Source organism: Cryobacterium sp. W22_MBD10_FK3 (assembly GCF_052113745.1).
Taxonomy (GTDB): domain Bacteria; phylum Actinomycetota; class Actinomycetes; order Actinomycetales; family Microbacteriaceae; genus Cryobacterium.
This window is the reverse complement of record NZ_JBGQOH010000008.1, coordinates 1-56,078: the sequence shown is the minus strand read 5'-3', so window position 1 is coordinate 56,078 and position 56,078 is coordinate 1. Positions and strand designations below refer to the sequence as shown.

52 protein-coding genes, 1 tRNA gene and 1 pseudogene (1 of these 54 running past the window's edge) are annotated in these 56,078 nt (G+C 69.1%); 20 read left to right on the top strand and 34 right to left on the bottom strand.

Going from position 1 to position 56,078, the window contains the following annotated elements:
• Both ftsE and prfB read right to left on the bottom strand, forming a co-directional pair.
• Positions 1 to 956, bottom strand: partial view of a cell division ATP-binding protein FtsE gene (gene ftsE / locus ACEN2M_RS10105; RefSeq protein ID WP_441647992.1) — the 5' portion only. Its footprint begins 262 nt before the window's first position; the window shows 956 of its 1,218 coding nt (coding positions 1-956); it begins with the start codon at positions 954 to 956; its stop codon lies off the left edge, out of view.
• Between the two features lie 82 nt (positions 957 to 1,038).
• A complete protein-coding gene (prfB, locus tag ACEN2M_RS10100; protein WP_441647991.1) occupies positions 1,039 to 2,145 on the bottom strand; it encodes a peptide chain release factor 2 in 1,107 nt (368 codons plus the stop codon).
• Positions 2,146 to 2,214: 69 nt separating this feature from the next.
• Between prfB and ACEN2M_RS10095 the strand changes: the two genes are divergently transcribed.
• The 3 genes from ACEN2M_RS10095 to ACEN2M_RS10085 are packed head-to-tail and all read left to right on the top strand — an operon-like array spanning position 2,215 to position 4,606.
• A complete protein-coding gene (locus tag ACEN2M_RS10095; RefSeq protein ID WP_441647990.1) occupies positions 2,215 to 3,507 on the top strand; it encodes an MFS transporter in 1,293 nt (430 codons plus the stop codon).
• Between the two features lie 5 nt (positions 3,508 to 3,512).
• Positions 3,513 to 3,950 carry a nitroreductase family deazaflavin-dependent oxidoreductase gene (locus ACEN2M_RS10090; RefSeq protein ID WP_441647989.1) on the top strand — a complete coding sequence of 146 codons (438 nt, stop codon included), beginning with the start codon at positions 3,513 to 3,515 and terminating at the stop codon, positions 3,948 to 3,950.
• Entirely contained in the window at positions 3,950 to 4,606 is a 657-nt protein-coding gene (locus tag ACEN2M_RS10085) for a pentapeptide repeat-containing protein (RefSeq protein WP_441647988.1), read from the top strand. The genes ACEN2M_RS10090 and ACEN2M_RS10085 overlap by 1 nt, the downstream gene beginning before the upstream one ends.
• A gap of 25 nt (positions 4,607 to 4,631) precedes the next feature.
• On the opposite strand, the gene glpX is transcribed toward ACEN2M_RS10085, so the two are convergent.
• Entirely contained in the window at positions 4,632 to 5,618 is a 987-nt protein-coding gene (glpX, locus tag ACEN2M_RS10080) for a class II fructose-bisphosphatase (RefSeq protein WP_441647987.1), read from the bottom strand.
• 185 nt (positions 5,619 to 5,803) lie between these two features.
• Between glpX and fbaA the strand changes: the two genes are divergently transcribed.
• Positions 5,804 to 6,829, top strand: coding sequence for a class II fructose-bisphosphate aldolase (gene fbaA / locus ACEN2M_RS10075; RefSeq protein WP_441647986.1), 1,026 nt, complete (start codon positions 5,804 to 5,806; stop codon positions 6,827 to 6,829).
• A gap of 9 nt (positions 6,830 to 6,838) precedes the next feature.
• Positions 6,839 to 7,462, top strand: a complete 624-nt coding sequence (locus tag ACEN2M_RS10070) for a DUF6264 family protein (protein ID WP_441647985.1) — start codon at positions 6,839 to 6,841, stop codon at positions 7,460 to 7,462.
• Between the two features lie 36 nt (positions 7,463 to 7,498).
• Here ACEN2M_RS10070 and ACEN2M_RS10065 read toward each other — a convergent pair whose 3' ends face one another.
• Complete coding sequence (locus ACEN2M_RS10065; protein ID WP_441648084.1) at positions 7,499 to 8,539, bottom strand: 4-hydroxy-3-methylbut-2-enyl diphosphate reductase; 1,041 nt, start codon at positions 8,537 to 8,539, stop codon at positions 7,499 to 7,501.
• 102 nt (positions 8,540 to 8,641) lie between these two features.
• Here ACEN2M_RS10065 and xseA point away from each other — a divergent pair, with 102 nt between their 5' ends.
• The 5 genes from xseA to ACEN2M_RS10040 are packed head-to-tail and all read left to right on the top strand — an operon-like array spanning position 8,642 to position 12,882.
• Positions 8,642 to 9,868 (top strand): exodeoxyribonuclease VII large subunit, encoded by a 1,227-nt coding sequence (gene xseA / locus ACEN2M_RS10060; protein ID WP_441647984.1) that lies wholly within the window; start codon positions 8,642 to 8,644, stop codon positions 9,866 to 9,868.
• A 10-nt stretch (positions 9,869 to 9,878) separates the two neighbouring features.
• Entirely contained in the window at positions 9,879 to 10,106 is a 228-nt protein-coding gene (locus ACEN2M_RS10055; RefSeq protein ID WP_441647983.1) for an exodeoxyribonuclease VII small subunit, read from the top strand.
• Positions 10,103 to 10,765 (top strand): DUF4245 domain-containing protein, encoded by a 663-nt coding sequence (locus ACEN2M_RS10050; RefSeq protein WP_441647982.1) that lies wholly within the window; start codon positions 10,103 to 10,105, stop codon positions 10,763 to 10,765. Before ACEN2M_RS10055 ends, ACEN2M_RS10050 begins: the two co-directional genes overlap by 4 nt.
• Complete coding sequence (locus tag ACEN2M_RS10045) at positions 10,762 to 11,400, top strand: carbonic anhydrase (protein WP_441647981.1); 639 nt, start codon at positions 10,762 to 10,764, stop codon at positions 11,398 to 11,400. Before ACEN2M_RS10050 ends, ACEN2M_RS10045 begins: the two co-directional genes overlap by 4 nt.
• 51 nt (positions 11,401 to 11,451) lie before the next feature.
• Positions 11,452 to 12,882, top strand: a complete 1,431-nt coding sequence (locus ACEN2M_RS10040) for a class II fumarate hydratase (protein ID WP_441647980.1) — start codon at positions 11,452 to 11,454, stop codon at positions 12,880 to 12,882.
• 78 nt (positions 12,883 to 12,960) lie between these two features.
• Here the strand turns inward: ACEN2M_RS10040 and ACEN2M_RS10035 are convergent, their stop codons facing one another.
• The 3 genes from ACEN2M_RS10035 to ACEN2M_RS10025 form a co-directional block, all read right to left on the bottom strand.
• Entirely contained in the window at positions 12,961 to 14,310 is a 1,350-nt protein-coding gene (locus ACEN2M_RS10035) for a PhoH family protein (protein WP_441647979.1), read from the bottom strand.
• Between the two features lie 181 nt (positions 14,311 to 14,491).
• Complete coding sequence (locus ACEN2M_RS10030; RefSeq protein WP_441647978.1) at positions 14,492 to 15,649, bottom strand: aminotransferase class V-fold PLP-dependent enzyme; 1,158 nt, start codon at positions 15,647 to 15,649, stop codon at positions 14,492 to 14,494.
• On the bottom strand, positions 15,646 to 16,425 hold the full coding sequence (locus ACEN2M_RS10025) for an isoprenyl transferase (protein ID WP_441647977.1): 780 nt from the start codon (positions 16,423 to 16,425) through the stop codon (positions 15,646 to 15,648). Before ACEN2M_RS10025 ends, ACEN2M_RS10030 begins: the two co-directional genes overlap by 4 nt.
• 77 nt (positions 16,426 to 16,502) lie before the next feature.
• Between ACEN2M_RS10025 and trhA the strand changes: the two genes are divergently transcribed.
• Positions 16,503 to 17,204, top strand: coding sequence for a PAQR family membrane homeostasis protein TrhA (gene trhA / locus ACEN2M_RS10020; protein ID WP_441647976.1), 702 nt, complete (start codon positions 16,503 to 16,505; stop codon positions 17,202 to 17,204).
• Here the strand turns inward: trhA and ACEN2M_RS10015 are convergent.
• Together ACEN2M_RS10015 and mca are read right to left on the bottom strand one after the other, a co-directional pair.
• A complete protein-coding gene (locus tag ACEN2M_RS10015; protein WP_441647975.1) occupies positions 17,201 to 17,464 on the bottom strand; it encodes a hypothetical protein in 264 nt (87 codons plus the stop codon). The genes trhA and ACEN2M_RS10015 overlap by 4 nt on opposite strands.
• The gene (gene mca / locus ACEN2M_RS10010) at positions 17,461 to 18,324 is read right to left on the bottom strand and encodes a mycothiol conjugate amidase Mca (protein ID WP_441647974.1); all 864 of its coding nucleotides are present in this window, start codon (positions 18,322 to 18,324) and stop codon (positions 17,461 to 17,463) included. Before mca ends, ACEN2M_RS10015 begins: the two co-directional genes overlap by 4 nt.
• 76 nt (positions 18,325 to 18,400) lie before the next feature.
• Here mca and ACEN2M_RS10005 point away from each other — a divergent pair, with 76 nt between their 5' ends.
• Together ACEN2M_RS10005 and greA are read left to right on the top strand one after the other, a co-directional pair.
• Positions 18,401 to 18,796, top strand: a complete 396-nt coding sequence (locus ACEN2M_RS10005; protein WP_441647973.1) for a DUF4307 domain-containing protein — start codon at positions 18,401 to 18,403, stop codon at positions 18,794 to 18,796.
• Positions 18,797 to 18,943: 147 nt separating this feature from the next.
• Positions 18,944 to 19,432, top strand: coding sequence for a transcription elongation factor GreA (greA, locus tag ACEN2M_RS10000; RefSeq protein ID WP_441647972.1), 489 nt, complete (start codon positions 18,944 to 18,946; stop codon positions 19,430 to 19,432).
• Between the two features lie 61 nt (positions 19,433 to 19,493).
• Here the strand turns inward: greA and ilvA are convergent, their stop codons facing one another.
• From ilvA to ACEN2M_RS09970, 6 genes are read right to left on the bottom strand one after another with little or no spacing between them, the layout of a single operon-like run.
• On the bottom strand, positions 19,494 to 20,774 hold the full coding sequence (ilvA, locus tag ACEN2M_RS09995) for a threonine ammonia-lyase (protein WP_441647971.1): 1,281 nt from the start codon (positions 20,772 to 20,774) through the stop codon (positions 19,494 to 19,496).
• Positions 20,771 to 22,066 (bottom strand): AI-2E family transporter, encoded by a 1,296-nt coding sequence (locus ACEN2M_RS09990; RefSeq protein WP_441647970.1) that lies wholly within the window; start codon positions 22,064 to 22,066, stop codon positions 20,771 to 20,773. The genes ilvA and ACEN2M_RS09990 overlap by 4 nt, the downstream gene beginning before the upstream one ends.
• A gap of 9 nt (positions 22,067 to 22,075) precedes the next feature.
• A complete protein-coding gene (locus ACEN2M_RS09985; RefSeq protein ID WP_441647969.1) occupies positions 22,076 to 23,161 on the bottom strand; it encodes an ABC transporter ATP-binding protein in 1,086 nt (361 codons plus the stop codon).
• Positions 23,158 to 24,030 (bottom strand): ABC transporter permease, encoded by an 873-nt coding sequence (locus tag ACEN2M_RS09980; protein ID WP_441647968.1) that lies wholly within the window; start codon positions 24,028 to 24,030, stop codon positions 23,158 to 23,160. The genes ACEN2M_RS09985 and ACEN2M_RS09980 overlap by 4 nt, the downstream gene beginning before the upstream one ends.
• Positions 24,027 to 24,887, bottom strand: a complete 861-nt coding sequence (locus ACEN2M_RS09975; protein WP_441648083.1) for an ABC transporter permease — start codon at positions 24,885 to 24,887, stop codon at positions 24,027 to 24,029. Before ACEN2M_RS09975 ends, ACEN2M_RS09980 begins: the two co-directional genes overlap by 4 nt.
• Entirely contained in the window at positions 24,877 to 26,016 is a 1,140-nt protein-coding gene (locus ACEN2M_RS09970; RefSeq protein ID WP_441647967.1) for an ABC transporter substrate-binding protein, read from the bottom strand. Before ACEN2M_RS09970 ends, ACEN2M_RS09975 begins: the two co-directional genes overlap by 11 nt.
• Before the next feature lie 150 nt (positions 26,017 to 26,166).
• Between ACEN2M_RS09970 and ACEN2M_RS09965 the strand changes: the two genes are divergently transcribed.
• Positions 26,167 to 27,384, top strand: a complete 1,218-nt coding sequence (locus ACEN2M_RS09965; RefSeq protein WP_441647966.1) for a winged helix-turn-helix domain-containing protein — start codon at positions 26,167 to 26,169, stop codon at positions 27,382 to 27,384.
• Positions 27,385 to 27,466: 82 nt separating this feature from the next.
• On the opposite strand, the gene ACEN2M_RS09960 is transcribed toward ACEN2M_RS09965, so the two are convergent.
• Positions 27,467 to 28,351, bottom strand: a complete 885-nt coding sequence (locus ACEN2M_RS09960) for a M48 family metalloprotease (RefSeq protein WP_441647965.1) — start codon at positions 28,349 to 28,351, stop codon at positions 27,467 to 27,469.
• Positions 28,352 to 28,398: 47 nt separating this feature from the next.
• The gene (locus ACEN2M_RS09955) at positions 28,399 to 28,965 is read right to left on the bottom strand and encodes a LemA family protein (protein ID WP_441647964.1); all 567 of its coding nucleotides are present in this window, start codon (positions 28,963 to 28,965) and stop codon (positions 28,399 to 28,401) included.
• A gap of 174 nt (positions 28,966 to 29,139) precedes the next feature.
• On the opposite strand from ACEN2M_RS09955, the pseudogene ACEN2M_RS09950 reads away from it, so the two are divergent.
• A pseudogene (locus ACEN2M_RS09950) lies at positions 29,140 to 29,647 on the top strand (ABC transporter ATP-binding protein); the annotation flags it as partial.
• A gap of 223 nt (positions 29,648 to 29,870) precedes the next feature.
• Entirely contained in the window at positions 29,871 to 30,605 is a 735-nt protein-coding gene (locus tag ACEN2M_RS09945; protein WP_441647963.1) for an ABC transporter permease, read from the top strand.
• 21 nt (positions 30,606 to 30,626) lie between these two features.
• Here ACEN2M_RS09945 and ACEN2M_RS09940 read toward each other — a convergent pair whose 3' ends face one another.
• Genes ACEN2M_RS09940 through ACEN2M_RS09925 form a run of 4 tightly spaced genes read right to left on the bottom strand, consistent with a single transcriptional unit; the run spans position 30,627 to position 35,288 of the window.
• Positions 30,627 to 32,090, bottom strand: coding sequence for a glycoside hydrolase family 1 protein (locus ACEN2M_RS09940; RefSeq protein WP_441647962.1), 1,464 nt, complete (start codon positions 32,088 to 32,090; stop codon positions 30,627 to 30,629).
• On the bottom strand, positions 32,087 to 33,397 hold the full coding sequence (locus ACEN2M_RS09935; RefSeq protein WP_441647961.1) for a D-arabinono-1,4-lactone oxidase: 1,311 nt from the start codon (positions 33,395 to 33,397) through the stop codon (positions 32,087 to 32,089). The genes ACEN2M_RS09940 and ACEN2M_RS09935 overlap by 4 nt, the downstream gene beginning before the upstream one ends.
• Positions 33,394 to 34,641 (bottom strand): alanine racemase, encoded by a 1,248-nt coding sequence (locus ACEN2M_RS09930; protein WP_441647960.1) that lies wholly within the window; start codon positions 34,639 to 34,641, stop codon positions 33,394 to 33,396. The genes ACEN2M_RS09935 and ACEN2M_RS09930 overlap by 4 nt, the downstream gene beginning before the upstream one ends.
• Positions 34,638 to 35,288, bottom strand: a complete 651-nt coding sequence (locus ACEN2M_RS09925; protein WP_441647959.1) for a TetR/AcrR family transcriptional regulator — start codon at positions 35,286 to 35,288, stop codon at positions 34,638 to 34,640. The genes ACEN2M_RS09930 and ACEN2M_RS09925 overlap by 4 nt, the downstream gene beginning before the upstream one ends.
• Positions 35,289 to 35,591: 303 nt before the next feature.
• Here ACEN2M_RS09925 and ACEN2M_RS09920 point away from each other — a divergent pair, with 303 nt between their 5' ends.
• Positions 35,592 to 37,724: a hypothetical protein gene (locus ACEN2M_RS09920; RefSeq protein ID WP_441647958.1), complete on the top strand. Its 2,133-nt coding sequence runs from the start codon at positions 35,592 to 35,594 to the stop codon at positions 37,722 to 37,724.
• Positions 37,725 to 37,729: 5 nt separating this feature from the next.
• On the opposite strand, the gene ACEN2M_RS09915 is transcribed toward ACEN2M_RS09920, so the two are convergent.
• The 9 genes from ACEN2M_RS09915 to ACEN2M_RS09875 all read right to left on the bottom strand — a co-directional run bounded on the left by ACEN2M_RS09915 (position 37,730) and on the right by ACEN2M_RS09875 (position 46,075).
• Positions 37,730 to 37,806: transfer RNA gene (locus ACEN2M_RS09915), tRNA-Leu, on the bottom strand.
• 64 nt (positions 37,807 to 37,870) lie between these two features.
• Positions 37,871 to 39,325 (bottom strand): NAD(P)/FAD-dependent oxidoreductase, encoded by a 1,455-nt coding sequence (locus ACEN2M_RS09910; RefSeq protein WP_441647957.1) that lies wholly within the window; start codon positions 39,323 to 39,325, stop codon positions 37,871 to 37,873.
• Between the two features lie 39 nt (positions 39,326 to 39,364).
• On the bottom strand, positions 39,365 to 40,684 hold the full coding sequence (locus ACEN2M_RS09905) for a S8 family peptidase (protein WP_441647956.1): 1,320 nt from the start codon (positions 40,682 to 40,684) through the stop codon (positions 39,365 to 39,367).
• Positions 40,639 to 41,175, bottom strand: a complete 537-nt coding sequence (locus ACEN2M_RS09900) for a DUF501 domain-containing protein (protein ID WP_441647955.1) — start codon at positions 41,173 to 41,175, stop codon at positions 40,639 to 40,641. The genes ACEN2M_RS09905 and ACEN2M_RS09900 overlap by 46 nt, the downstream gene beginning before the upstream one ends.
• Positions 41,172 to 41,714: an FtsB family cell division protein gene (locus tag ACEN2M_RS09895; protein ID WP_441647954.1), complete on the bottom strand. Its 543-nt coding sequence runs from the start codon at positions 41,712 to 41,714 to the stop codon at positions 41,172 to 41,174. Before ACEN2M_RS09895 ends, ACEN2M_RS09900 begins: the two co-directional genes overlap by 4 nt.
• A gap of 224 nt (positions 41,715 to 41,938) precedes the next feature.
• A complete protein-coding gene (eno, locus tag ACEN2M_RS09890; protein WP_441647953.1) occupies positions 41,939 to 43,219 on the bottom strand; it encodes a phosphopyruvate hydratase in 1,281 nt (426 codons plus the stop codon).
• Positions 43,220 to 43,377: 158 nt separating this feature from the next.
• Positions 43,378 to 44,631 carry a histidine--tRNA ligase gene (gene hisS / locus ACEN2M_RS09885; RefSeq protein WP_441647952.1) on the bottom strand — a complete coding sequence of 418 codons (1,254 nt, stop codon included), beginning with the start codon at positions 44,629 to 44,631 and terminating at the stop codon, positions 43,378 to 43,380.
• A 140-nt stretch (positions 44,632 to 44,771) separates the two neighbouring features.
• On the bottom strand, positions 44,772 to 45,305 hold the full coding sequence (locus ACEN2M_RS09880) for a ferritin (RefSeq protein ID WP_441647951.1): 534 nt from the start codon (positions 45,303 to 45,305) through the stop codon (positions 44,772 to 44,774).
• A 32-nt stretch (positions 45,306 to 45,337) separates the two neighbouring features.
• Positions 45,338 to 46,075: a MazG family protein gene (locus tag ACEN2M_RS09875; protein ID WP_441647950.1), complete on the bottom strand. Its 738-nt coding sequence runs from the start codon at positions 46,073 to 46,075 to the stop codon at positions 45,338 to 45,340.
• A gap of 121 nt (positions 46,076 to 46,196) precedes the next feature.
• Here ACEN2M_RS09875 and ACEN2M_RS09870 point away from each other — a divergent pair, with 121 nt between their 5' ends.
• Complete coding sequence (locus tag ACEN2M_RS09870; RefSeq protein ID WP_441647949.1) at positions 46,197 to 47,405, top strand: Na+/H+ antiporter NhaA; 1,209 nt, start codon at positions 46,197 to 46,199, stop codon at positions 47,403 to 47,405.
• Here the strand turns inward: ACEN2M_RS09870 and mfd are convergent.
• The 3 genes from mfd to ACEN2M_RS09855 are packed head-to-tail and all read right to left on the bottom strand — an operon-like array spanning position 47,332 to position 52,255.
• Entirely contained in the window at positions 47,332 to 50,967 is a 3,636-nt protein-coding gene (gene mfd / locus ACEN2M_RS09865) for a transcription-repair coupling factor (protein ID WP_441647948.1), read from the bottom strand. The two genes, ACEN2M_RS09870 and mfd, sit on opposite strands and share 74 nt — an antisense overlap.
• A gap of 30 nt (positions 50,968 to 50,997) precedes the next feature.
• Positions 50,998 to 51,585 (bottom strand): aminoacyl-tRNA hydrolase, encoded by a 588-nt coding sequence (pth, locus tag ACEN2M_RS09860; protein WP_441648082.1) that lies wholly within the window; start codon positions 51,583 to 51,585, stop codon positions 50,998 to 51,000.
• Between the two features lie 52 nt (positions 51,586 to 51,637).
• A complete protein-coding gene (locus tag ACEN2M_RS09855) occupies positions 51,638 to 52,255 on the bottom strand; it encodes a 50S ribosomal protein L25/general stress protein Ctc (RefSeq protein WP_441647947.1) in 618 nt (205 codons plus the stop codon).
• 259 nt (positions 52,256 to 52,514) lie between these two features.
• On the opposite strand from ACEN2M_RS09855, the gene ACEN2M_RS09850 reads away from it, so the two are divergent.
• Together ACEN2M_RS09850 and gndA are read left to right on the top strand one after the other, a co-directional pair.
• On the top strand, positions 52,515 to 53,225 hold the full coding sequence (locus ACEN2M_RS09850; RefSeq protein WP_441647946.1) for a FadR/GntR family transcriptional regulator: 711 nt from the start codon (positions 52,515 to 52,517) through the stop codon (positions 53,223 to 53,225).
• A gap of 72 nt (positions 53,226 to 53,297) precedes the next feature.
• Complete coding sequence (gndA, locus tag ACEN2M_RS09845; RefSeq protein ID WP_441647945.1) at positions 53,298 to 54,752, top strand: NADP-dependent phosphogluconate dehydrogenase; 1,455 nt, start codon at positions 53,298 to 53,300, stop codon at positions 54,750 to 54,752.
• A 137-nt stretch (positions 54,753 to 54,889) separates the two neighbouring features.
• Here the strand turns inward: gndA and ACEN2M_RS09840 are convergent, their stop codons facing one another.
• On the bottom strand, positions 54,890 to 55,846 hold the full coding sequence (locus ACEN2M_RS09840; protein ID WP_441647944.1) for a type IV toxin-antitoxin system AbiEi family antitoxin domain-containing protein: 957 nt from the start codon (positions 55,844 to 55,846) through the stop codon (positions 54,890 to 54,892).
• Positions 55,847 to 56,078 lie beyond the last annotated feature (232 nt).

The following is a 56,078-nucleotide window of genomic DNA, read 5'->3' as shown; positions in this document are numbered from 1 at the left end:
GGTGCAGCCAGCGGGGCAGGTGGTGCCGGCGCGAACGCGAGCGCCGGTACCGGCTCATCGCGCTCGATCGGCGCGGGGTCGGCCGTCGGCGCCGCGGGCGGAGCCGTGTTCACCGCTACTGCAGCGGCCTCGACCTCGGCGGTTGCCACCTCCTGGGGCAGCACCTCCGTCGAGGGGTAGGTGAGCGGCTCGGCGGGGGCGGCGGTCGTGGTCGGCATGCGGGACGACCTGGACGCGGCCCGTTCGCCCGGAGCCAGCACCATGGGGATGGCCGCCGTGGCGTAACCGCCCTGGCGCTCGTCGCGCACGATCTGGCCGGCGGAGAGTTCGATCACGCGGCGCTTCATCTTGTCGACGATGCCCGCCTCGTGTGTGGCCATGATCACCGTGGTGCCACCGGCATTGATCCGGGCCAGCAGCGACATGATCTCGGCGCTGGTGGTCGGGTCGAGGTTTCCGGTCGGCTCGTCGGCGAGAACGATCTGCGGTTTGTTCACGATCGCGCGGGCGATCGCCACGCGCTGCTGCTCACCACCGGAGAGTTCGTGCGGCAGACGCTGCGCCTTTTCGGCCAGGCCCACCATCTGCAGGGTGTCCGGCACGGCCTCCTGGATGTACCCACGGGACTTGCCGATGACCTGCAGGCTGAACGCGACGTTGTCGTAGACGGTCTTGTTCGGCAGTAGGCGGAAGTCCTGGAAGACCACCCCGAGGTTGCGGCGGAAGTACGGCACCTTGCGGTTGGAGATGGAGCGCAGGTCCTGGCCGAGCACGTGAATGCTTCCGCTGGACGGCTTCTCCTCCTTCAACATCAGGCGAAGGCAGCTGGACTTACCCGAGCCCGAAGCCCCGACCAGGAAGACAAATTCGCCGCGAAGAATCTCGACGTCGATTGAGTTCAGGGCCGGTCGGTTCGTACCGGGATATTTCTTGGTGATGTGATCAAATCGGATCATGGCGTTTCGAGCCTAGGCAGCCATCCGTGATTTACCTACTTGCGACATGCCTCAACCAGCAACTCGACAGGTTTGTGCCGCCCTAGTCGGTGGGCGTCTTGCGCCAGCGGATGCCCGCGGCGATGAAGCCGTCGAGGTCACCGTCGAACACGTTGGACGGGTTGTTCACCTCATACTCGGTGCGCAGGTCCTTGACCATTTGGTAGGGCGCGAGCACGTAGCTGCGCATCTGGTCGCCCCAGCTGGCGGTGATGATGCCGGCGAATTCCTTCTTGGTGGCCGCCTCCTGCTCGCGCTGCAGCAGCAGCAGCCGGGACGCCAGCACCCGCATGGCCGCGGCGCGGTTCTGGATCTGGCTCTTCTCGTTCTGGCAGCTCACCACCAGTCCGGTGGGCAGGTGGGTGATCCGCACGGCGGAGTCGGTGGTGTTCACCGACTGGCCGCCCGGGCCGCTGGAACGGAACACGTCGACGCGGATGTCATTGTCGGGGATCTCCACGGCCTCGGCCTGCTCGATGAGCGGCACCACCTCGACCGCGGCGAACGACGTCTGACGCTTACCCGCCGAGTTGAACGGGCTCATCCGCACCAGACGGTGCGTGCCGGCCTCGACGCTCAGCGTGCCGAAGGCGTAGGGAGCGTTCACCTCGAAGGTGGCCGACTTGATGCCGGCCTCTTCGGCGTAGCTCACGTCGAGCACGTTGGTGGTGTAATCGTGCTGCTCGGCCCAGCGCAGGTACATGCGCAGCAGCATCTCGGCGAAGTCCGCGGCATCGACGCCACCGGCGCCGGCGCGGATGGTGATCACGGCGGGGTTCGGGTCGAACTCACCGTTCAGCAGGGTGTGCACCTCGAGGTCGCCGAGCACCTTCTGCACGCTCTTCAGCTCGGCGGTCGCCTCGTCGGCCGACTCCTGGTCGCCCTCCGCGTTGGCCAGCTCAACGAGCACCTCGAGGTCATCGAGACGCGACTCGATGCTCTCGATGCGCTTGAGCTCGCTCTGGCGGTGGCTGAGTTCGCTGGTCACCTTCTGGGCGTGCTCGGAGTCGTTCCACAGGTCGGGGGCACCCGCCTGGTCGTTCAGCTCGGCAATGTCCAGCTTCAGCCTGTCGATGTCGATCACCGACCGGATGTCGTCAAACGTGGCCCGCAGCGCGGCGATCTGCTCAGAGAAATCCAGCTCAATCATTGTGGAATCCAGCCTACCGGGCCCACCCGCGTGAACACCGGTGTTGGGCCTGGCGGTAGCATCGATCCGATGAGTACCGAGCGCCCCTTCAGTCTCCGGGGAGTCGCTCTGGCCGCGTTCCTGCCCACTCTGCTGTTCTCGATCGGCGAAGGCGCGATGATTCCGCTCATCCCGCTGGTGGCCGACAGTCTCGGCGCGTCCCTGGCAATGGCCGGGTTCATCGCCGCCATGGTGATGGTCGGTGAACTCGTCGGCGACATCCCCAGCGGCGCCGTGGTCTCGCGCATCGGCGAACGCAACTCGATGATCGGGGCCTCACTCCTGGCGATCGTCGCCGTGCTGGTCTGCATCATCGCCCCCAACCCGATGATCCTCACCGTCGGCATCTTCCTGATCGGCCTGGCCACCGCCGTCTTCGCCCTGGCCCGCCACGCGTTCATGACCAGCTACGTGCCCGTGGCCTACCGGGCCAGGGCGCTCTCCACCCTCGGCGGGGTCTTCCGCGCCGGTTGGTTCGTGGGCCCGTTCATCGCGGCAGGGGTCATCCACCTCACCGGCAGCACCACGGCCGTGTTCTGGGTCTTCATCGTCTGCTGCGCGGCCGCCGCCCTGGTGCTGCTGTTACTGCCGGACCCCGCCAGCACGTTCGCCGCCGCCCAGGTCGGTGCCAAGGCCGGCAGCACGGTACGCACCGCCGGTGAGGAGGAGGCCGCGGCCGAGACCGCCGGCCTGTTCGCGACCATCTGGCGCTACCGGGGCGTGCTGCTGCGGCTCGGCAGCGGCGCCGGCCTCGTCGGCGCCATGCGGGCCACCCGCACGGTGCTGCTGCCGCTCTGGGCCGTCAGCATCGGGATCAACGAACCCGACACCGCCCTGATCATCGGCATCGCCGGCGGCATCGACTTCGCGCTGTTCTACGCCAGCGGCCAGATCATGGACCGGTTCGGCCGCATGTGGACCGCGATTCCGTCGATGATCGGGCTGGGCATCGGCATGCTCGTCCTCGCGTTCACCCACGACCTGCCCGCCAACGCGGCCTGGTTCATCGCCGTGGCCATGTTCCTGTCGCTGGCCAACGGCATCGGCAGCGGCCTGTTGATGACCCTCGGCGCCGACCTGGCACCGCCGAGCGGTCCGGCACCGTTCCTCGGCGCCTGGCGCTTCACCGCCGACTTCGGCAGTGCCGCCGCTCCCCTGGCCGTCGCCGGCATGACGGCCGTGTTGTCGCTGTCGGTGGCCAGTGCTGTGATGGGTGTGGTGGGCCTGGTCGGCGCCGGCGTGCTCTGGCGCTATATTCCGCGGTACGCGCCGCGGCACCCCCGTTTTGCCCCAACCGACCCCATCCCATCGATAGATAGGTAACCGACATGCCCCTGCACGGCGAATACGATCCCAGCCCCGAGAAGTGGGTGCGCGACCAGGTCGAACTCTACGAGACCTCCGGCGGAACCAAGGGCACCACCCTGCGCGGCATGCCCGTGATCGTGCTGAGCACCCTCGGCGCGAAGTCCGGCAAGATCCGCAAGGCCCCGCTGATGCGGGTCGAGCACGACGGTCGCTACGCCGCGGTCGCGTCTCTGGGCGGCAGCCCGAAGAACCCGGTCTGGTACGCCAATGTCGCCGCACATCCGCTCGTCGAGGTGCAGGACGGCCCGTCGCGGCAGGACATGACCGCCCGGGAGATCACCGGGGAGGAGAAGGATCTCTGGTGGGAACGCGCCGTGGCCGCCTATCCCCCGTACGCCGACTACCAGAAGAAGACCGACCGCGTCATCCCCGTGTTCCTGCTCGAGCCCCTTTCCTAGTGGCGCGTTCCAAGAAGCGCGGCCCGCAGCTCGATCGAATCGTGCTCGACAACCTGCTCGACAACGACGGCGTGCTGGTCGGCCGCGGTGACGACAGGGAGGCCGAGCGGTTCACCCGGGTGGACTTCTCCGGCCGCGACCTCACCAGCACGAGCTTCATCGAGTGTGAGCTGCACTCCGTGGACTTCAACACCACGGCGCTCCGCGGCACGAGCTGGTCGGAGTGCATCGCCACCGAACTGCACGCGGCGGTGTTCAGCGCGCCCCGCTCGAGCTGGCGCGACGTGCGTATCGAGCACTCCAGGCTCGGCTCGGTGGAGATGTACGACGCCAACCTGCGCAGCGTGCAGATCGACGGCTCCAAGCTCGACTTCGTGAATCTGCGAAACGCCACGCTCACCGATGTGCTGCTCAGCAATTGCATCATCGACGAATTGGACCTCTCCAGCGCCGTCGTGCAACGGCTGGAACTGCGCGACTGCCGCATCGGCACCCTCGACGTGGCGGGCGCCCGCCTCACCGACGTCGACCTGCGCTCCACCGACTTCTCGGCCATCCACAGCCTCGAGGGCCTCAAGGGCGCGACCATCGACGACGCTCAGTTGTCGATGCTCGCGCCGCTGCTGGCCGCGCACCTCGGCATCCTGGTGGAGTAGCCGGGCGCGCGGCCCACGGGTCAGGCTAGAGCCACTTCTCGGCGAGGTGCTCGGCGACGACGCGGCGGATGGTGCCGCTCTTGCCGCGCAGCACGATCGACTCGGTGCGGATCTTCGGGCCCATCTTGCGCACCCCGCCGACCAGCTGGCCGTCGGTGACGCCGGTGGCCACGAAGTAGGTGTTGTCGCTGGTGACCAGGTCGTTCACGCCCAGAATACGGTCGAGGTCGTGGCCGGCGTCGATGGCCTTCTGGGCCTCCTCGTCGTCCTTGGGGTGCAGCTTGGCCTGGATGAATCCGCCCAGGGCCTTCAGCGCACAGGCTGTGATGATGCCCTCCGGGGTGCCGCCGATGCCCACGCACATGTCGATGCGGGTCTCGGTCAGGGCCGCGTTGATGCCGCCGGCCACGTCGCCGTCGAGCATCAGCCGGGTGCCGGCGCCGGCGGCGCGCACCTCCTCGATCAGGCCGGTGTGGCGGGGGCGGTCGAGGATGGCGATGGTCATGTCCGCCACGTCCTTGCCCTTGGCCTTGGCCAGGGCCCGGATGTTCTCGCCGATCGGCTGGCGCAGGTCCACAACACCGTGGCCCTCCCATCCGGTGACGATCTTGTCCATGTAGAAGACCGCGCTGGGGTCGTACATGCTGCCGCGGTCGGCGACGGCGATCATGCTCAGCGCGTTCTGGCGGCCGTTGGCGGTGAGTGAGGTGCCGTCGATCGGGTCCACAGCGATGTCGCAGGACGGCCCGCGGCCGCTGCCGACATGCTCCCCGTTGTAGAGCATCGGTGCGTCATCCTTCTCGCCCTCGCCGATGACGACAACGCCGTCGAAATCGACCGTGCCGAGGAACTTGCGCATCGCGTCGACGGCGGCGCCGTCCGCGGCGTTCTTGTCACCCCGACCGATGAAGGGCACCGCGCGGATGGCGGCGGCTTCGGTGGCCCGCACCAACTCCATGCCGAGGTTGCGGTCGGGGTGCAGATACAGGGAAGCGTGTTCGGTATTCACCATGTGTTGTTGTCCTTCGAGGTCGTATGTGGGTTGCTGAGGGACGTAGCCGGGAGACGTCGCCGGTACGGCCCCAGCTTACCCAGCGCCCTCGAAGCGGGACCTTATACCCCACAGTGCCCCGAGCGCTCACACAGCAGCCCTCGCTACACTTGACGGACAACCCCGCTCGATTTCGAGGAGAAGCAATGCCCATCGCAACCCCAGACCAATACGCCGAAATGCTGAACAAGGCCAAGTCGAAGGGGTTCGCGTACCCCGCATTCAACGTTTCCTCCTCGCAGTCGATCAACGCCGTACTCCAGGGCCTGACCGAAGCCGGCTCAGACGGCATCATCCAGGTCACCACCGGAGGCGCCGACTACTTCGCCGGTCACACCGTCAAGAACCGCGCCGCCGGCGCCCTCGCGTTCGCCAAGTTCGCGCACGCCGTTGCTGACAACTACCCCGTCACCGTGGCCCTGCACACCGACCACTGCCCCAAGGGCGCGCTGGACGACTTCGTCCTGCCCCTCATCTCGGCCTCCGAGACCGCTGTGGCCGACGGCTTCAACCCGATCTTCCAGTCGCACATGTGGGACGGCTCCGCCATCGCGCTCGACGAGAACCTCGAGATCGCCAAGGGCATCATCGCCCGCACCAAGGCGATCAACGCCATCCTCGAGGTCGAGATCGGCGCCGTCGGCGGCGAAGAAGACGGCGTTGAGGGCGACATCAACGACAACCTGTACACCACCTTCGACGACACCGTCAAGATGATCGAGGCCCTCGGCCTCGGCGACCAGGGCCGCTACATGGCCGCCCTCACCTTCGGCAACGTGCACGGCGTCTACAAGCCCGGCAACGTCAAGCTGCGTCCGGAGCTCCTCGCGGAGATCCAGGCCAGCGTCGCCGCCAAGTACGGCACCAGCGCCCTGCCCCTCGACCTCGTCTTCCACGGTGGCTCCGGCTCGACCGACGCCGAGATCGCTGAGGCCGTGAAGAACGGTGTCGTGAAGATGAACGTCGACACCGACACCCAGTACGCGTTCACGCGCGCCATCGCCGACTACATGCTGAAGAACTACGACGGCGTGCTCAAGGTCGACGGTGAAGTGGGCAACAAGAAGCTCTACGACCCGCGCGCCTGGGGCAAGGTTGCCGAGACGGCCATGGCCGCCCGCGTCGCCCAGGCCACCCGTCAGCTGGGCTCCGCCGGACACTCGAACAGCTAGCGACTGACGATGGCAGAGAACACGCCCGACCAGAACCACGCGGCGGTCACCCCGCCGGTGGACTACCGCCCCCAGCCCCGCTACGGCGAGCTGGCTCCGGAAGGTTGGACCTGGACCCCGCCGCAGGATGAACAGGCTCCTGCGGCCTCTGCCGTCGTGTCCGCTGCTGCGCCGGCGGTGTGGGGATCGGCCGAGAGGCCGTTCTCCCCGCCGCCGGTTCAGGCAGCATCCGGCAACACAGCAAAAAATGGCACCGCACCGGCGCGCACAGCACCGGGTTGGGACCGCCCGCTCACCATCAGCCTTCTGGTGCTGGGCCTGCTCGGCACCTACTTCACGATCTCCGTGCTCGGCTCCCTGCCCGACGCACTGCAGATGCTCTACTCGCAGGCCGGACTCGGCGGCTACAGCACGGCCGACTCCGTTCGCGCGATCATCACCGGCGGCAGCATCGGCCAGGGCATCGTCTGGCTGGCCACGGCCGTCGTGTCGATCCTGCTCGTTCTGCGCGGCCGGCGCGCGTTCTACGTGCCGCTCATCGGCGGCGTCGTCTCCTTCGTGCTGCTGGTCGCGGCCGTCGCCGTCGTGCTGTCGGGCGACCCGGCGTTGCTCGAGTACCTCAGCCGGCCCTAGCCGACCGAGGCTGTCGAGCAAGCCAAGCAGGCCGAGCTACTCGGGCCGGCTGACCCGTCCGCCGAGAGCGCGCGCGTCGGTCTTGCCCTGCAGGTCCTTGCGCAGTTCCTTGGGCAGCGAGAAGAGCAGGTCCTCCTCGGCGGTCTTGATCTGCTCGACGTCGCCGTATCCGGCGCCGGCCAGGTCGCGCAACAGCTCTTCAACGAGCTCTTCGGGCACGGATGCGCCGCTGGTGACACCGACGGTGTTCACGCCGTCGAGCCACTCCTGCTTCACTTCGTTGGCGTAGTCCACCCGATAGGCGGCCTTCGCGCCGTACTCCAGCGCCACCTCGACCAGGCGCACCGAGTTGGACGAGTTCGCCGACCCCACCACGATCACCAGGTCGGAATCGCGGGCGACCTTCTTGATGGCCACCTGACGGTTCTGGGTGGCGTAGCAGATGTCGTCGCTGGGCGGATCCTGCAGGTTGGGGAACCTGGCGCGGAGTCGCCGAACCGTCTCCATGGTTTCGTCAACGCTCAGGGTGGTCTGCGACAGCCAGACCACCTTGTTCGGGTCTCTGACCACGATGGTGTCGGCTTCGTCGGGGCTGCCGACCAGGGTCGTGTGCTCGGGCGCTTCACCCGCGGTGCCCTCGACCTCTTCGTGGCCTTCGTGGCCGATCAGCAAGATCTCGAAGTCGTCCCGGGCAAAACGCACCGCCTCGCGGTGCACCTTGGTGACCAGCGGGCAGGTGGCGTCGATGGCCTGAAGCCCACGGTCGGCGGCGGCGTTCACCACGGCCGGCGAGACGCCGTGGGCGCTGAACACGATGTGCGAACCGGTGGGAACCTCATCCACCTCTTCGACGAAGATGGCGCCCTGCTTCTCGAGTTCGCTCACCACGTGGGTGTTGTGCACGATCTGCTTGCGCACGTAGACGGGGGCGCCGTACAGCTCCAGGGCCTTCTCCACGGCGATGACGGCGCGGTCGACACCGGCGCAGTAGCCCCGCGGCGCTGCGAGCAGCACCTTTTTCAGCCCATCCACCGGGGTATCCTTGAGCCTGTTGGCGAGCCGGGGAATTCTGGGCATGCCAAGGCCGATCACGGGCGCATTAGTACTGGTAGTCACCCGAACAGTCTAAGCGGGCGCGTCTGAACAGAGCGTGCGAGCCGGAAGTAGACCAGGAGACCCATGAACGCAGTGACGATGCCCGCCGCGGGCGACGAACCCCCCACCATCGACGCTCCCTGGCCGGTGGCGGTGCTCTCGAACAAGATCCGCGGCTACATCGAACGGCTCGGCACCGCCTGGGTCGAGGGTGAGATCGTGCAGTGGGGTGCCAGCGGCGGCAACGTCTACGGCAAGCTCAAAGACCTCTCCGTCGACGCCACCGTGAGCTTCACAGTGTGGTCATCGGTGAAAGCCCGCCTGACCGGCGACTTCAAACAGGGCGATCGAGTCATCGCCCTGGTCAAGCCCAACTACTGGGTCAAGGGCGGCAGCCTCACCATGCAGGTCTTCGAACTGCGCCACGTGGGGCTGGGCGATCTGCTCGAACGTCTGGAGCGGTTGCGCGGCCAGCTCAAGGCCGAGGGCCTCTTCGACGTCTCCCGCAAACGACCGCTGCCGTTCCTGCCGCACCGCATCGGCCTGGTCACCGGCAAGGATTCCGACGCCGAGAAAGACGTGCTGCGGAACGCCCAGCTGCGCTGGCCCGCCGTTGACTTCAGAGTGGTGCACGCCGCCGTGCAGGGTGACCGGATGGTCGGCGAGGTCACCGCGGCCATCCGTCAGCTGGATGCCGACCCCGACGTCGACGTCATCATCGTCGCCCGAGGCGGCGGCGACTTCCAGAACCTGCTCGGCTTCAGCGACGAGGGGCTCGTGCGGGCGGTCGCCGCCTGCACCACCCCTGTGGTCAGCGCGATCGGCCACGAGGCCGACCGGCCGCTGCTCGACGACGTCGCCGACCTCCGCGCCTCCACCCCCACCGACGCGGCCAAGCGGGTGGTCCCCGACGTCTCCGATGAGCTCAACCGGGTGCAGCAGGCCAGGGCGCGCCTGGGCAACCGGCTCACCGGCATCCTCGCCGGCGAGGTCGACAGGCTCGGTCAGCTCCGCAGCCGGCCGGTGCTCAGCGGTTCAGACTGGATCATCGACACCCGCTCGCAGGACCTCACCCGTTACGTAGCGCGCGGCACCGAGCTGATGCACCGCACCCTCGAACGCGCGGGCTCCAGCGTCGTGGAACTGCGCTCCCAGCTGCGCGCGCTCTCTCCCCAGGGCACCTTGGACCGCGGCTACGCCATCGTGCAGCTGCCCGACGGCCACGTGCTGCGCTCGCGCGACCAGGCGCCGGCCGGCACCGACCTGCTGATCACAGTGGGCGTCGGCACCGTGCCCGCGGTCGCGAAATAGAATGGAAGACATGACAACGCCCGCCACCACTCCCGCTCCGGTCGACTCGCTCAGTTACGAGCAGGCCAGGGACGAACTGATTCGCGTCGTCTCGGTGCTCGAGCAAGGGGCGTCGACCCTCGAAGAGTCCCTTACCCTCTGGGAGCGGGGCGAAGCCCTCGCGACCCGCTGCGAGGAATGGCTGATCGGCGCGAAGGCGCGCCTGGACGCCGCCCGCGGCGCGGCCACGGCGGAATGAGCCGCAGCCCCCGTCCGCCCCGGGTCGTGGCGGAGCTCGGCCGCCCGGAGACGGCCGACGAACGTGCCGACCGGCTGGCCACGAACTCCCGCAACTACCGGGCGCGCAAGACCATCAACAACCTGGTCTATTCGCTCCTGGCCACCGTGGGCGCCGTGATCGTGCTCGTGCTGATCGTGCCGCGCAGCGACACCCCCCTCGATCGGGAGATCGACTTCTCGACGGTGGCCGAACAGGTGCAGCCCAGTGTCACCGAGCCCCTGGCGACACCGGAGCTTCCGGCCGGCTGGCGTGCGAACACCGCCGAGTGGCGCGCGGGCGGCAACGACGACGTCTCCAGCTGGTACATCGGCCTGCTCACCCCGAAGAATGAGTTCATCGGGCTCACCCAGGCCGTCGACGCGAACCCGACCTGGTTGGCCGACCAACTCGCCGAGGTTGCCCCCGACGACACCATCACCATCGACGGCATCGACTGGGACGTCTACCGCAACCCGGCCCCGGCCGATGAGCGGGGCAATTTCGAGTCCGCCCTGGTCACCTCGGCCGGCGACAGCACCTATCTCCTCATCGGCACAGCCGACGACGAGGAGCTGACCGTGCTCGCCGGCGCCGTGGCCGAAAGCATCAACACCGAACAGAACGGGGCCGGCGAATGACCGACACACCCACACCAGCCGACGTCTGGAACGACCTCGCCGAGGGCAACGAGCGATTCGTGAACGGTTCGCCGCAGCATCCGCGTCAGGACGTCGACCGCCGCGCCGAGACCGCGTTCGAACAGACTCCGATGGCCGCCCTGTTCGGTTGCAGCGACTCCAGGCTCGCCGCCGAGATCATCTTCGACAAAGGCCTCGGCGACCTGTTCGTGGTGCGCAACGCCGGCCAGGTCATCTCCGACTCGGTGCTCGGCTCGCTCGAGTACGCCGTCGCCGTGCTCAACGTGTCGCTCATCCTGGTGCTCGGCCACGACAGGTGCGGCGCGGTGCTGGCGGCCATCGACTCGCAGGCTGAGGACGCCCAAGCACTGCCCCCGCACATCAACAACATCATCGAGAAGATCGTGCCGGCCGTGCGCCGGGTCGGCGGCCCGACCACGGGCCCGCTCGATCCGCACGAGGTCGACGCCTCCGCGGTGGGCCGGGAACACCTGCGCGACACCGTCGCCGAACTCGTGCAGCGCTCCGAGATGATCAGCGCCGCCATCGCAGAAGGTACATTGGCTATCGTCGGCGCGAACTACAGGCTCCTCGAGGGCCGCGCCGAACCCGACATCGTCGTCGGCATCGTCTAGATGCCAACGAGTTCTTGTGAGTGCACATTGAATCGAAAGGTATGACACACCGTGGTGGACATTTCAGCTGAAACCGGCAGAGCCCAGGGCGACTACAGGGTCGAACACGACACGATGGGCGAGGTGCGGGTACCGGCCGCGGCCCTGTACGGGGCGCAGACCCAGCGGGCCGTGGAGAACTTCCCGATCTCGGGTTCGGTTCTCGAGTCCGCCCAGATCGCGGCGCTGGCCCGGATCAAGAAGTCGGCCGCCCTCGCCAACGCCCGTCTGGGCGTGCTCGACGCAAGCATCGCCGACGCGATCGCGGCCGCAGCCGACGAGGTCATCACCGGTCGCCACGACGCCGAGTTCCCGATCGACGTGTACCAGACCGGCAGCGGCACCTCGTCGAACATGAACATGAACGAGGTGCTGGCCACCCTCGCCACCCGCCGGCTGGGCAGCCCTGTGCACCCCAACGACCACGTCAACGCGTCGCAGTCCTCCAACGACGTCTTCCCCACCTCGGTGCACATCGCCGTGACCAGTGCCCTCATCGACGACCTCATCCCGTCGCTCGACCACCTCGCGGTGGCGTTCGAGGCCAAGGCCGAGCTGTGGGCAACAGCCGTCAAGGCCGGCCGCACCCACCTGATGGATGCCACCCCGGTCACGCTCGGCCAGGAGTTCGGCGGCTACGCACGGCAGATGCGCTTGGGCATCGAGCGGGTCCGCTCCGCGCTCCCCCGCGTCGCCGAGGTGCCGCTGGGCGGCACGGCCGTCGGCACCGGCATCAACACCCCGGCCGGGTTCCCGCAGCTCGTCATCGAGTTGCTCACCGAAGAGACCGAGCTGCCGATCACCGAGGCGATCGACCACTTCGAGGCTCAGGCCAACCGGGACGGCCTGGTTGACGCCTCCGGCGCGCTCCGCACCATCGCCGTCGGCCTCACCAAGATCTGCAACGACCTGCGCTGGATGGGCTCGGGCCCCAACACGGGCATCGGCGAGCTCAGCATCCCCGACCTGCAGCCGGGCTCCTCGATCATGCCCGGCAAGGTCAACCCGGTCATCCCGGAGGCCGTGCTCATGGTGTGCTCCCGGGTTATCGGCAACGACGCCACCATCGCATGGTCCGGCGCCTCCGGCGCGTTCGAGCTCAACGTGGCCATCCCCGTGATGGGCACCGCGCTGCTCGAGTCGATCCGGCTGCTCGCCAACGGCGCCAGGGTGCTCGCCGACAAGACCGTCGACGGCCTCGAGGCCAACCTCGACCGCGCCCGCGCGCTGGCCGAATCGTCGCCGTCCATCGTCACCCCGCTGAACCGGGTGATCGGCTACGAGGCCGCAGCCAAGGTGGCCAAGCACTCCGTGGCCCAGGGCCTCACCGTGCGGGAGTCGGTCATCGACCTCGGCTTCGTCGAGCGCGGCGAGGTCACCCTCGAGCAGCTGGACACGGCCCTGGATGTGCTGAGCATGACCCGGCCGCCGCAAGCGCGCTAGCCGCTCCCACAACCCGCGAAAGCGGCGAAACGGTTGCTTCAGCTTGGCTGAGGCACCCGTTTCGCCGCTTTCGTGGCCTTAAGCCAGCTCGTTGCCCTCCAGCATCTCGGTGACCAGGGCGGCGATCGCGCTCCGCTCCGACCGGGTGAGGGTCATGTGCGCGAAGAGCGGGTGCCCCTTGAGCGTCTCGATCACACTCGCGACCCCGTCGAAGCGGCCCACCCGCAGGTTGTCGCGCTGGGCCACGTCGTGGGTGAGCACCACCCGGGAGTTCTGCCCGATGCGGCTCAGCACCGTCAGCAGCACGTTCCGCTCCAGCGACTGCGCCTCGTCAACGATCACGAACGCGTCGTGCAGGCTCCGGCCGCGGATGTGCGTGAGCGGCAGCACCTCCAGGATGCCGCGCTCGACGACCTCCTCGAGCACGTTCTCAGAGACCAGCGCGCCGAGGGTGTCGAACACGGCCTGGCCCCAGGGGCCCATCTTCTCCTGCGCGTCACCGGGCAGGTAGCCGAGCTCCTGGCCGCCCACCGCGTAGAGCGGCCGGAACACCATGATCTTGCGGTGCTGCTGACGCTCCAGCACGGCCTCCAGGCCCGCGCAGAGGGCGAGCGCGGACTTCCCCGTTCCCGCTCGGCCTCCCAACGACAGGATGCCGATTTCGGGGTCGAGCAGCAGGTCGATGGCCAGCCGTTGCTCGGCCGAACGGCCGTGCAGGCCGAACAGGTCCCGGTCACCGCGCACCAGGCGCAACTCGCCCCTGCCGGTGACGCGGCCGAGAGCAGAGCCGCGATCGGAGTGGATGACCAGCCCGGTGTTGACCGGCATGTCCTGCACCAGCCGGGTCTGCAGGGACTCCGTCTCGTAGAGGTCGTTGACCTGCTCGGCGCTCAACGTGATCTCGTCCATGCCGGTCCAGCCGGAGTCCACGGCGAGCTCGTGCCGGTACTCGTCGGCGGCCAGTCCGATCGAAGCGGCCTTCACCCGCAGCGGCAGGTCTTTCGACACGACCGTGACGGCCAGCCCGTCGTTGGCCAGGTTCATCGCCACCGCCAGTATGCGCGAGTCGTTGTCACCCAGTTGCAGGCCTGACGGCAGCACGGACATGTTCGAGTGGTTCAGCTCCACCCGCAGGCTGCCGCCCTCCCCCACCGGAATGGCGAAGTCGAGCCGTTCGTGTTTCACCCTGAGCTCGTCGAGGTAACGCAGCGCCTGCCTGGCGAAGTAACCGATCTCGGGATCGTTGCGCTTGGACTCGAGTTCGGTGATCACCACCACGGGCAGGACGACGGCGTGCTCGGCGAACCTGAAAATCGCCTTCGGATCGGAGAGCAGCACCGAGGTGTCCAGTACGAAGGTTCGCTCGGTTTGGTCGACCCCTGAGGCCCTCTGGTCAGAGTTCAGGTAGTCGGTTCGATTAGCGGTCACAACCACTCCCACCCCGCACCCTTCGGTGCGGATTCTTGGCGAGCGACCACGAGCCTTTTTCTCGAGCCGTACTTATGTGGCCGTCTCGATCAGGTGCCGTACCTGATGCATTGAAGGTACGTCGACTCGCCGAAAATGGGAAAAGCGACACGCCCAACGTCATGAGACGTTAACGTTCGCCTCAGTACGCGGCGGCGACGGTGTACGCGGTGAGGGCGTCCCGCAACATGTCCACGGTGTCGCCGGCGAGGTTGGCGTGCACGCTGAGCCGCACGGTGCCGGCACGGGTCGTGACCGTGACGCCGTGGTTGTGCAGGGCGGCGCTGAGCGCCGTCACCCGCTCCGCCGGCGGCGCGAGCAGCACCAGGCCGGCCCGCTCCCTGGGGTCCCTGGAGGAGGCCACCGGGATGGCAAACTCATCGACCAGCGCGATCACCTGCTCGACGTTGGCGTTGACGGCGGCCTCGATCGCCGGCACACCCACGGCCCGAATCTCCTCGAGCGCGGTCGCGAACCTCGCCTGGGCCACGCCGTCCCCGTTCGTCACCCTGAACGCCGACGCTGCCCGTGCCGGCAGCGGCACGGCGTCCCAGGGCAGGCCGCCCTCGGGGTTTTCGATGCCGGTGAACCCGGACACGACGGGTGTGAGCCGTTCGACGGCGCGGTCGCTGAGGGCGAGGAAGCCGGTACCCCACCCGGCTCTGGCCCATTTCTGGCCGCCCGAGGCCACCACATCCGCCACCTCGTATGCGGCGTCGACCACCCCGAAACCCTGAATCGCGTCGACGATCAGCAGCCTGTCGCCGATCACCTGCCGGATGCCCTCCAGATCCACCCTGAACCCGGTACGGGAGTCGACCAGGCTCACGGCGACCGCGGCAGTGCTCGGCGTCAGCTGGTCGCGCACCTGGCCGGGGGTGACCTGCCCCGCACTGTTCTCGCTGCCATCGGCGCTCAACCAGAGCGGAGTGGCCACGTGCAGGGCTTCGGCGGCGCGGCTGGCCGCGAACGGCAGGCTCGGGAAATCGGCCGGCGACAGCAGCACGTCACCGGTGAGGCCGAACATGGCGTGCATGAGGCCCGTGCTGGTGTTGGGCTGGGAGGCGATCTGGTCGGCCCTGAAGCCGGTGACCGCGGCCACGGCGTGGCGCATCCGCAGGTCCTGGTCGCCGAAGTGGTCCAGGCTGCCGTACCTGGCCCTGGCCAGGATCTCGGTCTGGCCGCGGGTTTCGGCCACAACTGCCCTGGACACCGGGCCGATGCGGCCGTAGTCCAGGTAGCCGGGGTCCTCGGTGAAGCCGTCCAGGTAGCCGGCGAGGGGCAGGTCGTCCGCGCTCACCCGCCGAACCTGCGGTGCCGCTTGGCGAAGTCGCGCAGGGCCCGCAGGAAGTCGACCTGGCGGAGGTCGGGGCCGAGGGCCTCGACGAAGTAGAACTCGCTGTGCGCGCTCTGCCAGAGCATGAAGTCGCTGAGCCGTTGCTCCCCCGAGGTGCGGATGACGAGGTCGGGGTCGGGCTGGCCGCCCGTGTACAGGTGCTGACCGATGAGTTCGGGGGTGAGGGTCTCGGCGAGGTCTTCCAGGGTGCCACCGTGGGCGTGGTGGGTGGCGACGATGCTGCGCATGGCGTCGGTGATCTCGGTGCGCCCGCCGTACCCCACGGCGAGATTCACGTGGAGGCCCTGGTTGGCTTCGGTGCGGGACTCGGCGGCGGTCAGGGCGGCTTCCAGCGGCCCCGGCAGGCACTTCTTCGACCCGACCTGCTGCACCTTCCAGTCACGGTAGTGCGAGAGGTCCTCGGCCAGGTCCGCGATGATCTCGAACAGGGCGTCGAGCTCCTCGGTGGGGCGCTGGGTGAGGTTATCGGCGGAGAGCAGGTACAGCGTGACCACGGAGATGCCGAGATCGTCGCACCATTCCAGGAACTCGCGCATTTTCGCCGCCCCGGCCCGGTGGCCGTGCGCAGCGGAGTCGTAGCCGAGCTGTTTGGCCCACCGGCGGTTGCCGTCGATGATCATGGCCACGTGTTTGGGGAGGACCGCAGCGGTCAGCCCGCGCCGCAGCCGACGCTGGTAGACCCTGTAGAGGAGACCGCGTCCGAGGGAGAATTGCCGCATCTGCACACACGTTACGCTAGCCCAATCCGGCCCGCCCCAACGCCGCGCTCGCTCCGGCGCTGCCGTATCCTGACAGCATGGCCTCCACGGACGACATCCCGAATCTCCCCCTCCTCGAAGACGAGATCGAGCATCCGGTCGCCGAAAAGCCCACCTGGCGGGGGTGGATCCACGCCGGGACCTTCCCCGTCACCATCGTCGCCGGCATCATCCTGCTCGTCGCCGCCGACGGTCCGGCCGCCACGTGGAGTTCGGCCGTCTTCGTGGCCAGTTCGATGCTGTTGTTCGGCAATTCGGCGCTGTACCACCGGTTCAACTGGCAACCGCGCACCCGCATGGTGCTCAAGCGCATCGACCACGCCAACATCTTCCTGCTGATCGCCGGGTCGTACACGCCCATCACGGTGCTGGCGCTGCCGCCGGACAAGGCGGTGCTGCTCCTGTCGCTGGTCTGGGGCGGTGCGATCCTCGGCATCGCGTTCCGGGTGTTCTGGATCAACGCCCCGCGCTGGCTGTATGTGCCGCTCTACCTCGCCCTGGGCTGGGGTGCGCTGATGTTCATCGTCGACTTCTTCCAGGCCGACGCCGTCATGATGACGCTGATCATGGTGGGCGGCCTGTGCTACTCGGTCGGCGCGGTCGTCTACGGCCTCAAGAAGCCCAACCCGATTCCCGGGGTCTTCGGATTCCACGAGATCTTCCACTCGCTCACGGTCGTGGCGTTCCTCTGCCACTGGGTCGCGATCCTGATCATCGCGACGCATCCGCTGTACCCCTAGGGAGTGTCGGACTTCTTCTGCTCGGCCGCGGCGGCGTCGCGCTCGGCGACCTCGGCCTGCAGCCGTTCCTGCATCTCCGCCCGGTAGTTGGTGCGGCGGATGCGCCGGGCCAGGTCCATGCCCAGAAGCAGGGTGACCGCCGCAACGAAGAAGATCGCGAAGAAGCCCCACGGGCCCGGCGTGACGGTGTCAGGGTTGAATTCGGGCGGTGGGGTGTTGGAGAGGATGAAGCCGACCACGGGCGACAGGACGACGCTCATGCCTCGTCCCTCACACCGGCGAACAGATCTGATTCGGGCATTTCGGAGTCAACTTTCGATTCGACGAGTTGGAAGTCTTCGTAGGGCCAGGCCTTGCGCACCATGTCGTTCGGCCAGAAGAAGAAGCTGCTGGTGGGCGACACCTGGCTGGCGTGCGCCTTGAGGGCCTCGTCGCGCACCTCCAGGAAGTCCCCGATCGGCACGTGCGTGGTGGCCAGGTTGGGGTACCCGCTCATCCGTTCCCTGGCGTCGGCCAGCGGCTCGAGCAGCTCGGAGTCCGGCTCGGCGACGCTCAGCTCGAGGTACATGGCGTCCATGCGCTCGAGGTTGAAGATGCGGTCGTAGTACAGCTTGTCGATCTGCCACGGCGCGCCGTCATCCGGGTACCTGGCCGGATCGGCCGCCGCCCGGTAGGCCTCGAGGGAGACCTCGTGGCAGCGGATGTGGTCGGGGTGCGGGTAGCCGCCGTTCTCGTCGTAGGTGATCAGCACCTGCGGACGGAACTCACGGATGATGCGCACGAGAGGTTCGGCCGAGTATTCCAGCGGCACGTCGGCGAAGGAGTTCTTCGGCACACCACCGTCGTCGGCCATGCCTGAATCCTGGTAGCCCAACCAGCGGTGCTGGATGCCCATCGCCTTCTGGGCCGCCGCCATCTCGAGGCGCCGGAGCCCGGACAGGTCGCGCTCGGCCATGGCCACATTCGCCAGGTCCTCGTTGAGGATACTGCCGCGCTCACCGCCCGTGCAGCTCACGATGAGCACCTCGGCGCCGAGGCTTCGGTAGTACGCGTAGGTAGCGGCGCCCTTGCTCGACTCGTCGTCGGGATGGGCGTGCACAGCCAAGAGCCGCAGCGTCATGAAACTCCTCAGAAATGCCAGCTAACCTAGGGTGCAAGCCTAATCGTTGATCCGTGAGTGTGGAGTCTGAGTGCCCGTGAGCAGCAACCTCGACCAACGCTATGGGCGAACTCCGGGCAGCCGCCGCCGCGACCGCCGCGTGCTCTGGATCGTCGCGGCGGCCTTCGCCCTGATCCTGACCGGATGGGTCGTCTGGGCGGGCCTGGACGGGGCAGGTCCGGCGATCGAGGCCAGGGACACCCGGCACCAGATCATCGACGAGAACAGCATCAGCGTGACCTTCGAAGTGTCGTTGCCCACGGACACCCCGGCCAGCTGCGCCGTGCAGGCGCTCAACGAGACATTCACGGTGGTGGGCTGGAAGGTCATCGACCTGGAACGCTCGAGCGACTACACCCGCTCGTTCACCGAGATCGTGAAGACAACCGAGCTCAGCAACACCGGATTGATTTACCGCTGCTGGTTGACCTAGACTGATGTATTCGCCCTGACAGAAGTCGGGGCGTCCGCTGTATGTCGAGACGACGTGACGTACCCAGCGACGAACGGCCGTCATTCGCGGCACCATCGGCGCACTATCTGCCGGCGCATCACCGATCCGCACGAGAAGGAGAGAACCATGACTACCGAAACTTCGGTCACCTGGCTGACCCAGGAGGCTTATGACCGCCTCGCTGCGGAGTTGGACACTCTCAGCACTGTTGCGCGGGTGGACATCGCCAACAAGATCGAGTCGGCGCGGGAAGAGGGCGACCTCAAGGAGAACGCCGGCTACCACGCGGCCAAGGAGGAGCAGGGCAAGATGGAGGCCCGCATCCGCACCCTGACGCTACTGCTGCGCACCGCAGAGGTGGGCCACGCCCCCGAAAGCAAGGGCATCGTCGAACCCGGCACCATCATCACCGCCACGATCGCCGGCGACGAGAGCCGGTTCCTCATCGGCAGCCGTGAGATCGCCGGCGACAGCGACCTCGACGTGTACAGCGAGAAGAGCCCGCTCGGCGAAGCCATCATCGGCCTGAAGGTGGGCGCGAAGACGAGCTACGAGACGCCCAACGGCAAGCAGATCGCCGTTCAGATCCACCTGGTGGAGACGTTCACCGGCTAACTGCCCCAACGACACGAACGGCCGGCTGCTCACGCAGCCGGCCGTTTTCGTGTGCCGGGTCCTAGTCGGTGCGCGGGTCGTACCCGGCGGCACGCAGGGTGTCGACGACGTGCTGGCGGTGCTCGGGGCCGCGGGTCTCGACGCTGATGTCGAGCTCGACCTCGCTGATCTGCAGGCCGACGCCGTGGCGGGTGTGCAACACCTCGATGACGTTGGCGTGCGCTTCGGCGAGCAGTTCGGAGATGCGGGCGAGCTGACCCGGACGGTCGGGCAGCATGATCCGCAGCTTGAGGTACCGGCCGGAGGCCGCCAGGCCGTGGCTGATCACGCGCTGCATCAGCAGCGGGTCGATGTTGCCGCCGGAGAGCATCGCCACGGTGGGGCCGGTGCCGGTGATCTTGCCGGCCAGGATGGCCGCGACCGAGACCGCTCCGGCCGGTTCGACGACGAGCTTGGCGCGTTCGAGCAGCACCAGCAGGGCACGGGCCATGTCGTCTTCGCCGACGGTGACGATCTCGTCGACGGCGTCACGGATGATGGCGAAGTTCAGCAGTCCCGGCTTGGCCACGGCGATGCCGTCGGCCATGGTGGGGGTGATGTCGATCGCCAGGGCCTCGCCGGCAGCGAGGGACGGCGGGTAGGCGGCCGCGTTCTCCGATTGCACGCCGATGACCCGGATGCGGCGGCCGTGGCGGGCCGAATACTGCTTGAGCACGCTGGCCATGCCGGAGGTGAGCCCGCCGCCACCGATCGGCACGATCACGGTTTCGAGGTCGGGCACCTGGTCGAGGATCTCGAGGCCCAGGGTGCCCGCGCCGGCGACGACATCCGGGTGGTCGAACGGGGGAATCAGGATCGCGCCGGTCTCCTTGGCGTACTCCGCGGCGGCCAGGAGCGGCTCGGCGACGGTGTGGCCGCGCAGGATCACCTGGGCGCCGTAGTCGCGGGTGGCCTGGAGCTTGGGCAGGGCGACGCCGACGGGCATGAAGATGGTCGCCTCGATGCCGAGTTCCCTGGCGGCGAAGGCCACGCCCTGGGCGTGGTTGCCCGCGGAGGCCGCGACGACGCCGCGGGCCTTCTCCTCGTCGGTGAGCTTGGACAACCTGTTGTAGGCGCCGCGGATCTTGTACGAACCGGTGCGCTGCAGGTTTTCGCACTTGAGGAAGACCGGGGCTCCCAGAATCGTCGAGAGGTAGCGGGAGCTTTCCATCGGCGTCACGTCGGCGACACGGCCGACGACGGTGCGGGCCGCTTCGAAATCAGCCAGGGTAGGGCCGGCCAGGGTGGGGCCGGCCAGGCTGGTGCCGGCCGGCGCGGCCAGCTCGGTGGGGAGGTCTGTCATGGGCGGCTTTCTGATACGTATCGGGCTTCGGCTGCGTCCGGTGTGCGCGCCTGCCGGAACCCTGGACGCTGCGGGACGGTCTGCCAGAGCACGGAACCGGACACCGCCCCGACCGGTGGCACGTCCCCCCGCCAGGCCCCGCTATGGATGTAGCTGATCATAACGTTCAACACGGCCGCGACGGGTACCGCGAACAGGGCGCCGGGGATGCCGGCCAGCAGGGCGCCGGCGGCGACCACCAGCACCACGCCGAGCGGATGCACCTTGACGGCGGTCCCCATGATCAGCGGCTGCAGAACGTGGCCCTCGATCTGCTGCACCAACAGCACCACGCCGAGCATCAGCAGGGCGACGAACCAGTCGTTGAAGATCAGGGCGATCACCACGGCAACAGCCCCTGTGGCCACGGCGCCTACGATCGGCACGAACGAGCCCAGGAAGACCAGCACGCCGATCGGGATCGCCATCGGCACCCCGAGGATCGCGGCCCCGGCACCGATGCCGACGGCGTCGATCGTGGCGACCAGGATCTGCACCCTGGCGAAGTTGCCCAGGGTCGTCCAGCCGGCCGCTCCGGCGCCGGCGATGGCCGGCCGGGCCCGCCGGGGGAAGATCTTGACGATCCAGTTCCAGATGCTCGCCCCGTCGATGAGGATGAACAGCAGGCTGAACAGCGCGAGCAGCACGCCGGCCAGCAGGTGTCCCACCGAGGACCCCACCGACAGGGCGCCGGTGATGAAGATCTGGCTGTCGGCCTGCAGGGCGTCGACGGCCTGGCCGAGGTACGCGTTGATCTCGGCATTGCTCACCTGCAGCGGCGAGGTCGCGAGGGCGTCTTTGAGGCTCGCGTATGAAGCCGCGAACCGGGCGCTCAGGCCCACCGATCCGGCCGCAATCTGGGTCACGGCGAGGGTGACCAGTCCCGCAATCACCGCGAGGGTGCCGACCAGAGCGACGGCGACCGCGATGCCCTTGGGCCAGCGGTGCCTGGTGAGAAACCCGACCAGGGGCACGAGCAGGGCCGACACCAGCACCGCCACGAGCAGCGGGATGACGATGAAGCGCAGCTGCACGATCACGAAGAGCACCACGGCGACAGCGGCGGCGATCACCAGGAGGCGCCACGCCCACGCTCCGGCCAGGCGGATGCCGGCGGGGATGTTCTCGTCGACACCGTTCGGCACCGGCTGAACCGGTTTCAGCACGGCGGTGACCGGCACGGCCGCGGCATCCGCCTCGCTCTGACGACGACGACGGCCGAACCAACCGGAACTTCCCCTGGATGTGCTCACCGGAATAGTCTAGGACGGCTCCACGGGCACCGGCACTCCGGCGAACCGCACCACTGTGCGCTCCCCCGGTTGCGGCGTGAATCTCACCTCGTGTTGCACGACAACGGTGTCGCCGGCGTCGAGCCGCACGCTGGTTCGGCGCAGCGACCCGAGGAAGCTGGAGAGCAGCACGGTGCCGGGCAGGCCGTCGGCCGCCACGCCGGCCAGGCTGAGGTCCTCCGGACGCACGAACACCCGCACCGGGCCGTCGGCCTGCGACGGGTCGAGCAGCGGCAGGATCACGCCGTGCACCTCGGCGAAGCCGTGCCGCACCAGGCCGGGCAGCCGGTTGCTCAGTCCCACGAAATCGGCGATGAACGACGAGGCCGGCCGGGTGTAGAGCTCCTGCGGCGTGCCGACCTGCTCGATCCGGCCGTCCCGCATCACCGCGACCCTGTCGGCCACGGCGAGGGCCTCGTCCTGGTCGTGGGTCACGAACAGGGTGGTGATGCCCAGCTCGGTCTGGATGCGGCGGATCTCCTCACGCAACTGCACCCGCACCTTGGCGTCCAGCGCCGAGAGCGGCTCGTCCAGCAGCAGCACCCTGGGCCGGGTCACCAGCGCCCTGGCCAGTGCCACGCGCTGCTGCTGGCCGCCGGAGAGCTGGTGCGCGAACCGGCCGTAGTGCTCGTCCAGGCCCACGAGGGCCAGCGCCGCCGCGGCCCGCTCGCGACGCTCGATGGGCGGCACCCGGCGCATCCGCAACCCGAACTCGACGTTCTCGCCCGCGCTCAGGTGCGGGAACAGTGAGTAGGACTGGAACACCATGCCCATGTCGCGGCGACTGGTGGCCAGGCCGGAGACGTCGGCGCCGTTGATCAGGATCCGGCCGTGGTCGGTGCGTTCGAGCCCGGCCAGTACCCGCAGCGCCGTGGTCTTGCCGCTGCCGCTGGGCCCGAGCAGGGCCACGAGTTCGCCGGCTTGCAGGGTGAGGTCGAACTCGGTCAGCGCCAGGTGGGTGCCGTAGCGTTTGGCCACCCCGGCGAACTCGACCACCGATCCGGTTCGGGCGGGCTGGTCGGAGCGGGTGACATCGGGTGCTGTCGTGGGGCTCATGGCTGGTCTCCGCTGGGGGTCTGGGGCGAGGTGGGGGGCCTGGGTGAGGTGGGGCGCCGGAAGCGGGCCGGGCGGCGGCGCCCGGCGCCGAGCCTGCCGATGCCCAGCAGCAGGATGAAGGCCGCGACCAACGCCAGAAGGGAGAGGATGACGGCACTGTACGGGTCGTTCTTGCCCACCACCACGAGGGCCGTCTGCAGGTTCACCCGGCTCAGCAGCGACGCGATGGTGAATTCGCCCAGCACCACGGCCACGGCGATGAACGCCCCGGCCAGGATGCCGCGGCGGAGGTTCGGCACAAGCACCCGCAGCAGCACGCTGGCCCAGCCGGCGCCGAGGGTGCGCGCCGCTTCGCTCAGGGTGCGCACGTCCACGCCGTCGAGGTTGGACTGGATCGCCCGGTAGGCGAACGGCAGCACCGTGATGCCGTAGGCGAAGGCGAGAGTCCAGACACCGCTGCCCAGGAGCCGCGCCACCACCGAGAACACCGGGGCGAGCCCGACCACGAGCACGATCGCGGGGATCGAGATGGGCAGGATGCAGATGATCTCCAGAACCCGGCGCAGCACCGGGAAGCGGATCTGCACGAGCAGCATGGTCGGCACCAGCAGCACCAGCACTATGGCGACGGTGCCCAGTGCCAGGCCGAGAGAGTTGCCGAGGGCCACCAGAACCGGAGCGTAGACGCCGGTGAGGCCGCCCTGCACGAGCTCGGTCCACCGGTGCAGGTCGTAGCCGCCGGCCAGCCCCCGACGCAGGGTGAACTCGATCATGGCCAGGACCGGCACGGCGAAGACGAGGCCGACCCCGCCCAGGATCAGGGCGCGGGTGAGCCGGCCGGGAGCGTGCGCCACCGTCGACCCGTTCACCGCTGCCACCTCGCGGCCCGCGAGGCCAGTCTGGAGTAGCCGGTCATCACCACGGTCATCACGATGATCATGCCCAGCGCCAGCGCCCCGGCGAGGTTCTCCCGGCCGAGCATGGTCTCGCTGGTCAGGGCGGTGCGGATCTGCAGCGGCACGATCTGGGCGCCCTGGCTGATCAGGGTGGCCGCCGTGGCATAGGACGAGAACGCGTTGGCGAACAGCAGCAGCAGGCTGCCGAGGAATGACGGGGCCAGCACCGGCAGGCCGATGCGCAGCCAGTAGGTGAGCGCCGTGCCGCCCAGGGTGGCGTTGGCCTCGGCCCAGGTGGTCTTGAGCGATGCCAGCGCGGGCATGAAGGTGATGACCATGAGGGGAACCTGGAAGTAGATGTACGGCAGCACGAGGCCGGGCAGTTCGTAGAGCCACACGCCGTCGGCGAAGATGTCGACGCCCAGGCGCTCTCGCAGGAGCACGGTGATCATGCCCTGGATGCCGACGGTCGCGGTGAACGCGAACGCCAGCATGGCGCCGCCGAACTGGGCGATGACGCTGCTGAGCGAGTCGACGGTGGAGCGCAGCGGCCCGTCCGGGCTGGCGCCGAGCAGGGCGTAGCAGACCAGCGCGCCCACGATCGCGCCGATGAGCGCGGTCAGTGCCGACAGCCAGATCGAGCTGCCGAACGCTGCGAGCACCACAGGGTCGCCCAGGGCCAGGACTGTGGCGACGGTGAATCCGCCATCCGCGCCGACAAACCCGGTGCCGACCGCGATCAGGGTCGGCAGCGCCAGGAAGAGCAGCACGTAGACCGCGAACGGCAGCAGCCCGAAGGCTGCTGCCGGAACACGGAACCTACTGGACAGCCGCTGCCCATTTCTCGCCGAGCAGGGTCGCTGCGGCCTCGCTCTCTGCACTGGTGGGCACCACTGTGGTGTCCGGCACGGCGGGCAGGGCGTCGAACAGGTCGACGTCGATGGTTCCGGCTTCGGCCATCGCGTCGGCGCGGGCCGGGCGGGCGCCCCCGGCGAGCCACAGGTTCTGGGCGTCATCGCTGTAGAGGAATTCCTGCCAGAGCCGCGCGGCGGCCGGGTGCGGCGCATCCACGTTGATGGCCTGGTTGTAGTAGCCGGCGTATCCGGTGCCGGGGAAGACCACGACCTCCCAGTTGCGCTCGCCCTCCAGCTGGGCGCCGTAGCCCACATTGAGGTAGTCCCAGTCGAAGACCACGGGGGTCTCGCCCGATGCGATGGTGGCGGGGGTCGGGTCGATCTTCACGAAGTTGCCTGCGGCGTTGAGGTCGCTGAAGAAGTCGATGCCGGCCTGGAAGTCGTCGACCGAGCCGTCGTTCTGCACGGCGGCCATGCCCACGGCGGCGAACGCGGCGCCGGCCTGGGTCGGGTCGCCGTTGATGGCGACCTTGCCCTTGTACTCGTCGCCGAGCAGGTCGGCCAGGGACTCGGGCGCCGCCACGGCGTCGGGGTCGTAGCCAACGGCCATGTATCCGCCGTAGTCGCCCACGTACAGGCCGCTTTCTTCCTTCAGGGCATCGGGGATCTCGGACCAGGTGGCTACCTGGTACGGCGCGAACTGGTCGGTGTTGGCCAGCGCCACGGCCAGTCCCAGGTCGAAGACGTCGGGGGCGGTGTCCTGGCCGGCCAGGTTCTCGGCGGCCTGGATCTCCTCGGCGCTGGAGCCGTCCGGCGCGGCCTCGGTGATGGTGATTTCGGGGTATTTCTCGGCGAACAGGTCGAGCACGGCGCCGTAGTTGGCCCAGTCGCGCGGGAGGGCGATGACGTTCAGGGCGCCCTCCTCGATGGCGGCGGCCTCGAGCGCGGCCAGGTCGCCGAAGGCGGAAAGGCTGGTGGCGGTGGCCGCGTCGACGGAGCCGTCGGTGCCGGTCGCCTCCGCGGCGCCGCTCGCGCAGCCCGTAAGGGTGAGGGCGACGATGGCGGTCGCGGCGATGGTGGCGGCCAGGGTTCGGGTGGTAAGCACGGGTCCTCCGTTAGATGTGTTCAGGGCGACCGGTCCGGGTGCTGGGCGACCGGTCGCTGTGAGACTAGAAGTGGCGCGTGGCGCGTACGGGCCCTGCGGTTGAACGCGGCGTTAACGTGTCATGTCACCGCGCGCCGGTAGGGTCGAGGCGTGCTCCAGACGATTAGTCCCGCCCTCGCCCGTCGCATCGCCCTGGTCGCGCAGGGCTTCGGCCGCCCGCCCGCCGCGCCCGGCGCGGCCTCCCCCGGCATCCGCCAGCTCGGCGCCCTGGTCGAACGACTCGGCCTGCTGCAGATCGATTCGGTGAACGTGTTCGAGCGCAGCCACTACGTGCCGGCGTTCAGCCGCCTGGGGCCGTACGACAAGGCGCAGCTCGACAGGCTGAGCAGCGGCACGACGCCGCGGCTGACCGAGTACTGGGTGCACGAGGCCTCACTGATCCCGGTCGACGACTGGCCGCTGTTCCGCTGGCGGATGCAGGCCTACCGCGACAAGGCCGCCGCCGACGGGTCGCACTGGTCGCAGGACAACGCGCCGATGCTCGATTGGCTGCGTGCCGAGCTCGCCGCCAACGGCCCGATGCGCGCGAGTGAGATCGAGCACGACGCCAACAAGCGCAGCGGCCCGTGGTGGGGCTGGTCAGACGTGAAGATCGGCCTGGAGACCCTGTTCCGGTGGGGAGACGTGGTCAGCGGCGGCCGTCAACGGTTCGAACGGGTCTACGCACTGCCCGAACAGGTCTTCAGCACGGAGCTGCTGGATCGGCAGGTCTCCGCCACCGACGCCCACCGGGCGCTCATCGCCCAGGCGGCGCGGGCGCACGGCATCGGCACGGTGAAAGACCTGGCCGACTACTTCAGGTTGCGCACCGAACCGGCCCGCGCCGCCATCGCGGAGCTCGAGGATGCCGGCGAGCTCATCCCCGTCGAGGTGCCCGGCTGGGGCCGCGGCGGGGCCGCCGGCGCCGCCTGGTTGCACCGGGACGCCCGGCTGCCCCGCAAGATCGACGCTGCCGCCGTGCTCAGTCCGTTCGACCCGGTGGTCTGGGAGCGGGCCCGGGCGGAGCGGTTGTTCAATTTCCACTACCGCATCGAGATCTACACCCCGCAGGAGAAGCGCCAGTTCGGTTACTACGTGCTGCCGGTGCTGCTCGGCGACACCATTGTGGGCCGGGTCGACCTCAAGAACGACCGGCAGGCCGGCGTGCTGCGGGTGCAGGCCAGCTGGGCCGAGCCGGGAGCACCGGTGGACACCGCCGCGCGCCTGGCCGAGGTGCTGCGGAGCACCGCGGCCTGGCAGGGCCTGTCCGCCATCCAGGTGGTGCCGCGCGGCAACCTCGCGGCCGGCCTCGCGGCCGAGCTCGCCTAACTGTTCCCGCTGCGGACAAATGCGACCGGGACCACTTGTCCGGATGGGGACCAGTTGGCGGGCGGTGTCGACGGTCAGACGACTAGAACTTGCTGCCCATCGCGTACAGGCGTTCGATGCGCTCGTTCAGCGGCGGGTGGGTGGCGAAGAGCTTGTCCATCACGCCGGGCTTGAGCGGGTCGGCGATCCACAGGTGCGCCATCGAGGTGTTCTGCTTGCGCATCGGCCGGCCGTATTCGCCGAGCTTGGCCAGCGCGCTGGCCAGCGCATCCGGCTGCCGCGTGGTGAGCGCGCCGGTGGCGTCGGCCAGGTACTCGCGCTGGCGGGACACGGCCAGCTGCACGACCGAGGCGATCAGCGGGGCCACCACCATGGCGACCAGGCCGAAGACCAGCACGACGGGGTTGCCGTTGTTGTTGTTCCCGCGGCCGAAGAAGGCCATCCGCAGGAAGATGTCGGAGATGAAGCCCACGGCCACGACCAGGCCGAACACGATCATCGAGACACGGATGTCGTAGTTGCGCACGTGCCCGATCTCGTGGGCCATCACGCCCTCGAGCTCGGCGTCGTCCATGATGTCGAGCAGCCCGGTGGTGGCGGCCACGATGGCGTGCTTGGGGTCGCGGCCGGTGGCGAACGCATTGGGCGCCGGGTCGTTGATGATGTAGACCTCGGGCATCGGGGTGCCCGTCGTGATCGACAGGTTCTCCACGATGCGCCACAGCCTGGGGTGATCGGTGACGCTGTTCACCCGGATGCCGCCGCTCATGGCGATCGACTGGCGGCCGGCCGCGAAGTACTGGATGAGCGCGTACCCGCCCGCGATCACGAGGGTCATGATGAGCACGCCGGGGCCCTGCACGCCGTACGCGGCGCCGGCGAGCCAGCCGAGCCCGGAGATGATCACCAGGAACAGCACGATGATGAAGACTGTGTTGCGCTTGTTTCGCGCGATCGCGCTATACATGGATCCTCTTCGAGCTAGTGATCAGAACGGCACGTGGGGAGAACGGGTTAGAACTGCACGCGGGGCGGCTCGGCGATGGCCGCGGAGTCGCTGACCTCGAAGAACTCGCGCTGGGTGAAGCCGAGGTTCTTCGCGAACAGGTGGTTCGGGAAGACCTGGATCTTGGTGTTCAACTCGCGCACGCCACCGTTGTAGAACCGGCGCGAGGCCTGGATCTTGTCTTCGGTGTCGACCAGCTCGCCCTGCAACTGCAGGTAGTTCTGGCTGGCCTGCAGCTGCGGGTACGCCTCGGCGACGGCGAAGATGCTCTTCAGCGCGGTCTGCATGTGGTTCTCGGCCGCCGCGGCGTCTACCGGGCCCTGCGCGGACAGAGTCTCGGCGCGCGCCTTGGTCACGTTCTCGAAGACCGACTTCTCGTGTGCCGCATACCCCTTGACGGTTTCGATCAGGTTGGGGATGAGGTCGGCACGACGCTTGAGCTGCACGGTGATGTCGCTCCACGCTTCATCAACGCGCACCTTGAGGGTGATGAGCGAGTTGTAGGTTGCCCACAGGTAGATACCCGCGATCGCAACGAGTACGACAACGATGAGGACCGGGATGAGCCATTCCATGGCAACGTCTCCTTGCGATTGAACTGTGGTGATAAAACCCGCGGTGATTGACCTTCGGTGATGGGGCCCATCATAACGAAGCCCGCTGGGGCTCCCATGTGCTTCCCATGACACTCCAAGGAACGCTGGGACCGGACACGTGACTTTGACCTCTGACCGGCGAATAATGCAAGCATGGAGCACCCAGCAGAACCCGTTCAGGTACCGGCCGTCGCGGTGTCGGATTTGTCGGCCCGCCGCGGCGCGCAGCGGGTGCTCGACGGCTTGTCGCTGACCATCCCCGCCGGGCTGGTGGTGGGCCTGATCGGCCCGAGCGGATCGGGCAAGACCACCCTGATGCGGGCGATCGTGGGCGTGCAGGTCGTGCACGGCGGATCGGTCCGGGTGTTCGGCGAGCCGGCCGGCAGCGCATCCCTGCGTCACCGGGTGGGCTACGTCACCCAGGATGCGAGCGTGTACGACGACCTGACCGTGCGGCAGAACCTGGACTACTTCCGGGCCGTTCTCGGCGCCGGCCGGGCGGACGTGTCCCGGGTGATCGAGGAGACCGACCTCGGGCCGGCCTCTGGCCAGCTCGTCGGCACGCTGTCCGGCGGGCAACGCAGCCGGGTGTCGCTGGCCGTCGCGTTGCTGGGCTCCCCCGAGCTGCTCGTGCTCGACGAACCCACCGTGGGTCTGGACCCGGTGCTGCGCCGCGACCTGTGGGCGCTGTTCCACCGGCTCTCGGCCGCGGGAACGAGCCTGTTGGTGTCCAGTCACGTCATGGACGAGGCGGCCAGGTGCGACAGGCTGCTGCTCATGCGCGCCGGGGAGGTGCTCGCCGACGACACCCCGGCCGGGCTGCTCGCTGCCACGGGCTGCACCGATATCGAGGCCGCCTTCCTCAGCCTCATCGAGGAGCGCTCATGAACCCGTCGCGCACCCTCGCCACCGCCGGCCGGGTGCTCACGCAGATCCGGCACGACCCGCGCACCGTCGTGCTGCTGCTCGTCGTGCCGAGCCTGCTGATCGGCCTGGTGGCCTGGATCTTCTCCGACACCGCGGTGTTCGAGACCGTGGGGCCGGCAATGATCGCCCTGTTCCCGTTCATCGTGATGTTCCTGGTCACCAGCATCACCACCCTGCGGGAACGCCGCACCGGAACGCTCGAGCGGTTGCTGTCGATGCCGCTGGGCCGCGGCGACCTGATCCTCGGCTACACGCTCGCGTTCGGGCTGCTCGCGATCCTGCAGTCCAGCATCGCCGTGTTGTTCGCCGTCACGGTCTGCGGGCTGGACATCTCCGGGTCGATCTGGCTGCTCGTGGCCGTGGCCGTGGCGGATGCCGTTCTGGGCACCACTCTCGGATTGCTCGCGAGCGCCTTCGCCCGCACCGAGTTCCAGGTCGTGCAGTTCATGCCGCTGCTGGTCTTCCCGCAGATCCTGCTGGGCGGCATCTTCCTGCCGCGCGACCAGCTGCCGGACGTGCTGCAGGCGATCGGCGACGCGCTGCCGCTCTCGCACGCGATCGACGCGCTCACCGCCGTGGCCTCCGGCAGCGAGGACAACGCCTACGTGGTCGGCGAGCTCGTGATCATCCTGGTCTGGATCGTCGCCGCCGTGCTGCTGGCCTCGCTCACCCTGCGCCGCCGCACCCCTTGACGCCAGGCGCGGCAGGCACGGTCAGCGGGACGCGAGAACCTGTTGCAGCCAGCGGTAAGACAGCTTGGGGGTGCGCGGGCGCGACGGGTCGGTGAAGTCGACGTAGACCAGGCCGAAGCGCTGACTGTAGCCGGCGGCCCATTCGAAGCTGTCCAGCAGCGACCAGACCAGGTACCCGCGCAGGTCCACACCCTCGGCCGGCCCACCGGGCGCCACGGCCTCGACGGCGGCGAGCAGGTGCTCGGCCAGGTAGTCGATGCGGGCCAGGTCGGTCACGGCGCCGCGCACATCCGTTCGGTCGGGATAGCTCGCCCCGCCCGCGGTGAGGTAGACCGGCGGCAGGGCGTCGCCGTAGCGGTCTCGCAGCTCGGCGAGCAGCACGGGCAGGTACTCCGGCGCGTTCGGCCAGCCGAACCCGGTGACCGGGTACTCGCGGAAGGCTTCGAGGTGGAACGGCAACCGGTGGATCGCCGGGGTGTCGTCGGTGGGCCGGGAGTCGGTCGCGCCGGCCGCGCGGACCACCCGAGCCGGTCCGGCCGCCACCCGGGTGGGCTGGAAGTAGTCGACGCCGTAGAAGTCCAGCGGCTGGTGGATCGTGCGCAGGTCGTCAGGCTCGATCTCGTGCAGGTAGCGCAGCTCGTTCTCGAACACCCCGACGGGGTCAGGGTAGCGGCCGAGCAGCACCGGGTCGGCGAAGAGCCGGTTGTGCAGCAGGTCGTACAGGGCCGCGGCGTCGCGGTCGGGCTCCCGGTCGGTGGCGGCCTGCACCGGGGAGTGCACGTTGGCGAGGCCGATCCGGCCGCGCACGTCGGCGGCGCGCAGACCCTGCACGGCGAGACCGTGCGCGAGCAGCTGGTGGTGCCCGGCCGGCAGCGCGTCGAACAGGAGCGCCTGGCCCGGCGCGTGCACGCCGATGGCGTATCCGTTGAACATCACCGTCGCCGGGTCGGTGATGGTGACCCAGGAGTCGATGCGGTCACCGAAGACCTCGCCCATCTGGTGGGCGTAGTCGCCGAAGCGCAGGGCGGTGTCGCGGTTCAGCCAGCCGCCGCGGAGCGCAGCCGGGGTGTCCCAGTGATAGAGGGTGGCCATCGGGCTGATGCCGTTGCCGAGCAGCTCGTCGAGCAGCCGGTCGTAGAAGGCCAGGCCCGTGCGGTTCAGCGCTCCCCGACCGTCGGGCTGCAGGCGCGGCCAGGCGAAGGAGAACCTGTAGAGGTCAGCGCCCAGCTCGCGGAGCAGGGTGACGTCCCCGGTGAGTTTGCCCACGTGGTCGGTGCCGACCGACGCGTTCTGGCCGTCCAGGATGCGTCCGGGCACGCGGGTGAACTCGTCCCAGCTGGATTCGCCGCGGCCGCCGTCGCGGGCGGCGCCTTCGATCTGGAAGGCCGAGGTGGCCGTTCCGATCTGAAAACCGGTGGGCAGCCGATCACCCAGTTCCGGGGCCCGGTGTTGCCAGGCGCGGGACGCCGGGGTGTTGCTGCTCATGGTCCAAGGACTCTTTCCAGGTAACGGTTGGTGAATCGACGCTCCGGGTCCAGCCGGTCCCGCACGGCGAGAAAGTCATCGAAACGCGGGTAAAGCCCCCTGAGCGCGTCGGCGTCCAGGTTGTGCATCTTCCCCCAGTGTGGGCGACCGTCGTGCGCGCGCATAATCGCCTCGACGTCGGCGAAGTAGTTGCGTGGGTTCTCGCGGAAGTACTTGTGCACGGCGATGTAGCCGGTGTCCCTGCCGTAGCCGGTGGAGAGCCAGATGTCGTCGGCCGCCGCTGAGCGCACCTCCAGGGGAAAGGAGAGGCGCCAACCGCGCTTCTGGATGAGCGCGCGCACCTCGCGGAGCGCCGCCGGCACCGCGTCCCGCGGCAGGGCGTACTCCATCTCGTGGAACCGGACAGAGCGGTTCGTGACGAAGACGCGGTGGGAGTGGTCGGTGAAATCCCGGCGACCGGTGAGCCGATCGGCGAGCCGGTTGACCCTGGGCACCAGCGGCGGCACCACCAGGCCTGCCGCGCAGGTGACGCGGTAGAGCCCGTTGGCGAGCAGCTCGTCGTCGACCCAGCGGTTCAGCCGGCCCAGCGGGGCCCGGCCGGTGCGCGCCAGCAGCCGGGTGTTGGTCTTGGTGAGGGCGGTCTCGGTGTGCGGGAACCAGTAGAACTCGAAGTGGTCGGCCGAAGCGCTCCGCTCGAGGTAGCCATCCAGCACGGCCTCGAACGGTTCGGGAGTGTCGACGGCGTGCAACAGGTAGGCCGGCACGCACTGCACGGTGAGGTCGACGAGGATGCCCAGGGCGCCCAGACCCAGCCGCACGGCCGGCAGCAGCTCGGAATTCTCGCTCTCGCTGACGTGCAGCAGCGCACCGTCGCCGGTGACGAGGGTGACGGCGACGATCTGCGCGGCGAGGCCGGCGAAGCCGCCGCCGGTGCCGTGCGTGCCTGTCGACGTGGCGCCGGCGATGGTCTGCCTGTCGACGTCGCCCATGTTCTGCAGGGCGAGACCGTAGGGGGCCAGCAAGGCCGGCAGCTCGTGCAGGTGGGTGCCGGCGGCGAGGGTCACCCGGCCGGCCGCCTCATCGACGTCGACCAACCCGCTCCAGGCCAGGTCGAGCTGCACGCCGGGGGCCAGGGCGATGCCGGAGAAGCTGTGCCCGGCTCCGACCGCCTTGATCCGGATGCCTGACCTCGCCGCGGCGAGCACGGCCCGCTGCACGGCGGCCGCGCCAGTGGGCCGCTCCACCCTGGCCGGCACGACGGATTCGCTGCGCGCCCAGTTGTGCCACCGGGCGCCGCTGGCCGTCATAGGAAGGCCTTGCCTTCGCCTCGGTAGGTGGGCAGCATGTCGACCACGATACCGTCGTCGACCACCGCGAATTCGTTGACGTGTTCGCTGAGCTCGCCGGATTTGGTGTGCCGCAGCCACACCCGGTCGCCCACCCCCAACCGGGCGGCGGCGGCCCCGGTGACCGGCGATTGCACCTCCCCGGCCATCTCGCGCGGCACCAGTTTCAGGCCCTCCGGCCAGACCAGGCGCGGCGTACGGTCGGGCCCCGGCGGCCCGGAGGCGATCCAGCCGCCGCCGAGCATCGCCGCCGACGCCGCGGTGGGTTTCCGCACCACCGACAGGGCGAAGGCCGCCGCCGGCGCGGGCCGGAAGCCCGAGTAGTTGTCGAAGAGGTGGCCGCCGAAGAAACCGCTCCCCGCCGCGATGTCGGTCACCGAGGTGTCGGCGTGGGTGCTCTCCAGGGATCCGGTGCCGCCCCCGTTGACGAATTCGAGGTCGGCGACCTGCCGCACCGCGGCGACGGCGGCGGCCCGTCTGGCGCTGATGTCGACGATCGACCGGTTGCGCACCCAACGGTTCATACCGCCCCGCACAGGGTGTCCCTGCGGCCGGTCGCCCAGCCCGGCGATCTGCGCCTCGTACGCCATCAGCCCGACCAGTTCGAAGCCGGGCCTGGAGACTATTGCCAGCGCCAGCGCCCTGGCGTCCTCCGGCGTGTGCACGGGCGAGCGCCACACCCCCAGGTGGCCGAGCACCGGTGCCTGCCAGGACGCGTCCAGCTCGAGGCAGACCCGGATGCGTTCACGCTGCGACGGCGCTATCACGGTGTCGACGAGGTCGAGGTGGTCGAGCGAATCCACCATCAGGGTCACCCGGCCGGCCAGCCGGGCCGAGCGGGCCAGCCGCAGGATCGCCGCCCTGTCGACGGTGGGATAGCCGACCACGATGTCGTCCAGGGTCTCAGCCAGCCACAGCGCCTCGGTCAGGGTGTATGCGAGCACCCCGCTGTAGCCGGGCAGCGCCAGCACGGCCTCGAGCACTCCACGCACCCGCAGCGATTTGCTGGCCACGCGGATGGGAGTGCCGGCAGCGCGGCCGAGCATGTCGTGGGTGTTGTGCCGCAGCGCGCCGAGGTGCAGCGCGCCCACGGGGGTGTCGAGGCCCTGCGTGGCCGCCGTGAGGCTCGGCCAGTACTCCGCCGGCGTGAGCCAGGGCGTGGCATCCGTTGGCCGGGACAGGCTGAGGGCGAGGTCCAGGCTCATGCCGCACGCCCCAGCGCGGCCACGGATTCGGCGGCGAAGTCGAGCAGGGTGGCGGTGGCGCGATCGTTCTGATCCACCAACCAGGCGATGGTGATGCCGTCGGTGAGGCTCACGAGCAGGCGGGCCACGTCATCGACGGGGTGCAGCCAGACCGATCCGCTCTGCCGGGCCGCGGAGTCCAGCGCCTCGGCCGCGAGGGCGTGGTATCTGTCGTATTGACGCACCGCCAGGTGGTGCATCGAGGGGGACCTGAGGGCGTACTGGGTGAGCTCGAGCATGGCCTTCTCTCTCAGTGGATCCTCGCGGAGGTGGTCGGTGTACCGCTGCAGCCCGGTGCGCAAGATCTGCCGCAGCGACGGTGTCTGGTCGGGCGCCGCGGCGTCGGGTGCCGTCGTGCCGCCGGGCAGCACGGGCAGCACGGGCAGCACGGGCAGCACGGCGATGGTTTCCTGGTCCACGACGTGACTGATCAGTTCGGCCATCAGCTCATCACGGCTCTGGAAGGCGTAGTGGAAGCTCGCCAGCGACATGCCGGCCTCCGCGACGATGGCGCGGGTCGTGGCCTGGGTCACCCCACGGGCGGCGACGACGCGCAAGGCGGCGCGCACCAGGGCACCGCGACGGTCAGCGGCTGAGATGCGTGCCACGTGGTCACCTCGTTCCTGCCGAATCGACGTCGATTAGTGGGGCGCTTGACCCAGTGCACAGTATGCCGCACCGGCCAGCCCGGTGGCCAGAGGCGGCGAAGATAACAAAGCTGTCCCGATCGGTGCGGCCGGGCGCGCCACATTGACATTGGGCTCCATGGCCCCTGGAATGGTCTGAGGGGGTCCATGCTCACGTCACGCCGTCTCAACGCGCACGGGTCGACACGTCGAACCCGGCGCAGGGTTTGGCGCGCCTCAGCCCGCCGCGGCTCGGCGGCTGCGTTGCTGATCACGGTCCTCAGCATGGCGCTTCTGGCCGGGCAGCTCGGCGGGGCAGCCGCACCGGCGTCGGCCAGCGGCACCGCTCCCCTGCTCACGGCGGAGAACGTGCAGCCCGAGCCCACACCGGAACCGTCCGAGACCCCCACACGGCCGGCGTTGCCCACCGAAACCGAGACGTCCACCCCCTCCCCAACACCGTCCGCGACCCCGGTCATGCTCACCATCGCCAGCCCCGGCGCGAATGCCTTCGTCGGCGGCAGCACGACGATCAGCGGCACCCGCGCCGCCGACCAGGAGATTCACGTGCTCTCGCCCTCCGGCGGCGACCCACTCTGCATCATCAAGGCAAACGGCACCACCACCTGGCAATGCGCCGACGAGGTGATGCTGCCCAGCGGGCCGGCCGTCACCCTGCGGGCCGTGGTGGCCGGTGATTCCACCCTCGCCGCGTCGCACACCGTGCGGGTGCTGCAGGCCCCCACCGTGACGGGCGGCGCCACCGGGCCCTCCTCGAACGGCCTCGTACGCGGCACCGGATACCCGGGCGCCACCGTCACCGCCACCCTGGGCAGCGGCCAGCGCTGCTCATTCACCGTCGACGCCTCCGGGGCCTGGGCCTGCCTGATGCAGGGCGCCCTGGTGAGCGGATCCGAGCAGATCACGGCCTCGCAGCAGACCTCGTTCAGCGCGCCCGACTCGTCGCCGGTGAGCGACCCGGTGACCGTCACCTTCGACGTCGATCCCCCGGCGGCTCCCGTCGTGCTGAGCCCCGCCGCGGGTGCCACCATCCCCAATTCGGCCGGCCCCTACTCCGGGCAGGGCGAGAACGGTGCCACCGTCACGGTGTTCGCCGGCGCCTACTCGGTCTGCAGCGCCGTGGTCTCCGGCGGTACCTGGTCGTGCACGGGGTCCGGAGTCGCGACCGGGTCATACGATGTGCGCGCGGTGCAGCAGGATGCCGCCGGCAACGTGAGCGCGGGCAGCCCGGCCATCCGGGTGACCTTCGGGGTGCCCGCCGCAACCCCGAGCGCGACACCGACCCCCACCCCCAGCGCCGCTCCGCCGGTCGTTCCGACTCCGACGGCAACGCCCGGCCCGACCCCCACTCCCACGGTGCGCCCCACCGCGCCCGGCGTCGACCGCGACCAGGCCGCCGCCGAGCCGCCCGCCCTCACGGTGCCGGGCAGCTGGAACGACCCCACCCAGTTCAGCACCGCGGTGATCCCGCCGTGGACGGTGGCCCAGTTCCCCTGGCTGCAGGCCGCCGCGCTCGCCCTGGGCGTTCTCGCCTTGCTCGTGGTTCCGGCCCGGCTTCTGGCGGGCACGGTGACGCGGGCCCGCGACGGCCGCCCGGTTTTCCGCGCCCACCAGGTCGCCGGCCGGAATCGCGCCAGGGAGGAATTCGACGTGGCGCCGACAGTGCGGGTCAACCGCTGGGTGGCCTACGCCGGGGCCATCGTCGCCGCCGCGGTGTTCGTGCTATTGTCTGGTCCGGTGTCCGGCACGCCCTCCTATCTCAGGCTGCTCCTGGCCGTGATTCTGGCCCTTGTCCTGGTGAATGCCGTCGCCACCCTGTTGCCGCAATGGTGGGGATCACGGGCGTTGCATCTCGAGGTGTCCACGACCATCCTGCCGCGCTATCTCGCGGTCATCGCGGCAACGGCTCTGGCGTCCAGGTTCCTCGACCTGCACCCGGCCCTGCTGTTCGGGCTGCTGGGCAGCGTCGTGGTGCAGACGGGCCCGGTCGGGGCCCAGCGCGGCCACCTGGCCGCCATCCGCGCCGGCAGCCTGCTCGGTCTGGGCCTGGCCGCCCTGCTCGTCGTCGGCACCCTGCCGGTGGCCGACAGTTTCCTCAGCGCCCTCGCCGCGGAGTTCGCCAACACAGTCGTGCTGGCGTCCATCGGCTCTGCTGTTCTGGTGCTCATCCCGATCGGGAGCACGAGCGGACGCAGCATCCTGGCCTGGTCGCCGCCGGTCTGGGCCGCGCTCGCGGTTCCGGCGTTCCTGGCCCTGTTCGTGCTGCTGTCCCCCATGCTGCCCGGCTGGCAGGGCAACGGCACAACGGTGCTGCTCTGGGTGGTCTCCGCGGCTTTCGCCTGCGTGAGTGTGGCCGCTTGGGCCTGGCAGCGCTTCGTTCTGCCGGCGCAGCGCTGAATCTCTGGTGCCCCCGCTGGGATTCGAACCCAGACTGTGACGATTTTAAGTCGCCTGCCTCTGCCGGTTGGGCTACGGGGGCACGCCCGGACGAGCCGGGCAGCACGAGTGGATGCCGCACTCGCGTCTGGCATCCACCGGTGACTCTACGGTGCTGAGACGGTCTCCGTGCCGGATTCGGCTGCGGCCACCTCGACGACGGGCTTCTTGACCGGAGCCTTGCGCGGCGCGCGCGGCGCCTTGACCGCCGCAGCCGGCGCGGCAGCGGGTGCTGCGGCCGGGGGCTTGGGACGGGAAGCGAATTCCTCGAACACGGCGCGTGGCGTCTGCACGGCCTCGAGCGAGACGATGTCGCGGCCGAGGAAGACGTTCAGGACCCAGCCGCCGACGACGCGGATCTTGCGCTCCCAGCTCGGCATCGCCAGACCGTGGTAGCCGCGGTGGGCGACCCAGGCCGGGAAGCCCGTGAGCGCGAACTTGCCGGACTGGAAGGCACCGACGCCGACGCCGAGGCCGGCGACGGCTCCGAGGTTCTTGTGGTTGTAGTCCGCGGGGCCCTCGCTACGGAGGACCGCGACGATGTTCTTGGCCATGAGCTTGCCCTGGCGAACGGCGTGCTGGGCGTTCGGCACGCAGAAGCCGCCGACGCCGCCGCCGGAGAGGTCGGGAACGGCGGTGATGTCACCGGCGGCCCAGGCGTCGACGACGATCTCGTCTTCGGTGCCGACGCGCAGGTCGGGGCGCACGCGCAGGCGGCCACGCTCTTCGACCGGGAGGTCGGTGTTGCGCACGATGCCGGGGTTCGCCATCACGCCGGCGGTCCAGACGATCAGGTCGGTCTCGAAGGACTCACCGGTGGACAGCTCGATCTTGCCGTCGACGGCGGAGGTGAGCTGGGTGTTCAGGTGCACCTCTGCGCCACGCTCGGCGAGGTTCTTGATGACCCAGAGCGCCGTCGACTCGCTCACCTCGGGCATGATGCGGCCCATGGCCTCGATGAGGTGGAAGTGGGTGTCTTCGAAGGCGATCTGCGGGTACTTGGTCAGCAGCGAGCTGGCGAAGGAGCGCAGCTCGGCGAAGACCTCGATGCCGGCGAAGCCGCCGCCGATGACCACGAAGGTCAGCAGACGGTCGCGCTCGGGGCCGGCGGGCAGCTGGGCTGCCTTGTCGAAGTTGGTGAGGACCTTGTCGCGAATGGCGACGGCTTCCTCGATGGTCTTCAGGCCGATGGCCTGGTCCGCGACCCCGGGGATCGGGAAGGTGCGCGACACGGCGCCGGCGGTGACCACGACGATGTCGTAGTCGAACACCCACGGCTCGCCGACCGGCGGCGTGATGGTGGCCTGCTTCAGGGCGTGGTTCACGTTGGTGACCTTGGCGGTGAGCACGTTGGTCTTCTTGAGGTGGCGGCGGTGCGCCACAACCGAGTGGCGCGGATCGATCGATCCGGCGGCGACCTCGGGGAGGAACGGCTGGTACGTCATGTACGGCAGCGGGTCGACCATGGTGACCTCGGCCTCGCCGGGGCGCAGCCACTTCTCAAGCTTCCAGGCGGTATAGAACCCCGCGTAGCCGCCACCGACGATGAGAATTTTGGGCACGATTAGAAGGCCTCCTACAGGGATTGGATACGCGAAATTTTAGAGCTTGGAACGAATTCGCTTGAAATGCCGCGTGGCCCCAATGCCGAACAGCGTTACTAGGATACCAAACCCAACCAGCAGGGCGAGCGGCACGCTGACATAGGTCAGCGTGAGCGGGCTCGGCAACCAGGCCGCGGCCGTGTTCTGCTCCGGCAGGGCCGGGTCGGCGTCCGGCACGACGGGGGCCGACGTGTTCGGGGTGGTGGGCGTCAGCGGGGCGGCATCGGCGCGGCGGTGCAGCGTGATCCACTCCTGCAGCAGCTCGACCGGCGTCGCCGAGGTGGCCTTGGGCACCGACGCGGAGACCGCGGCAGCGGCATCGATCAGCCCGTTGCCGTAGATCGGGCTCGGTACGGTGTGCCCGTTGGGGTTCGCGGTTTCGATCACCCGGTTGATCACCTCCGCGGCATCCAGCTTGGGGTAGGCCGCCCGCACCAGGGCGACCAGCCCGGAAACGATGGGCGCGGCCGCGCTCGTGCCGTACCACTCCATGTAGCCGCCGCCAGGGGCAACACCGACGAGCTTTTCGCTGGGAGCGGCCACGGCGATGGTGATGCCCTGCGAGGAGGCGTCGAAACTGGCCTCCTTGGACTGGTCGACGCCGGCGACGGTGAGCACCCCGGGAATGGTGGCTGGGGCGCCCACCTCGGTGGTGCCGCTCCCCCGGTTGCCGGCCGCCGCGACCACGACGACATCGTTCTCGAACGCGTACATGAACGCGTCATCCCAGCTCGTCGGCCAGTCCAGGGTGTTGCGGGTGAGCGACATGTTGATCACGTCGGCGTCGTTGTCGACGGCCCAACGGATGCCCTCGGCGATCTGGTCGTCGTTGCTGAGTGCGGCGTCGCTGGTGCCGAAGGCCACGGAAACGCTGAGGATGGACGCCTCGGGGGCCACCCCGATCAGGCCGCCGCCGGCCGGCGTGCCGCGGCCGGCGAGGAGGGAGGCCACCAGGGTGCCGTGCTCGTTCTCGGCGCCGACCGGGGTCTGGCCGTTGGGCGAGCCGACGCCGGACACATCGGTGCCGCCGACGACGACACCGTTGAGCTCGGCGATGCTGCCGTCAACCCCGGTGTCGATGACGGCCACGGTCACGCCGGCGCCCTTCGTGGTGGTCCAGGCCTGGCTGAAGCCGTAGTCGTTCAACCAGTATTCGAGGTCGCGCACCTGGTCGGCACGGGCCACGGGGGCGTCTCCGACCACGCCGACGACCGACAGGGCCGCCGCGAGGGTGATCGCGACGCCGGTGAGGATGCGGCGCGGCGCGCCGTTCACGCGTCGGCCGGCGGAACCACCGGCGGGGCGTAGTCCAGGCACTCGCACACCTGGGGCGACCAGGCTGCGCGGAGCAGTGCCAGATCGCCGATCGGGTTGACGCCGGGACCGGCCGCCAGCGCATGCGCGGCCAGGGCGTGCAGGCACTTCACCCGCACCGGCATGCCGCCGGAAGACACACCGGCGAGCTCGGGCACGACACCGATCATCTCGCGGTCGGCCAGGAAGCTCTCGTGCGCTGACCGGTAGTGCGCGCGCAGGCTCTCGTCGTCGGCCAGCATCTGGTTGTACTCGTTCATCACCTGGGTGGCCTCGAGGAAGGACAACGCGGCCGTGGCTGCGGGGTGCGACAGGTAGTACAGGGTGGGGAACGGGGTGCCGTCCTCCAGCCGCGGTGCCGTGGCGACCACGGTCGGTGCGCCGCACACGCAGCGGGCGGCGATGCCGATCACGTTGCGGGCGGGGCGGCCCAGCTGCGCCGAGACCGTCGCGATGTCGGCCGCCGAGGCGGGGTCGAAGGGGGGTCGGGTCATTGTGCTGCCTCCTGTGGGGCCAGTCCGGCTGTCATCACCGATCGAAACACCGAGTCGACCCAGTCGACCTCGGTGTCCTGAATGGCGGCGCTGATCGGGGCGGTGTCGGCAGCGCCGTCGACGCTGGCTCCGGTGTCGTTGAGCACGAGAAAGCTGATGTCGCCCGGCAGCACGTAGGAGAACCGCTCCCGCGCCTGGGTGGTGACGTAGGTGCGGTCGTTCCAGCGCTCCCGCTCGGCCTTGAGGTCGTCGACCGAGTCCTGCTGCGCGGCCACGGTGTTGCTCAGGTCGTCGATCTGCTGACGCTGTTCGGCGTAGGTGCGCACGCTGGGCGCGAGCACGACCACGGCGAGCACGAGGATGCCCATCATCACGAAGGAGAATCCGCTCAGCCGCAGGCCGCGCAACCAGCTGCGCACCGCGGTCTCGTCGATGGCCACTTTGACGGTGCGCTTCTCGACCGTGGGAGCCTTCTTGCTGCTGGGTTCGCCGGGGCGGGCCGCGGGGCCACGCGGTCCGGGGAGGCGGGGCGGGGTCATGCCAGAACCTGTTGAGGTCACGGTGACTCCCGTCCGGTGCTCGGTTGTGTGGCTCTGTGCCGGGGCTCGCAAAATGCCCCTGTTCTAGAGTGCCAGATCTTTCGCGCTACACCGGTCGCCACGGGCCGACACACACAATCCTGAGCAAACCCGCAGGCAAGGCAAAAGGGCTCCCCACCCCGGAGAGCGTCCGGCGGTGGGGAGCCCTCACGGCTCAGAGCTGATTACGCCTTGAAGCGCGGGAACGCGGAACGGCCGGCGTAGACCGCGGCCTCGCCGAGTTCTTCTTCGATGCGCAGGAGCTGGTTGTACTTGGCAACGCGCTCACTGCGGGCCGGGGCACCGGTCTTGATCTGGCCGGCATCCGTGGCGACGGCGAGGTCGGCGATGAAGGTGTCTTCGGTCTCACCGGAGCGGTGCGAGATGACGGTGGTGTAGCCGGCGCGCTGGGCGAGGGCGACGGCATCCATCGTCTCGGTCAGGGTGCCGATCTGGTTGACCTTGATCAGGATCGAGTTGGCTGCGCCGATCTCGAGGCCCTTGGCAAGGCGGATCGGGTTGGTGACGAACAGGTCGTCTCCGACGATCTGCACCTTGTCGCCGAGCTGAGCGGTGAGGTGGACGTAGCCTTCCCAGTCCTCTTCCTCGAGCGGGTCTTCGATGGAGACGAGCGGGTACGCCTCGAGGAGCTCGGCGTAGTACGCGACGATCTCGGTCGAGGTCAGTTCCTTGCCCTCGAAGTGGTAGACGCCGTCCTTGAAGAACTCGGTGGCGGCGCAGTCGAGCGCCAGGCCGATGTCGGTGCCGGGGGTGTAGCCGGCGAGCGTGATGGCTTCGACGATGAGGTCGAGCGCCGCACGGTTGCTGGGCAGGTTGGGGGCGAAGCCACCCTCGTCGCCGAGGCCGGTCGCGAGGCCCTTGCTCTTCAGCAGGCCCTTGAGGGCGTGGTAGACCTCAACGCCCCAGCGCAGGCCCTCGCTGAAGGTGGGGGCGCCGAGCGGGACAACCATGAATTCCTGGATGTCGACGTCGTTGTCCGCGTGCGAGCCACCGTTGATGATGTTCATCATGGGAACGGGCAGGGTGTGCGCGTTCGGGCCGCCGAGGTAGCGGAAGAGGGGCAGGTCGGCCGAGCTGGCGGCGGCCTTGGCCACGGCCAGGCTCACGCCGAGGATGGCGTTGGCGCCGACGCGCTCCTTGTTGACGGTGCCGTCGGTCTCGTTGAGGACCATGTCGATGATGCGCTGGTCAGCGGCGTCGAGGTCTTCGACGGCCGGGCCGAGCTCGTCGGTGACGGAGCCGACGGCCTTGAGCACGCCCTTGCCGAGGTAACGCTTCTTGTCACCGTCGTGCAGCTCGTAGGCCTCGAAGGCGCCGGTCGAGGCGCCTGACGGTACGGCGGCACGGCTCAGCGTGCCGTCCTCGAGCAGAACCTCGACCTCGACGGTCGGGTTGCCCCGAGAGTCGAGGATTTCGCGTGCAACAACTGCGTCAATAAGAGCCACAACTATCTCCTGTGTCTGTCTGTCTATCGTTTGGGGATTTAAGTCCGAGTGGATGTCTAGGAAGACGCCGCTGTGTTCCAGTCCAGGGAACAGTCTAGTGATCGGCGCCCTGGCGCGCTCAGGACTGAAGTCCCGTTCACCGGCAGATCATGCTCAGTTCAGTCGCCGAGGTTCTTGAACACGAGTTCGGCCGGGTCGACAGAGTCGTTGGTCACCACTGCGAACCTGCCGTACCCCAACGAACCGGCCCGTTCCAGCAGCGCCTTGAGGTTCTTGGTGCGCTTTTCCAACCGCACCCGCAGGCCTTGGGCCACCAGCGTGGCCTTGAGCGCCACCAGTGCGGCGGGGTCGGCATCTTTCTCGTGCACGAGCACCACGGCAGCGGCGGTGTCGTCGTCGGAGCCGGCCAGCAGGTCCACGATGCGTTCGAAGCCGATCGAGAACCCGCAGGCCGGCACCTCGGTGCCGAGGAACCGGCCGATCATGCCGTCGTACCGGCCTCCGCCGCCGAGCGAGTAGCCGAGGTCGGGGTGCTTGATCTCGAAGATGGTGCCGGTGTAGTAGCCCATGCCGCGCACCAGGGTGGGATCGAATTCGAGGGCCACCCCGGGCAGCGCGGCACGCAGGCTGAGCAGGTCGGCGTAGGCCGCGGCGTCGAGCCAGGCGGGCGCATCCGCGAGGTCGGGCCAGCCGGCGTCGCTGAAGCCGGTGAGGGTGTCGGCCAGGCCGGCGGTGTCGATGCCGAGGCCGGCGAGTTCGGTGACGACGCCGTCGACGCCGATCTTGTCGAGCTTGTCGAGCGTGATCAGGGCGCGTTCGCTCAGCTCGGCCGGCACGCCCCAGGTGGCGAGCATGGCGGTGAGGATACGGCGGTCGTTGATGCGGATGGAGCAACCGGTGAGCCCGAGGTTGTTCAGCGCGGCGACGGTGGCGGCGATCAGTTCGATCTCGGCCAGCTGGCCGGCCTCGCCGATGATGTCGATGTCGCACTGCACGAACTGGCGGTAGCGGCCCTTCTGCGGGCGTTCGGCCCGCCAGACCGGGGCGATCTGGATGGAGCGGAACACCGTGGGAAGCTCGGCGCGGTGGCTGGCGTAGAAGCGTGCCAGCGGCACGGTGAGGTCGAAGCGCAGGCCGAGGTCGGTCAGCGAGAGCAGGTCGTCGGCGTCGGCGGCGGCCACGAGGTCGGCCGGGCCGATGCCGCGCTTGAGCACGGCGAAGCCGAGTTTCTCGTTGTCGCCGCCGAGACCGGAGTGCAGCCTGGCGGTGTCCTCCATGACCGGGGTCTCGATCTCGTCGAAGCCGTGCGCGGCGAAGCTGCCCCGGATGATCCCGAGCGCCCTCTCGCGGGTGGCCTTATCGGCCGGGAGGAAGTCGCGCATGCCGCGAGGAGGGGTTACTGCTGTTGCCATGTGCCCAATTCTGTCAGGTCGCCCGCCGCTCCCCGTCCGCCCGGGCCGCGGCCCGGCCGCATCTGGTCCCGCTGCGGACAAGTGGTCCCGGTGTGCCGGGTGCACTTGTCCGCATGGGCAACAATTGGTGCGGCGTGGGGCTAGAGGGCGCCGCCGGCGGCTCCGGGAGCGTCGGTGTCGCCGCCGGCGTCGCCGACCTGCTCACGGGCGATGAAGTTCTCAATGTCGAAGAGGTTGTCCTTGGCACGCTTGGCGATGGTCAGCAGGGTCGACATGGAGGCGACCTCCTCGACCTGCTCCTTGAGGAACCAGAGCATGGCCTGCTCGCCGAGGGCGTCGCCATCGGCGCGGGCCGCCCTGAAGAGCGCCTCGATCTGGCCGGTGACCTGCTGCTCCTGCGCCAGGGCCAGGGCGATCGGCTCGACGATGTTGGCGAAGCCGTTGATCACGGCGGGGATGCCGGGGATCACGACCTCCAGGCCGCGGTCGAGGCGGTACTGCACGAGCATCATCGCGTGGTTGCGTTCCTCGACCGATTGGCGATAGAAGTGCGCGGCCAGCTGGGGCAGGTCCTGGCCGTCGAACCAGGTTGCGATGGCGATGTACTGCTGAGACGCCCCGAACTCGTTGCCGATTTGCTGGGTCAGGAGGGCGTTGAAAGATGTTTCGGTCATGAGCCGACGTTAGCGGCCTGCGCCGCCCGGCGCTATGCGGAGGGGAACGCGATGATGCCGGCATCCGTGGGGTCATCGTCCCCGGCCACCGCCACGGAGCCGTCGGCGGACTCCGACTCCGCGGCCCGGATCTCGTCCTGCAGGTCGCGAAGGGCCGTGCGGAGCGCGCGCTCGGAGTCGAGCCCCTGGGCCTTGGCCGCCGACACGATGGCCAGCAGGATCGGGCCGAGCTCGGCCTCGCTGTCGATGGGCAGCAGGGCGGGCGCGTCGGTCTCGAGCAGGCCGATCTTCTGGGCGCGGCCGAGCACCTTGTCGGCCAGCGCCAGCGCGGGCATGCCCTGCGGAATGCCGTCGAGCACGCTGGTGCGGTGCGGCTTCTCGGCGGCCTTCACATCGTCCCAGCCGGCCACGACCTCGTCGAGGCTCTGCGTGCCGGCGTCGCCGAAGACGTGCGGATGCCGCCCGACCATCTTCTGCGTCATCCGGGCGGCGACATCCTGGATGTCAAAGCCCTCCCCCGGCGTCTCGGCGGCGATCGACGCGTGGAAGACCACCTGGTAGAGCACGTCGCCGAGCTCTTCGAGCAGGTCGTCGCGGCTGCCGCTCTCGATGGCCTCGATCAGCTCGTGGGTCTCCTCGGTGAGGTACCGCACAAGCGTCTCGTGGGTCTGCTCGGCGTCCCACGGGCAGCCGCCTGGCGCGCGCAGCCTGGCCACGGTCGTCACGAGGTCGTCGAAGGAAGAGGGCACGGGCTGGGCTGATTCGGTCACACTCCATCGTAGGCGGCCCGGCTAAACTGGATGCAGGTGTGCCGGGAAGTCTGGTCGGCGGGCGAAGTGTTTCGCTCCGACTCACGACAGACCCGTTTTCGGCGGGTGGACAGGACCACACATGACCTTCATCCGTTCCGAGCGTTACGCCGCCGTGTTCCTGCTGATCGCGGGGGTGCTCGGCCTCATCGTCGCGAACCTCTCCGTGGGGCCCGCGCTGATCGAAGCCGCCAACGTGCACCTGCAGACCGGCCTGTTCGGGCTGGACCTCTCGGCAAAACACTGGATCAGCGACGGCCTGCTGGCGGTGTTCTTCTTCCTCATCGCCATCGAGCTCAAGCGGGAACTGGTGATCGGCGACCTGAACAGCTTCGGGAAGGCCGCGCTGCCGGCCCTGGCCGCCCTGGGCGGGGTGGTGGTGCCGGCCGGCGTCTACCTGCTGCTCACCCGGGGCTCCGGGCTCGCGGCGGGCTGGCCGGTGCCGACGGCCACCGACATCGCTTTCGCGCTGGGGGTGCTGGCGGTGTTCGGCCGAGGCATCCCCACCCGGGTGCGGGTGTTCCTGCTCGCCCTGGCGGTGCTCGACGATCTCGTGGCGATCCTGATCATCGCGTTCTTCTTCACCTCCGACCCGCAGCTGCAGTACATCGGCTTCGCGGCGATCACCGCAACACTCTTCGGCCTCACCAGCCGGCTGCTCAAGCCTCGCTCGCCCTGGGTGCTCGGCCGGCGTGCGGTCTGGCCGGTCATCGTCATCCTCACGCTGCTGGGCATCGCGACCTGGTACTTCACCTACCTCTCCGGGGTGCACGCCACCATCGCCGGGGTCATCCTCGGCCTGGTGATGGCCCGGGTACCCGGCGGGCGCACCCATCACGTGCTCGAGCCGTATTCCAACGCCGTGATCCTGCCGCTGTTCGCGTTCTCCGCGGCCCTGGTCGCCATCCCCCAGGTGAGCCTGGCCGAGCTCAGCCCGGCGTTCTGGGGCATCCTGGTGGCGCTCCCGGTGGGCAAACTGATCGGCATCACCCTGGCCGGGGCACTGGGCAGCCTGATCTCCCGGCGACCCCGCGGGTCCAAGGCCGGGCTCAAGCTGGCCGACATCGTGATGGTCGCGTGCCTGGGCGGCATCGGCTTCACGGTATCGCTGCTGATGGGCGCGCTCGCCTTCGCCGGCAACCGCGAGGTGGTCGACGAGGCCACCCTCGCCGTGCTGCTCGGCTCGGGGGTGGCCATCGTCCTCTCGGCCGTCGTGGTCAGTGTGCGGGCACGGCAGTATCGACGGGCCGCGGGAACACTGCATCCAGCAGAGCGCCCGTCCACGCGATAAGCGCCGCGTCGGCCAACGGCTCGCCGTTCTGGCGGGGCAGCGGCACGATCATCGAGCCGGCCGCGGCCGAGTACTTCGCGCCGGGGTACATCCGCTGCACCCGCACCTGCATGGAGTCGGCCAGGTCGACCGGGGCCACCCGCAGGTTGGAGCCCATCGCCACGACTTCGCCGAGGCCGGCCTGCTGGGCGTGCCGGCGCAGCCTGGAGACGGCGATGAGGTTGGTGACGGCCTCGGGCGGTTCGCCGTACCGGTCGGTGAGTTCCTCGAGCACAAGACCGATCTGGTCGGCGGCGGCCGCGAGGGAGCTGGCGCCCGAGAGCTTCTGATAGGCCTCCAGCCGCAGCCGTTCGCTGTCCACGTATTCCTCGGGGATGTGCGCGTCGACGGGCAGCTCGAGCCGCAGCTCGGTCTGGCCCTCGGCCACGTCGCCGCGGAAGGTGGACACGGCCTCACCGATCATCCGCAGGTACAGGTCGAAGCCCACCCCGGCGATGTGCCCGGCTTGCTCGCCGCCGAGCAGGTTGCCGGCGCCGCGGATCTCCAGGTCTTTCAGGGCCACCTGCATGCCGGCGCCGAGCTCGTTGTTGGCCGCGATGGTGGCGAGCCTGTCGTGCGCGATCTCGCTGAGCGGCTTGTTCTCGTCGTAGAGGAAGTAGGCGTACGCCCGCTCCCGGCCCCGGCCGACGCGGCCGCGCAGCTGGTGCAGCTGGCTGAGCCCGTACTTGTCGGCCCTGTCGATGATGATGGTGTTCGCGTTCGCGATGTCCAGGCCCGTCTCGATGATGGTCGTCGAGACCAGGATGTCGAACTTGTTCTCCCAGAAGTCCACCACCACCTGCTCGAGTTGCGCCTCGGGCAGCTGGCCGTGCGCCACGGCCACGCGCGCTTCCGGCACCAGTTCGGCCAGCTGCGCGGCAACCCGGTTGATGCTGGAGACCCGGTTGTGCACGAAGAAGATCTGCCCCTCGCGCAGCAGCTCCCGGCGGATGGCGGCGGCCACCTGGCGGTCCGAGTACGGGCCCACGAAGGTGAGGATCGGGTGCCGGTCCTCCGGCGGGGTGGCCAGGGTCGACATCTCGCGGATACCGGTGACGGCCATCTCCAGGGTGCGCGGGATGGGCGTGGCGCTCATCGCGAGGATGTCCACGTTGGTCTTGAGCTTCTTCAGCGAATCCTTGTGCTCCACGCCGAAACGCTGCTCCTCGTCGATGATGACCAGGCCGAGGTCCTTGAAGATGGTGCTCTCCGAGAGCAACCGGTGCGTGCCGATCACCATGTCGACGGTGCCGTCGAGCATGCCGGCGACGGTCTCGCGGGATTCCTTGTCGGTCTGGAACCGGCTGAGCGCGCGCAGGTGGATCGGGAAACCGGCGAAGCGTTCCTGGAAGGTTTCCATGTGCTGACGCACGAGCAGGGTGGTGGGCACGAGCATGGCCACCTGCTTGCCGTCCTGGATGGCCTTGAATGCGGCGCGCACGGCGACCTCGGTCTTGCCGAAGCCCACGTCGCCGGAGAGCAGCCGGTCCATCGGGATGGGCCGCTCCATGTCGGCCTTGACCTCCTCGATGGTGGTGAGCTGGTCGGGCGTCTCCGCAAACGGGAACGCCTCCTCCAGCTCCCGCTGCCAGGGGGTGTCCGGCCCGAACGCGTGGCCCTTGCTGGCCATCCGGGCGGAGTACAGCTTGACCAGTTCGACGGCGATGTCGCGCACCGCGCGCCGGGCCTTGGTCTTGGCGGCCGACCAGTCGCTGCCGCCCATCTTGGACAACGCCGGGGCCTCACCGCCGACGTAGCGGGAGACCAGGTCGAGCTGGTCGGTGGGCACGTAGAGCTTGTCGCCGCCGTGCCCGCGCTTGGACGCGGCGTACTCGAGCACCAGGTATTCCCGGGTGGTCTTGACCGGGTTGCGGCCGCCGCTGGACACCTCGCGCTGGGTGAGCTCGAGGAACCGGCCGATGCCGTGGGTCTGGTGTACGACGTGGTCGCCGGTCTTCAGCTGCAGCGGGTCGACGACGTTCTTCCGCCGGCTGGCGAGCTTCTTGATCTGCCTGGCGTCGTAGCCGACGGTGCGACCGTAGAACTCGCTCTCGCTCACCAGGGTGAGCTTGGTCTCGGCGATCTCGAAGCCGTGCGCGATCGAGGCCTTGAGCAGGTACGCGATGCCGGGCTCCGGGTTCGCCGGGAACTCCTCGACGATGCGGGCGGGCAACTCGGCGCCGGCCAGCACATCGGCGGCGCGTTCGACGAGGCCGGCGCCCTGGGCGACGACGGCGACGGTCCAGCCGTCCTTCATCCGGCTGCCGAGGTGCCCGACGGCCCCCTCGACGCTGCCGGCGAAGCTCGGCACGGCGTCGCCCTCGATGCGCACGGTGAGCAGCTCGTCGATCTCCCGGTGCTCGGGCAGCACCTCGATGTCGGTGGGCGCGGCCTGGAAGGAGCTCAGCGTCCACCAGACCCGTTCGGTGGCCGGGGCGCCGGGCGCCGAGTAGCGCACGGCGTCCCGCAGGGTGCCCAGGGTGAGGAAGTCGCCGCTGGCGAGGTCGATGGGCGCCTCTGCGCCGGCGGTGGCGGCGTTCCACGCCGCGGAGAGGAACTCCCGGTTGGTCTCGGCCAGGCTGATCGCCCGCGACGCGACCCGCTCCGGCGAGATCACGGCGACGGCGGCCTGGCGGGGCAGGTAGTGGGTGACGGGCACGAGCCTGTCCACGAGGGCCGGGGCAAGGCTTTCCATGCCCTCGACCGGGATGCCCTCCGCCACCTTCGCCAGGAGCCCGGCGAGGCTGGGGAACTCGTGCTGCATCTCCCGGGCACGCTGGCGCACGGCGGGGCTGAGCAGCAGCTCCCGGCTGGGCGGCAGGGTCACCGAAGCCACGGGTTCGGGCATCGAGCGCTGGTCTGACACGGCGAAGGCGCGGATCTGCTCCACCTCGTCGCCGAAGAACTCGATCCGGTACGGGTGCGCGGCCATCGGCGGGAAGACATCGAGGATGCCGCCGCGCACCGCGAACTCGCCGCGCCGGGTGACCATGTCCACCCGGGCGTACGCCACGTTCACGAGGTCCACAGCGATGGCTGCCAGGTCGTGGCCGCGGGCGCCCATGCTGAGCTCGAGGGGATCGTAGTCGGTGAGGTTGTCGGCCACGGGCTGCAGGGCGGCGCGTACCGAGGCCACGACGATGAGCGGACGGCGGGTGGCCGGGTCCATGGCCTCCCAGTCGCGCATCCGGCGGAGGGCGTACAACCGGCGGCCCACGATCTCGGCGCTGGGGCTGAGCCTCTCGTGCGGCAGGGTCTCCCAGGCCGGGAACTCGACGATCTCGGCGTCGTCGGAGAAGCAGCCGAGGTTCTCCCGCAACGCCTCGGACTCCCGGCCCGTGGCGGTGATGACGAGCAGGGCGCGGCCCTTGTCGAGGCGATCCCGCTGCTCCAGGAGAGCGGCCAGCAGGGGCGCCCGCAGGCCCTCGGTCAGCGAGAAGTCGGCGTCACGGGCCGCGAAGGCGAGGGCGTTGTCGAACGTGGAGGCGCGAGAAAGCGCCGGAATCAAGCCCTGAAGAATCACCGCACAAGTCTACGGGTTCTTCCGCGACCCCTAGGCGGGTGGGGCGTGGAACTTCTGTTGCGCGGCGGTGACACCGTCAGCGGCGATCAGCTCGATCGCATCCGCCGCGTCTTCGAGCATGATCGGCAGGGTGCTGCGCTCGGTGCTGGAGAAGTCGTGCAGCACGAAGTCGGCGGCGTTCTGCCGGCCGGGCGGGCGGCCGATGCCCATGCGGATGCGGATGAACTCGTTGCTGCCGGTGGCGGCGATGATGTCGCGCACCCCGTTGTGGCCGCCGTGACCGCCGCCCACCTTGATTTTCAGGGTGTCGAACGGCAGGTCGAGTTCGTCGTGGACGACGATGAGGCGGGAAACGTCGAGCGAGTAGAACCGCAGCAGGGCCGCGACGGGTCCGCCGGAGAGGTTCATGAAGCTGTTCGGCTTGGCCAGAATCAGCTTGGGGCCGCCGGGGAAGCTGCGTCCCTCGGCGACGGAGGCGTTCGCCTTGTGGTTCTTGAAGTTCGACCGCATCCGGTCGGCGAGCACGGCGGTGACCATGTGGCCGACGTTGTGGCGGTTGCCGGCGTAGCCGGGCCCGGGGTTACCGAGCCCGACTACGAGCCAGAGATTCTCGTCCAGGGGATTCCTTTACGTGTCAGTCTGCCGGCGGGGTTATGCGAAAAGGGTGATGCTACTCGGCGGCAGCTTCCTCGGCGGGAGCTTCTTCGCCCTCGACGGTCTCCTCTTCCTCTTCTTCCTCGGCGGGCAGGTGCACGCCGACAACGACCATCTCGGGGTCGGAGATGAGCGAGGCGCCGGCGGGCAGCGTGATCTCGCTGGCGTGGATGAGGCTGCCGTCTTCGAGGCCCTCGACATCGACGCTGACGCTCTGCGGGATGTTCGTGGCTTCGACCTCGAGCAGCAGGGTCTTGGCGTCGAGGTCGGCGGTGGTGCCGGGGGCGGGCTCGCCGGTGACGTGCACGGCGACCTCGACCTGAACCTTTTCACCCTTGCGGATGACGATGAGGTCGAGGTGCTCGATGATCTGGCGAACCGGGTCCTTCTGCACGTCCTTGACCAGGGTCAGGTGCGTGGTGCCCTCGACGTTGAGCTCGAGCACGGCGTTCGCACGACGCAGCAGCAGGCCGATCTCGTGGGCGGGCAGCGCGACGTGCACGGGGTCGGTGCCGTGACCGTAGATGACGGCGGGGATCTTGCCCAGCACGCGCAGCTTGCGGGCTGCGCCCTTGCCGAAGCTGACCCGGGCGTCAGCGTTGATCTTGTTGTTGCTGTTCTTGGCCTCGGCCATGGTGTCTCCTTGCGGGCGACGTGCGCCCGGATGTGGTGTCGCGGGCCGCAGGGGCCACGCGTATCGGATACTGATTCAACTCGAACGCATGTCAGCGTGAGGAAAGGCCGGGGAGGACTTTTCGCCGCGTCGATTACGGATTTCGCTTGAGCCGGTTTCCCGGCCGGCGCGAATCCCTCGCCGAAGTTCAACTGTTTACTCTAGCGGATGCTGCCGCCCGGCGCACGACCGCGATGAGCGAGCCGATAGTGTGACGGTCATGCCCAGCCTGCACACCCGCGTGACCGAAGACGTCGGACGGTCCATCGTGGACGGCACCGTGCCCGCGGGCGCCGTGCTGCTCTCCGACGAGATCGAACGCCGGCAGGGGGTGAGCCGTTCGGTGATCCGGGAGGCCATCCGGGTGCTGGGGTCGATGGGCCTGGTCGAGTCCGTCAAGCGGGTCGGCATCAGGGTGCTGCCGCCCGAGCGGTGGAATGTCTACGACCCCACCCTCATCCGCTGGCGCCTGCTCGGGCCCGGCAACGGGGAACAGCTGCGCTCGCTCACCGAATTGCGTGCCGCGGTGGAACCGATGGCCGCGGAGCTGGCGGCCCGCCACGCGACGCCGACGACCGCGGCCGAGCTGCTGGACGTGGCCGACCTGATGCGCATCGCGGGCCGGTCCGGTGACCTGACCCAGTTTCTGGAGCTCGACATCCGGTTTCACCGACTCGTGCTGCACGGCTCGGGCAATGAAATGTTCGCCAAGCTCGACGAACCCGTCGCCGCGGTGCTGTCCGGCCGCACCGACCTGGGCCTGATGCCGAACCATCCGCACCAGAACACCCTGCAGCTGCACGCCGACGTCGCCGACGCGATCGCCGGCGCCGACCCGCAGACGGCCAGGCAGGCGATGGAGCTGATCATGCGCCGCACCTATGCCGAAGTGCAGCCGACCTGGGCCGGCGATCCCCAGTCCGAGCTATAAATATGATTACATTGACTAGGCAAGCCGCTAATCTTGAAAATGATCACAGCTCACAGATTTGAAGGAGAACACGTGTCAGAAACCGGTTCAGCAAACATCGGCGTTGTCGGCCTGGCGGTGATGGGCTCCAATCTGGCCCGCAACCTCGCCAGCCGCGAAGGCAACACCGTGGCCGTCTACAACCGTTCGCCCGAACGCACCCGGCTGCTCACGGATGAGCACCCCGAGGCCGGCTTCGTGGCCTCCGAAACCATCGAGGACTTCGTCGCCTCCCTGAAGACCCCCCGCACCGCCATCATCATGGTGCAGGCCGGCAAGGGCACCGACGCCGTGATCAGCCAGCTCACCGAGCTGTTCGAGCCCGGCGACATCATCGTCGACGGCGGCAATGCCCTGTTCACCGACACGCTGCGCCGCGAGAAGGCCGTGCGCGAGACCGGCATCAACTTCGTCGGCGCCGGCATCTCCGGTGGCGAAGAAGGCGCCCTCAAGGGCCCGAGCATCATGCCCGGCGGTTCCGCCGAGGCGTACGTCACGCTTGGCCCGATCCTCGAATCCATCGCCGCCGTCGTCGACGGCGTGCCCTGCGTCACCCACGTCGGCACCGACGGCGCCGGCCACTTCGTCAAGATGATCCACAACGGCATCGAGTACGCCGACATGCAGCTCATCGCCGAGGCCTACGACCTGCTCCGCGCGGCCGCCGGCTACTCGCCCGCCGAAATCGCCGAGATCTTCTCGCAGTGGAACGCCGGCGAGCTGGAGAGCTACCTGATCGAGATCACCGCCGAGGTGCTCAAGCAGATCGACGCCGACACCGGCGCCCCGCTCGTCGACGTGATCCTCGACGAGGCCGGTTCCAAGGGCACCGGCGTCTGGACCGTGCAGACCGCCCTCGACCTGGGCATCCCGGTCTCCGGCATCGCCGAGGCCGTGTTCGCGCGCAGCCTGTCGTCCAAGCCCGCGCAGCGCCAGGCATCCGTGGGCCTGCCCGGCCCGAGCACCGCCTGGAGCGTCAGCGACAAGGCCGCCTTCGTCGAAGACGTGCGCCTGGCCCTGTACGCCTCGAAGATCATCGCCTACTCGCAGGGCTTCGACGCCATCGTCGCCGGCGCCGAGCAGTACAACTGGAACATCAACAAGGGTGACATCGCCAAGATCTGGCGCGGCGGCTGCATCATCCGCGCTCAGTTCCTGAACCGCATCACCGAGGCGTACGCCGAGAACCCGGGTCTGGTGGCCCTGGTCACCGCGCCGTACTTCACGGATGCCGTCGCCACCGCCCAGGACAGCTGGCGCCGCGTGGTCTCCGGCGCCGCTCTCGCCGGCATCCCCACCCCGGCGTTCTCGTCGTCGCTGGCGTACTACGACGGACTGCGCGCCAAGCGTCTGCCCGCCGCCCTCGTGCAGGGCCAGCGCGACTTCTTCGGCGCGCACACCTACAAGCGCACCGACAAGGAGGGAACCTTCCACACCCTGTGGTCCGGCGACCGCACCGAGATCGCCACCGAGGGCTCCTCGCACTAGGGGCTCCGCGCCTCCCGCACCACCCGCCCGGCAACTGTTGCCCGTGCGGACATTTGCACCCGGCACACCGGGTCCAGTTGTCCGCACGGGCAACAGTTGTCTGGTCAGCGGCTGGTCAGCGGCTGGTCAGCGGCGGGTCAGCGGATGGCGGGCAGCCCGGCCTCGATCAGGCGTCGGCTCAGCGCACCGCGGTCGGCGAGTTCGGCTGGGCCCCACCGCACCACCCGGAATCCCTCGGCGCGCAGGTGGTCTTCGCGGACCTTCTCGTCGTACACGGCATCGCCCGGCGTGCGCCCACGCAAGAACTCCTCCTTGAGGTACTTTCCCCGGCCGTCGAACTCGCCGATGAGTCGGAATCTCCGCCATTCGAAGTCGGTGAAGTACCACCCGCCGCGCGGATTCGGGTGCCGGCACTGCAGCTCGGGATCGGGAAACCCCAGCTCGAAAATCGCGACCCGGCTCAAGGACTCCCCCGGGTTGTCGGCGTCAGGTCGTGCAAAGTCGATGGCCCGCTGCGCCTTCGTACTCCCCCGCAGCGACCCACAACGGGCCAGCAGCTCAGACAGCTCGTCCGCGTACACGAGCACCTCCGGCGTTGCCCGTCGCGGATTGATGGCATGGTCGATGGCCACGACGGCATCCCCGAAGGTCGTCGTTCTCGCCAGGTCGAGCAGGGTGCGGGCCGGACTGGTCACCAGCACTCCGTCCAGTTCCACAACGTCGTCCCAGTCGAACGCGGTGCGATGCACGAACACGCCGTTCTTGCTGCGTACCCGTGTTGCCGGAACGGCGAGCACGTGCACGTCTCCAGGCCAGGCGCCGCCCAGCGGGATGCCCCAGAGCGCTGCGGCGGACTGGTGGCTGACCACGGGATCGTGCCGGCGGGTCGCGATGACTGCACGGATGTGGTCGAGGTAGCGGTCCCGGGCCGTCAGACCGGCCCAGCGGTCGGCCGTCGTGAAGACTCCGCGGCGCAACCGTGTCCCCTGGCCGTGATCGACCGATCGGCGGAACATCCGGGCGTCGGTGTCGCTCACTCCGATGCCCTTCACGAGGAATAGGCCCGTACGTGGGTCCAGCCGGTCATCGGTCATGCGGCCAGACTCGCATCCGCTCTCAGCCGAGAGCCCCGCTCGGGCCCACCTGTGCACACACACCCGGCACCGCGGCTGTGGAGGAGCTGCGATCGCCGCCTGACTGTTACCGCTGCGGACGAATGCACCCGGTGTGCCGGCACCATTTGTCCGCACCGGGGCCACTTGCGAGCGCGGGCGGGCGCGGGCGGGGCGAGCGCGGGCGGGCGCGGGCGGCGGGTCAGGGGCGGCG

Coding starts and splice junctions, on each gene's coding strand:
- prfB (WP_441647991.1), bottom strand. CDS start 2,145: ATGATTGAGCTGGATTTCTCTGAGCAGATCGCCGCGCTGCGGGCCACG.
- mca (WP_441647974.1), bottom strand. CDS start 18,324: ATGACGCTGCGGCTCTTGGCTGTGCACGCCCATCCCGACGACGAGTCG.
- ACEN2M_RS09855 (WP_441647947.1), bottom strand. CDS start 52,255: ATGGCCGAGGCCAAGAACAGCAACAACAAGATCAACGCTGACGCCCGG.
- ACEN2M_RS10050 (WP_441647982.1), top strand. CDS start 10,103: ATGAGCCGCAGCCCCCGTCCGCCCCGGGTCGTGGCGGAGCTCGGCCGC.
- hisS (WP_441647952.1), bottom strand. CDS start 44,631: ATGGCAACAGCAGTAACCCCTCCTCGCGGCATGCGCGACTTCCTCCCG.
- ilvA (WP_441647971.1), bottom strand. CDS start 20,774: ATGACAGACCTCCCCACCGAGCTGGCCGCGCCGGCCGGCACCAGCCTG.
- ACEN2M_RS09960 (WP_441647965.1), bottom strand. CDS start 28,351: ATGTATAGCGCGATCGCGCGAAACAAGCGCAACACAGTCTTCATCATC.
- ACEN2M_RS09940 (WP_441647962.1), bottom strand. CDS start 32,090: ATGAGCAGCAACACCCCGGCGTCCCGCGCCTGGCAACACCGGGCCCCG.
- ACEN2M_RS10095 (WP_441647990.1), top strand. CDS start 2,215: ATGAGTACCGAGCGCCCCTTCAGTCTCCGGGGAGTCGCTCTGGCCGCG.
- ACEN2M_RS09840 (WP_441647944.1), bottom strand. CDS start 55,846: ATGACCGATGACCGGCTGGACCCACGTACGGGCCTATTCCTCGTGAAG.
- glpX (WP_441647987.1), bottom strand. CDS start 5,618: ATGGTGAATACCGAACACGCTTCCCTGTATCTGCACCCCGACCGCAAC.
- ACEN2M_RS09935 (WP_441647961.1), bottom strand. CDS start 33,397: ATGACGGCCAGCGGCGCCCGGTGGCACAACTGGGCGCGCAGCGAATCC.
- ACEN2M_RS09895 (WP_441647954.1), bottom strand. CDS start 41,714: ATGACCCCGCCCCGCCTCCCCGGACCGCGTGGCCCCGCGGCCCGCCCC.
- ACEN2M_RS09850 (WP_441647946.1), top strand. CDS start 52,515: ATGCCCAGCCTGCACACCCGCGTGACCGAAGACGTCGGACGGTCCATC.
- ACEN2M_RS09880 (WP_441647951.1), bottom strand. CDS start 45,305: ATGACCGAAACATCTTTCAACGCCCTCCTGACCCAGCAAATCGGCAAC.
- ACEN2M_RS09930 (WP_441647960.1), bottom strand. CDS start 34,641: ATGAGCCTGGACCTCGCCCTCAGCCTGTCCCGGCCAACGGATGCCACG.
- ACEN2M_RS09900 (WP_441647955.1), bottom strand. CDS start 41,175: ATGACCCGACCCCCCTTCGACCCCGCCTCGGCGGCCGACATCGCGACG.
- trhA (WP_441647976.1), top strand. CDS start 16,503: ATGGCCTCCACGGACGACATCCCGAATCTCCCCCTCCTCGAAGACGAG.
- ACEN2M_RS09870 (WP_441647949.1), top strand. CDS start 46,197: ATGACCTTCATCCGTTCCGAGCGTTACGCCGCCGTGTTCCTGCTGATC.
- ACEN2M_RS10045 (WP_441647981.1), top strand. CDS start 10,762: ATGACCGACACACCCACACCAGCCGACGTCTGGAACGACCTCGCCGAG.
- ACEN2M_RS10055 (WP_441647983.1), top strand. CDS start 9,879: ATGACAACGCCCGCCACCACTCCCGCTCCGGTCGACTCGCTCAGTTAC.
- ACEN2M_RS10070 (WP_441647985.1), top strand. CDS start 6,839: ATGGCAGAGAACACGCCCGACCAGAACCACGCGGCGGTCACCCCGCCG.
- ACEN2M_RS09985 (WP_441647969.1), bottom strand. CDS start 23,161: ATGAGCCCCACGACAGCACCCGATGTCACCCGCTCCGACCAGCCCGCC.
- fbaA (WP_441647986.1), top strand. CDS start 5,804: ATGCCCATCGCAACCCCAGACCAATACGCCGAAATGCTGAACAAGGCC.
- xseA (WP_441647984.1), top strand. CDS start 8,642: ATGAACGCAGTGACGATGCCCGCCGCGGGCGACGAACCCCCCACCATC.
- ACEN2M_RS09920 (WP_441647958.1), top strand. CDS start 35,592: ATGGCGCTTCTGGCCGGGCAGCTCGGCGGGGCAGCCGCACCGGCGTCG.
- ACEN2M_RS09945 (WP_441647963.1), top strand. CDS start 29,871: ATGAACCCGTCGCGCACCCTCGCCACCGCCGGCCGGGTGCTCACGCAG.
- ACEN2M_RS10015 (WP_441647975.1), bottom strand. CDS start 17,464: ATGAGCGTCGTCCTGTCGCCCGTGGTCGGCTTCATCCTCTCCAACACC.
- ACEN2M_RS10025 (WP_441647977.1), bottom strand. CDS start 16,425: ATGCGGCAATTCTCCCTCGGACGCGGTCTCCTCTACAGGGTCTACCAG.
- ACEN2M_RS10065 (WP_441648084.1), bottom strand. CDS start 8,539: ATGCCCAGAATTCCCCGGCTCGCCAACAGGCTCAAGGATACCCCGGTG.
- greA (WP_441647972.1), top strand. CDS start 18,944: ATGACTACCGAAACTTCGGTCACCTGGCTGACCCAGGAGGCTTATGAC.
- ACEN2M_RS09955 (WP_441647964.1), bottom strand. CDS start 28,965: ATGGAATGGCTCATCCCGGTCCTCATCGTTGTCGTACTCGTTGCGATC.
- ACEN2M_RS10090 (WP_441647989.1), top strand. CDS start 3,513: ATGCCCCTGCACGGCGAATACGATCCCAGCCCCGAGAAGTGGGTGCGC.